Source organism: Micromonospora sp. NPDC051227 (assembly GCF_044455385.1).
GTDB lineage: Bacteria > Actinomycetota > Actinomycetes > Mycobacteriales > Micromonosporaceae > Micromonospora.
Genome location: NZ_JBITET010000017.1, coordinates 1 through 56,079, shown reverse-complemented (window position 1 = coordinate 56,079; position 56,079 = coordinate 1). Strand labels below are relative to the sequence as shown.

General features: G+C 72.5%; 53 protein-coding genes, 2 pseudogenes and 1 riboswitch. Of the genes and pseudogenes, 18 read left to right on the top strand and 37 right to left on the bottom strand.

Going from position 1 to position 56,079, the window contains the following annotated elements:
• Window positions 1-87 precede the first annotated feature (87 nt).
• The 3 genes from ACIA47_RS29235 to pdhA are packed head-to-tail and all read right to left on the bottom strand — an operon-like array spanning window position 88 to window position 3,601.
• Window positions 88-1,449: a dihydrolipoamide acetyltransferase family protein gene (locus tag ACIA47_RS29235; protein WP_396711581.1), complete on the bottom strand. Its 1,362-nt coding sequence runs from the start codon at window positions 1,447-1,449 to the stop codon at window positions 88-90.
• Window positions 1,434-2,438 carry an alpha-ketoacid dehydrogenase subunit beta gene (locus ACIA47_RS29230; protein ID WP_203119752.1) on the bottom strand — a complete coding sequence of 335 codons (1,005 nt, stop codon included), beginning with the start codon at window positions 2,436-2,438 and terminating at the stop codon, window positions 1,434-1,436. Before ACIA47_RS29230 ends, ACIA47_RS29235 begins: the two co-directional genes overlap by 16 nt.
• On the bottom strand, window positions 2,435-3,601 hold the full coding sequence (pdhA, locus tag ACIA47_RS29225) for a pyruvate dehydrogenase (acetyl-transferring) E1 component subunit alpha (RefSeq protein WP_396711531.1): 1,167 nt from the start codon (window positions 3,599-3,601) through the stop codon (window positions 2,435-2,437). Before pdhA ends, ACIA47_RS29230 begins: the two co-directional genes overlap by 4 nt.
• Before the next feature lie 105 nt (window positions 3,602-3,706).
• On the opposite strand from pdhA, the gene ACIA47_RS29220 reads away from it, so the two are divergent.
• Window positions 3,707-4,213 carry an Lrp/AsnC family transcriptional regulator gene (locus ACIA47_RS29220; protein ID WP_203119663.1) on the top strand — a complete coding sequence of 169 codons (507 nt, stop codon included), beginning with the start codon at window positions 3,707-3,709 and terminating at the stop codon, window positions 4,211-4,213.
• 9 nt (window positions 4,214-4,222) lie between these two features.
• On the opposite strand, the gene ACIA47_RS29215 is transcribed toward ACIA47_RS29220, so the two are convergent.
• A complete protein-coding gene (locus ACIA47_RS29215; protein ID WP_203119665.1) occupies window positions 4,223-5,221 on the bottom strand; it encodes a DNA primase small subunit domain-containing protein in 999 nt (332 codons plus the stop codon).
• Between the two features lie 82 nt (window positions 5,222-5,303).
• Here ACIA47_RS29215 and ACIA47_RS29210 point away from each other — a divergent pair, with 82 nt between their 5' ends.
• The 3 genes from ACIA47_RS29210 to ACIA47_RS29200 all read left to right on the top strand — a co-directional run bounded on the left by ACIA47_RS29210 (window position 5,304) and on the right by ACIA47_RS29200 (window position 7,468).
• Window positions 5,304-6,035, top strand: a complete 732-nt coding sequence (locus ACIA47_RS29210; RefSeq protein WP_396711530.1) for a histidine phosphatase family protein — start codon at window positions 5,304-5,306, stop codon at window positions 6,033-6,035.
• Entirely contained in the window at window positions 6,019-6,888 is an 870-nt protein-coding gene (locus ACIA47_RS29205; RefSeq protein WP_203119669.1) for an NAD(P)H-hydrate dehydratase, read from the top strand. The genes ACIA47_RS29210 and ACIA47_RS29205 overlap by 17 nt, the downstream gene beginning before the upstream one ends.
• 79 nt (window positions 6,889-6,967) lie before the next feature.
• On the top strand, window positions 6,968-7,468 hold the full coding sequence (locus ACIA47_RS29200; RefSeq protein ID WP_203119671.1) for a hemerythrin domain-containing protein: 501 nt from the start codon (window positions 6,968-6,970) through the stop codon (window positions 7,466-7,468).
• 60 nt (window positions 7,469-7,528) lie between these two features.
• Here ACIA47_RS29200 and ACIA47_RS29195 read toward each other — a convergent pair whose 3' ends face one another.
• On the bottom strand, window positions 7,529-8,335 hold the full coding sequence (locus ACIA47_RS29195; protein ID WP_203119686.1) for an SDR family NAD(P)-dependent oxidoreductase: 807 nt from the start codon (window positions 8,333-8,335) through the stop codon (window positions 7,529-7,531).
• 149 nt (window positions 8,336-8,484) lie between these two features.
• Window positions 8,485-8,574, top strand: a riboswitch (ZMP/ZTP riboswitch).
• Between the two features lie 19 nt (window positions 8,575-8,593).
• Between ACIA47_RS29195 and ACIA47_RS29190 the strand changes: the two genes are divergently transcribed.
• Window positions 8,594-10,030 (top strand): glycine hydroxymethyltransferase, encoded by a 1,437-nt coding sequence (locus tag ACIA47_RS29190; RefSeq protein WP_203119688.1) that lies wholly within the window; start codon window positions 8,594-8,596, stop codon window positions 10,028-10,030.
• Between the two features lie 144 nt (window positions 10,031-10,174).
• Here the strand turns inward: ACIA47_RS29190 and ACIA47_RS29185 are convergent, their stop codons facing one another.
• The 6 genes from ACIA47_RS29185 to ACIA47_RS29160 all read right to left on the bottom strand — a co-directional run bounded on the left by ACIA47_RS29185 (window position 10,175) and on the right by ACIA47_RS29160 (window position 16,492).
• Window positions 10,175-10,435, bottom strand: a complete 261-nt coding sequence (locus tag ACIA47_RS29185; RefSeq protein WP_091397680.1) for a hypothetical protein — start codon at window positions 10,433-10,435, stop codon at window positions 10,175-10,177.
• Between the two features lie 67 nt (window positions 10,436-10,502).
• Window positions 10,503-11,831, bottom strand: coding sequence for a PLP-dependent aminotransferase family protein (locus ACIA47_RS29180; RefSeq protein WP_396711529.1), 1,329 nt, complete (start codon window positions 11,829-11,831; stop codon window positions 10,503-10,505).
• 3 nt (window positions 11,832-11,834) lie between these two features.
• On the bottom strand, window positions 11,835-12,938 hold the full coding sequence (locus ACIA47_RS29175) for an alpha-hydroxy acid oxidase (RefSeq protein WP_396711528.1): 1,104 nt from the start codon (window positions 12,936-12,938) through the stop codon (window positions 11,835-11,837).
• Window positions 12,931-13,926, bottom strand: coding sequence for an alpha/beta hydrolase (locus tag ACIA47_RS29170; RefSeq protein WP_396711527.1), 996 nt, complete (start codon window positions 13,924-13,926; stop codon window positions 12,931-12,933). The genes ACIA47_RS29175 and ACIA47_RS29170 overlap by 8 nt, the downstream gene beginning before the upstream one ends.
• A 7-nt stretch (window positions 13,927-13,933) precedes the next feature.
• Window positions 13,934-15,145: a cytochrome P450 gene (locus tag ACIA47_RS29165; protein WP_396711526.1), complete on the bottom strand. Its 1,212-nt coding sequence runs from the start codon at window positions 15,143-15,145 to the stop codon at window positions 13,934-13,936.
• A gap of 69 nt (window positions 15,146-15,214) precedes the next feature.
• On the bottom strand, window positions 15,215-16,492 hold the full coding sequence (locus tag ACIA47_RS29160) for an SGNH/GDSL hydrolase family protein (RefSeq protein WP_396711580.1): 1,278 nt from the start codon (window positions 16,490-16,492) through the stop codon (window positions 15,215-15,217).
• Window positions 16,493-16,802: 310 nt separating this feature from the next.
• Between ACIA47_RS29160 and ACIA47_RS29155 the strand changes: the two genes are divergently transcribed.
• Both ACIA47_RS29155 and ACIA47_RS29150 read left to right on the top strand, forming a co-directional pair.
• On the top strand, window positions 16,803-18,362 hold the full coding sequence (locus tag ACIA47_RS29155; RefSeq protein ID WP_396711525.1) for an AMP-binding protein: 1,560 nt from the start codon (window positions 16,803-16,805) through the stop codon (window positions 18,360-18,362).
• On the top strand, window positions 18,359-19,582 hold the full coding sequence (locus ACIA47_RS29150; RefSeq protein ID WP_396711524.1) for an MFS transporter: 1,224 nt from the start codon (window positions 18,359-18,361) through the stop codon (window positions 19,580-19,582). Before ACIA47_RS29155 ends, ACIA47_RS29150 begins: the two co-directional genes overlap by 4 nt.
• Window positions 19,583-19,694: 112 nt before the next feature.
• Here ACIA47_RS29150 and ACIA47_RS29145 read toward each other — a convergent pair whose 3' ends face one another.
• Window positions 19,695-20,270, bottom strand: a complete 576-nt coding sequence (locus ACIA47_RS29145) for a hypothetical protein (protein WP_396711523.1) — start codon at window positions 20,268-20,270, stop codon at window positions 19,695-19,697.
• 221 nt (window positions 20,271-20,491) lie between these two features.
• Between ACIA47_RS29145 and ACIA47_RS29140 the strand changes: the two genes are divergently transcribed.
• A complete protein-coding gene (locus ACIA47_RS29140) occupies window positions 20,492-21,430 on the top strand; it encodes a sialidase family protein (protein WP_396711522.1) in 939 nt (312 codons plus the stop codon).
• A gap of 39 nt (window positions 21,431-21,469) precedes the next feature.
• Window positions 21,470-22,138: pseudogene (locus ACIA47_RS29135) on the top strand (SGNH/GDSL hydrolase family protein); the annotation flags it as partial.
• A 64-nt stretch (window positions 22,139-22,202) separates the two neighbouring features.
• Here the strand turns inward: ACIA47_RS29135 and ACIA47_RS29130 are convergent.
• From ACIA47_RS29130 to ACIA47_RS29080, 11 genes are all read right to left on the bottom strand, one after another.
• A complete protein-coding gene (locus ACIA47_RS29130; RefSeq protein WP_396711521.1) occupies window positions 22,203-23,585 on the bottom strand; it encodes a hypothetical protein in 1,383 nt (460 codons plus the stop codon).
• Entirely contained in the window at window positions 23,582-24,550 is a 969-nt protein-coding gene (locus tag ACIA47_RS29125) for an alpha-ketoacid dehydrogenase subunit beta (RefSeq protein ID WP_396711520.1), read from the bottom strand. The genes ACIA47_RS29130 and ACIA47_RS29125 overlap by 4 nt, the downstream gene beginning before the upstream one ends.
• A gap of 28 nt (window positions 24,551-24,578) precedes the next feature.
• On the bottom strand, window positions 24,579-25,550 hold the full coding sequence (locus ACIA47_RS29120; protein WP_396711519.1) for a thiamine pyrophosphate-dependent dehydrogenase E1 component subunit alpha: 972 nt from the start codon (window positions 25,548-25,550) through the stop codon (window positions 24,579-24,581).
• A 1-nt stretch (window position 25,551) separates the two neighbouring features.
• Complete coding sequence (locus tag ACIA47_RS29115; RefSeq protein WP_396711518.1) at window positions 25,552-26,481, bottom strand: phytanoyl-CoA dioxygenase family protein; 930 nt, start codon at window positions 26,479-26,481, stop codon at window positions 25,552-25,554.
• Complete coding sequence (gene hppD / locus ACIA47_RS29110) at window positions 26,478-27,569, bottom strand: 4-hydroxyphenylpyruvate dioxygenase (protein WP_396711517.1); 1,092 nt, start codon at window positions 27,567-27,569, stop codon at window positions 26,478-26,480. The genes ACIA47_RS29115 and hppD overlap by 4 nt, the downstream gene beginning before the upstream one ends.
• 75 nt (window positions 27,570-27,644) lie before the next feature.
• Complete coding sequence (locus tag ACIA47_RS29105; protein WP_396711516.1) at window positions 27,645-28,883, bottom strand: beta-ketoacyl-[acyl-carrier-protein] synthase family protein; 1,239 nt, start codon at window positions 28,881-28,883, stop codon at window positions 27,645-27,647.
• A complete protein-coding gene (locus ACIA47_RS29100; RefSeq protein WP_396711515.1) occupies window positions 28,880-30,496 on the bottom strand; it encodes a class I adenylate-forming enzyme family protein in 1,617 nt (538 codons plus the stop codon). Before ACIA47_RS29100 ends, ACIA47_RS29105 begins: the two co-directional genes overlap by 4 nt.
• The gene (locus ACIA47_RS29095) at window positions 30,493-30,987 is read right to left on the bottom strand and encodes a beta-ketoacyl synthase chain length factor (protein WP_396711514.1); all 495 of its coding nucleotides are present in this window, start codon (window positions 30,985-30,987) and stop codon (window positions 30,493-30,495) included. Before ACIA47_RS29095 ends, ACIA47_RS29100 begins: the two co-directional genes overlap by 4 nt.
• Before the next feature lie 104 nt (window positions 30,988-31,091).
• Entirely contained in the window at window positions 31,092-32,195 is a 1,104-nt protein-coding gene (locus ACIA47_RS29090) for a beta-ketoacyl-[acyl-carrier-protein] synthase family protein (RefSeq protein WP_396711513.1), read from the bottom strand.
• On the bottom strand, window positions 32,188-32,433 hold the full coding sequence (locus ACIA47_RS29085) for an acyl carrier protein (protein WP_396711512.1): 246 nt from the start codon (window positions 32,431-32,433) through the stop codon (window positions 32,188-32,190). The genes ACIA47_RS29090 and ACIA47_RS29085 overlap by 8 nt, the downstream gene beginning before the upstream one ends.
• The gene (locus tag ACIA47_RS29080; protein WP_196922961.1) at window positions 32,433-32,699 is read right to left on the bottom strand and encodes an acyl carrier protein; all 267 of its coding nucleotides are present in this window, start codon (window positions 32,697-32,699) and stop codon (window positions 32,433-32,435) included. The genes ACIA47_RS29085 and ACIA47_RS29080 overlap by 1 nt, the downstream gene beginning before the upstream one ends.
• A 15-nt stretch (window positions 32,700-32,714) precedes the next feature.
• Between ACIA47_RS29080 and ACIA47_RS29075 the strand changes: the two genes are divergently transcribed.
• Window positions 32,715-33,401, top strand: a complete 687-nt coding sequence (locus tag ACIA47_RS29075) for a 4'-phosphopantetheinyl transferase family protein (RefSeq protein ID WP_396711511.1) — start codon at window positions 32,715-32,717, stop codon at window positions 33,399-33,401.
• On the opposite strand, the gene ACIA47_RS29070 is transcribed toward ACIA47_RS29075, so the two are convergent.
• On the bottom strand, window positions 33,329-34,678 hold the full coding sequence (locus ACIA47_RS29070) for a class I adenylate-forming enzyme family protein (RefSeq protein ID WP_396711510.1): 1,350 nt from the start codon (window positions 34,676-34,678) through the stop codon (window positions 33,329-33,331). The genes ACIA47_RS29075 and ACIA47_RS29070 overlap by 73 nt on opposite strands.
• Window positions 34,679-35,343: 665 nt before the next feature.
• Between ACIA47_RS29070 and ACIA47_RS29065 the strand changes: the two genes are divergently transcribed.
• Entirely contained in the window at window positions 35,344-35,826 is a 483-nt protein-coding gene (locus tag ACIA47_RS29065; protein ID WP_396711509.1) for a serine hydrolase domain-containing protein, read from the top strand.
• Here the strand turns inward: ACIA47_RS29065 and ACIA47_RS29060 are convergent.
• The 10 genes from ACIA47_RS29060 to ACIA47_RS29015 all read right to left on the bottom strand — a co-directional run bounded on the left by ACIA47_RS29060 (window position 35,813) and on the right by ACIA47_RS29015 (window position 45,037).
• Complete coding sequence (locus tag ACIA47_RS29060) at window positions 35,813-36,640, bottom strand: M55 family metallopeptidase (RefSeq protein WP_203119733.1); 828 nt, start codon at window positions 36,638-36,640, stop codon at window positions 35,813-35,815. The two genes, ACIA47_RS29065 and ACIA47_RS29060, sit on opposite strands and share 14 nt — an antisense overlap.
• Before the next feature lie 269 nt (window positions 36,641-36,909).
• Entirely contained in the window at window positions 36,910-37,227 is a 318-nt protein-coding gene (locus ACIA47_RS29055; RefSeq protein ID WP_203119734.1) for an antibiotic biosynthesis monooxygenase family protein, read from the bottom strand.
• Window positions 37,224-38,480, bottom strand: coding sequence for a beta-ketoacyl synthase N-terminal-like domain-containing protein (locus ACIA47_RS29050; protein ID WP_396711508.1), 1,257 nt, complete (start codon window positions 38,478-38,480; stop codon window positions 37,224-37,226). The genes ACIA47_RS29055 and ACIA47_RS29050 overlap by 4 nt, the downstream gene beginning before the upstream one ends.
• Window positions 38,481-38,556: 76 nt before the next feature.
• The gene (locus ACIA47_RS29045) at window positions 38,557-39,831 is read right to left on the bottom strand and encodes a beta-ketoacyl-[acyl-carrier-protein] synthase family protein (protein ID WP_396711506.1); all 1,275 of its coding nucleotides are present in this window, start codon (window positions 39,829-39,831) and stop codon (window positions 38,557-38,559) included.
• On the bottom strand, window positions 39,828-40,232 hold the full coding sequence (locus tag ACIA47_RS29040; protein WP_112587250.1) for a cupin domain-containing protein: 405 nt from the start codon (window positions 40,230-40,232) through the stop codon (window positions 39,828-39,830). Before ACIA47_RS29040 ends, ACIA47_RS29045 begins: the two co-directional genes overlap by 4 nt.
• Window positions 40,225-40,980 carry an SRPBCC family protein gene (locus ACIA47_RS29035; RefSeq protein ID WP_203119746.1) on the bottom strand — a complete coding sequence of 252 codons (756 nt, stop codon included), beginning with the start codon at window positions 40,978-40,980 and terminating at the stop codon, window positions 40,225-40,227. Before ACIA47_RS29035 ends, ACIA47_RS29040 begins: the two co-directional genes overlap by 8 nt.
• Entirely contained in the window at window positions 40,977-42,407 is a 1,431-nt protein-coding gene (locus tag ACIA47_RS29030) for an acetyl/propionyl/methylcrotonyl-CoA carboxylase subunit alpha (protein ID WP_396711505.1), read from the bottom strand. The genes ACIA47_RS29035 and ACIA47_RS29030 overlap by 4 nt, the downstream gene beginning before the upstream one ends.
• Before the next feature lie 19 nt (window positions 42,408-42,426).
• Entirely contained in the window at window positions 42,427-42,957 is a 531-nt protein-coding gene (locus tag ACIA47_RS29025; protein ID WP_396711504.1) for an acetyl-CoA carboxylase biotin carboxyl carrier protein, read from the bottom strand.
• The gene (locus ACIA47_RS29020) at window positions 42,954-44,702 is read right to left on the bottom strand and encodes an acetyl-CoA carboxylase carboxyltransferase subunit alpha (protein ID WP_396711503.1); all 1,749 of its coding nucleotides are present in this window, start codon (window positions 44,700-44,702) and stop codon (window positions 42,954-42,956) included. Before ACIA47_RS29020 ends, ACIA47_RS29025 begins: the two co-directional genes overlap by 4 nt.
• Window positions 44,699-45,037 (bottom strand): TcmI family type II polyketide cyclase, encoded by a 339-nt coding sequence (locus tag ACIA47_RS29015; RefSeq protein WP_396711502.1) that lies wholly within the window; start codon window positions 45,035-45,037, stop codon window positions 44,699-44,701. Before ACIA47_RS29015 ends, ACIA47_RS29020 begins: the two co-directional genes overlap by 4 nt.
• 425 nt (window positions 45,038-45,462) lie before the next feature.
• On the opposite strand from ACIA47_RS29015, the gene ACIA47_RS29010 reads away from it, so the two are divergent.
• From ACIA47_RS29010 to ACIA47_RS28995, 4 genes and pseudogenes are all read left to right on the top strand, one after another.
• Window positions 45,463-46,260: a BTAD domain-containing putative transcriptional regulator gene (locus tag ACIA47_RS29010; RefSeq protein ID WP_203120711.1), complete on the top strand. Its 798-nt coding sequence runs from the start codon at window positions 45,463-45,465 to the stop codon at window positions 46,258-46,260.
• 130 nt (window positions 46,261-46,390) lie between these two features.
• Window positions 46,391-46,738 (top strand): annotated as a pseudogene (locus tag ACIA47_RS29005) (TcmI family type II polyketide cyclase); the annotation flags it as partial.
• A gap of 94 nt (window positions 46,739-46,832) precedes the next feature.
• Window positions 46,833-48,182: an FAD-dependent oxidoreductase gene (locus ACIA47_RS29000; RefSeq protein WP_396711501.1), complete on the top strand. Its 1,350-nt coding sequence runs from the start codon at window positions 46,833-46,835 to the stop codon at window positions 48,180-48,182.
• A gap of 308 nt (window positions 48,183-48,490) precedes the next feature.
• Window positions 48,491-49,513, top strand: coding sequence for a hypothetical protein (locus tag ACIA47_RS28995; RefSeq protein WP_396711500.1), 1,023 nt, complete (start codon window positions 48,491-48,493; stop codon window positions 49,511-49,513).
• A 236-nt stretch (window positions 49,514-49,749) separates the two neighbouring features.
• Here the strand turns inward: ACIA47_RS28995 and ACIA47_RS28990 are convergent, their stop codons facing one another.
• Window positions 49,750-50,466 (bottom strand): isocitrate lyase/phosphoenolpyruvate mutase family protein, encoded by a 717-nt coding sequence (locus ACIA47_RS28990; protein ID WP_396711499.1) that lies wholly within the window; start codon window positions 50,464-50,466, stop codon window positions 49,750-49,752.
• A gap of 299 nt (window positions 50,467-50,765) precedes the next feature.
• The gene (locus ACIA47_RS28985; protein ID WP_396711498.1) at window positions 50,766-51,068 is read right to left on the bottom strand and encodes a GNAT family N-acetyltransferase; all 303 of its coding nucleotides are present in this window, start codon (window positions 51,066-51,068) and stop codon (window positions 50,766-50,768) included.
• A gap of 131 nt (window positions 51,069-51,199) precedes the next feature.
• On the opposite strand from ACIA47_RS28985, the gene ACIA47_RS28980 reads away from it, so the two are divergent.
• From ACIA47_RS28980 to ACIA47_RS28970, 3 genes are all read left to right on the top strand, one after another.
• Window positions 51,200-51,895 carry a DUF1223 domain-containing protein gene (locus ACIA47_RS28980; RefSeq protein ID WP_396711497.1) on the top strand — a complete coding sequence of 232 codons (696 nt, stop codon included), beginning with the start codon at window positions 51,200-51,202 and terminating at the stop codon, window positions 51,893-51,895.
• 40 nt (window positions 51,896-51,935) lie between these two features.
• Window positions 51,936-52,334, top strand: a complete 399-nt coding sequence (locus tag ACIA47_RS28975; RefSeq protein ID WP_203120716.1) for an MmcQ/YjbR family DNA-binding protein — start codon at window positions 51,936-51,938, stop codon at window positions 52,332-52,334.
• A gap of 157 nt (window positions 52,335-52,491) precedes the next feature.
• Window positions 52,492-55,359 carry a glycosyl hydrolase gene (locus ACIA47_RS28970; protein WP_396711496.1) on the top strand — a complete coding sequence of 956 codons (2,868 nt, stop codon included), beginning with the start codon at window positions 52,492-52,494 and terminating at the stop codon, window positions 55,357-55,359.
• A 94-nt stretch (window positions 55,360-55,453) separates the two neighbouring features.
• Here the strand turns inward: ACIA47_RS28970 and ACIA47_RS28965 are convergent.
• Window positions 55,454-56,079, bottom strand: a 626-nt coding sequence (locus ACIA47_RS28965; protein ID WP_396711495.1) for an endo-1,4-beta-xylanase, incomplete at its 5' end; no start/stop codon positions are given.

Below are 56,079 nucleotides of genomic sequence, written 5' to 3'. Positions count from 1 at the left end.
GGTCCCGGCCCGATGACCCGGCCGGACGACCCCGGACGCGCGCCGGCCCCGGCGCCGCACAGGCAGGGCCGGGGCCGGGGGTACGCGTCAGACGGCGGCGATCAGCAGCGCCGGGCGCTCCACGCAGTCGGCGACGTGCCGCAGGAAGCCGCCGGCCACCCCGCCGTCGCAGACTCGGTGGTCGAAGGTGAGGCTGAGCTGGGTCACCTTGCGGACGGCGAGCTGCCCGTCGACCACCCACGGCTTGTCCACGATCCGCCCGACCCCGAGCAGGGCCGCCTCGGGGTGGTTGATGATCGGCGTGGAGCCGTCGACGCCGAACACCCCGTAGTTGTTCAGCGTGAAGGTGCCACCGGTCAGCCGGGCCGGGGGCAGGCTGCCGGCCCGCGCGGCGGCGGTGGTCGCCGCCAGTTCGGCGGCCAGCTCGGCGGTGGTGAGCCGCTGGGCGTCGCGCAGCACCGGCACCAGGAGCCCCCGGTCGGTCTGCGCGGCGATGCCGAGGTGCACCCCGGCGGCCTGGACGATGTGCTGCGCCTCGGTGTCGACCCGGGAGTTGAGCTGCGGGAACCGGCGCAGCCCGCTGAGGCAGATCCGGGCCAGCAGGGCCAGGATGCTCACCGGCGCGTCGGGCGTCGCGGCGTTGATCGCGGCGCGGGTCTCCAGCAGCCCGGTGGCGTCCACGTCGACCCAGATGGTCACCTCCGGGATCTCCCGCCGGCTGCGGGAGAGCTTGTCGGCGATCACCTTGCGGACGCCGGTCAGCGGGACGATCACGTCACCGTCACCGTCACCGACCGGCGCCGACCCGACCTGCGGGTCCGGCACGGCGGCGAGCCTGGCGGCGGGCGCGGTCAGCGCGGCCTCCACGTCAGCGCGGCGGATCACGCCCCCGGGTCCGGTGCCCCGCACCGTGTCGAGGTCGACGCCGTGCTCACGGGCGAGCCGCCGCACGATCGGCGAGATGACCAGCGCGGCGGTAGGCGGTGCCGGGTCGCTGGACGCGGCACCGGCAGCCACCCCGGTCGGGCCGGCTTCGGCCGGTTCGGGGGCCACCGCCAGGCGGGGCCGACGCCGACGGCGGGTGGCGGTGCCGTGACCGGTGCCGTACCCGATCAGCACGTTGCCGGAGCCGGCGCGCTCCTCCTCGCGGTAGGTGGCGTGCCCGGCGGGCTCGTCGCCCCCGTCCAGCGGCGCGATGGTGATCAACGGCTGGCCGACCGGGCGTACCTCACCGGCCGCGCCGTGCAGGGTGACCACCCGCCCGGCGTACGGGCAGGGCACGTCGACGACGGCCTTGGCGGTCTCCACCTCGACCACGCTCTGGTCGACGGTGACCACGTCACCCACGGCGACCCGCCACTCGACGATCTCGGCCTCGCTCAGCCCCTCGCCCAGGTCCGGCAGGAGGAAGACCTGCGTCCGTTCGACTGTGGTCATGCCGCCGCCCAACGCGCGTCCGGCTGGTCGTCCCACTGGAGGCGGGCCACCGCGTCGAGCACCCGGTCCACGCCGGGCAGGTGGGTGTGCTCCAGCATCGGCGCCGGGTACGGGATGTCCAGTCCGGCGACCCGCAGCACCGGGGCGTGCAGCGCGTGGAAGCAGCGCTCCTGCACCCGGGCGGCGATCTCCGCGCCGACGCCCGCGAAGCCGGGCGCCTCCTGGATCACCACGCACCGGCCGGTACGCCGGACCGAGGCGGTGATGGTCTCGTCGTCGAACGGCACGATGGTGCGCACGTCGACGACCTCCAGGTCCCATCCCTCCTCCCGGGCGGCCTCGGCGGCCTCCAAGGCGACCGGCACCGCCGGCCCGTACGCCACCAGGGTGGCATCGCGTCCGGGCCGGCGCACGACGGCCCGGCCGAACGGCTCGTTGCGGATCGGCAGAGACGCCTCGGCGCTGGCAAAGTAGAGCTTCTTGGGCTCCATGAAGACCACCGGGTCGGGGTCCTCGATCGCCTCGCGCAGCAGCGAGTACGCGTCGTCGACGGTCGCCGGGGTGACCACCTTCAGCCCGGGGGTGTGCGCGTAGTACGCCTCGGACGAGTCGCAGTGGTGCTCGACCCCGCCGATCCCGCCCGCGTACGGCACGCGGATGACGATGGGCACGCTCAGCGCGCCCCGGGTGCGGTTGCGTAGCTTCGCCACGTGCGAGGCGATCTGCTCGAACGCCGGGTACGCGAACGCGTCGAACTGCATCTCGACCACCGGGCGCAGGCCGGACATGGCCATGCCGACGGCGAAGCCGACGATGCCGGCCTCGGCGAGGGGGGTGTCGAAGCAGCGGTTCTCGCCGAAGCGGGCCTGGAGCCCGTCGGTGATCCGGAAGACGCCGCCGAGCGCGCCGACGTCCTCACCGAAGACGACGACCCGGTCGTCGGCGGCGAGCGCGTCGGCGAGCGCGGTGTTGAGCGCCTTCGCCATGGTGGTTGCCATCAGGCGTCACCCTCCTCGGCGTGGGCGGCGGCCAGCTCGGCGCGGACCTGCTCACGCTGTTCGATCAACTGCGGGGTGGGCTCGGCGTAGACGTGGTCGAAGAGGCTCAGGGGATCGACAGTGGGCTGCTCGTTCATCCGGGTCCGCAGCTGCGCCGCGTACGCCTCGGCCTGCTCGGCGATCTCGGCGATCGCCGCGTCGTCGAGCACGCCGCGGGCGCGCAGGTAGGTCTCCAGCCGGGCGACCGGGTCCCGGTCGCGCCAGGCGTCGACCTCGGCGCCGTCGCGGTAGCGAGTGGCGTCGTCGGCGTTGGTGTGCGGCTCCATCCGGTAGGTGTGCGCCTCGACCAGGAAGGGCCCCTTGCCGGCCCGGGCGTGGGCGACCGCGCGGGTGAGCACGGCGAGCACCGCGACCGGGTCGTTGCCGTCGACCTGCTCGCTGGGTACGCCGTAGCCGACGCCCTTGTAGGCCAGCGACGGCGCGGCGGTCTGCCGCGACAGCGGGACGCTGATCGCGTACTTGTTGTTCTGCACGAAGTAGACCACCGGCGCCTTGAACACGGCGGCGAAGTTGATCCCCTCGTGGAAGTCGCCCTCGCTGGTGGCGCCGTCGCCGATGAAGGCCAGCGCCACGGTGTCGCGACCCTGGTACGCCTCGCCGTGCGCCAGCCCGGCGGCGTGCACGCACTGGGTGGCGAGGGGGGTGCACTGCGGTGCGGTGCGTACGTCGGTCGGGTCGTAGCCGCAGTGCCAGTCGCCGCGCAGCAGGGTGAGCACCTCGACCGGGTCGATGCCTCGGGCAACCAGCGCCATCGACTCGCGGTACGTGGGAAAGACCCAGTCGGTGTCGCGGACCGCGAGGACCGCGCCGACCTGGCACGCCTCCTGGCCCCGCGAGGACGGGTAGACGGCGAGCCGGCCCTGCTTGGTCAGGGCGGTCGCCTGGGTGTCGAAGCGGCGGCCGAGCACCATCCGGCGGTACAGCTCGCGCAGCACCTCGGCGGGTGGTTCGGGGTAGTCGGAGCGGGCGGGCAGCGGCGTGCCGTTCTCGGCGAGCAGGCGGACCGGCTCGGCGTCTGGCAGCAACGAGCGCGCCGGGTCGGGCGGGGTGACCGTTCGACGGGTGCGCGGGGATGCCCTGCGGACCGCCTGGGGAGTGGTCGTCACGGCGGAACCTCCTGGGACGTGTGGTGAGCCTATGCTTCCGCTTGTGGATGATTGACTCAAGATCGACACAGAAGGCGGGACGGTTGGCATGCGGAGGACTCATCAGTGAGCCAGGAGACCGCCGACGAAGCGGGCCGGGGTGCGGGATCGGGACGATCGGCCCGATCCCTGGACGAGGTCGACCGGCGGATCCTCGACGAGCTGGTCCGCGACGGTCGGACGTCGGTGCGCACCCTCGCCGAACGGATCCACATCTCCCGCACCAACGCGTACGCCCGGGTGGAGCGGCTGCTGCGCGACGGGGTGATCACCGGGTTCCGGGCCCAGGTGGCGCCCGAGGCGGCCGGGCTGGGCACCTCGGCGTACATCGCCCTGACCATCGAGCAGAACACCTGGCGGGAGGTGTCGGCCGAGCTGGCCCGGGTGCGCTACATCGAGCACGCCGCGCTGCTCGGCGGTGACCACGACGTGCTCGCGCTGGTGCGCGCCCCGGACAACGCCGCGCTGCGCGACGTGGTGCTGGGCCGGGTGCAGAGCATTCCCGGAGTGCTGTCCACCCGCACCTGGCTGGTCTTCGAGGAGTTCGACGGGCTTGGCAGCCCTTGGGCGTGAGCGCCGGGCTCAGCGCTCCGGCGGGGCCTCCAGCCCGTCGCGGTCGGCCAGCTCCAGCAGCGGTTCCAGCGAGTGCCGGTCACCGTCCAGGCCGGCGTGCGGGTCGCCGCGCTCGGCGAACCGGGCCGGCATGCTGAGCACGTCGAAGTCCTCCGGACGGACCTGGTCCAGCTCCGACCAGTCCAGCGGCGCGGACACCAGCGCGGTCGGCGTCGGCCGGATCGAGTACGCCGAGGTCACAGTGTGGTCGCGGGCCATCTGGTTGTAGTCGACGAAGACCGGCCGGTCCCGTTGCTCGCGCCACCAGGTGGTGGTGACCAGGTCCGGCAGCCGGCGCTGCATCTCCCGACCCAGCGCGAGCACCGCCCGACGGCAGTCACCGAAGCTCCACCGCGGCTCGATCGACAGGTAGACGTGCAGGCCCCGACCGCCGGTGGTCTTCGGATAGCCGGTCATGCCCAGCTCGGCGAGGAACGCCCGCACCTCGTGCGCCACCGGCACCACCTGCTCGAAGCCGACGCCGGGCATCGGGTCCAGGTCGATGCGCAGCTGGTCGGGGCGTTCCACGTCGGCGGAGGTGACCGGCCACGGGTGGAACCGCAGGGTGCCCAGGTTGGCCGCCCAGATGACCACGGCCAACTCGCTCGGCGCGACCTCGTCGGCGGTACGGCCACTGGGGAAGGTGATGTGCGCGGTCCGCACCCACTCGGGCGCGCCGGCCGGCAGCCGCTTCTGGTAGAACGCGTCGCCCCGGTTGGTCTGCCGGGTGGCGATGGTGGCGCCCTCGAAGACACCACGCGGCCAGCGTTCCAGCATGGTCGGCCGATCCCGCAGCGCCCGCAGGATGCCGTCACCCACCGCCAGGAAGTAGCGGACCACGTCCAGCTTGGTCAGCCCACGCTCGGGGAAGTAGGGCTTGTCGGGGCTGGAGACGCGGACCAGCCGCTCCCCCACCTGGATCTCCTCCGCCGCCGTGGCCACGCCCCCGAGGGTACGACCTGCGCCCATCCCGGACGTCCACCGAGCGGACATCGGCATGGCGGATCACCGGACACGGTTACCGTCGGCGGCGCCCGGGTAGGGGGGCCGCATGGCGGAACTGGCAACCCTCTGGATCGTCCGGCACGGCGAGAGCACCGCGAACGTCGCGGCGACGCACGCCGAGGCGTCGGGCGCGGAGCTGATCGACCTCACCCACCGCGACGCGGACGTGCCGCTCTCCGCGACCGGCGAGGACCAGGCTCGGGCGACCGGCCGTTGGCTGGCCGAGCTTCCGGACGCGAAGCGCCCGGACGTGGCGGTGGTGTCGCCGTACCTGCGCGCGGTGCAGACCTCCCGGCTGGCGCTGGCCGGCACCGACATTCCCGTGCACCGCGACGAGCGGCTGCGCGACCGGGAGCTGGGCATCCTCGACGGGCTGACCGGGCACGGGGTGCGCCGGCGGTACCCGGACGAGGCCGACCGTCGGGAGCGGTTGGGCAAGTTCTACTACCGGCCGCCGGGCGGTGAGTCCTGGACGGACGTGGCGTTGCGGCTGCGGACGCTGCTCGGCGACCTGCGCCGGGACCACGAGGGTTGCCGGGTGCTGCTCTTCGGCCACGACGCGCTGGTCTTCCTGCTTCGCTATCTGGTGGAGGGGTTGACCGAGGACGAGCTGATGGCGCTCACCCGGCAGGAGGTGATCGCCAACTGTTCGATCACCGAGTGGTCGGCCGACGACGAGGACCGCCTGGTGCTCACCGCCTTCAACCACGTCGAGCACCTGCGTCAGCAGGGCGCCCAGCCGACCAGGGAGGACGAGATCCATGCCGAGCCGGTCTGAGGTGAAGGTCATCACCCCGGCGTTGCTGCGGGACTGGGCGCTGCCGGTGCCGGTCGGTGGTAAGGAGAGCCGGGGCACCGTGCTGGTGGTCGGCGGTTCCCGCTTCACACCGGGCGCGGTGCTGCTCGCCGGGGTGGCCGCGTTGCGCGCCGGTGCCGGAGTGCTCCAGCTCGCCGCCGCCGAGTCCACCGCGGCCGCGCTGAGCATCCAGGTGCCCGAGGCGCTGGTGATCGGTCTGCCCGAGACCGCCGACGGCGCGGTGGCCGCCGACCGGGACGGCCAGCTCGGCGACCTGGTCGCGCAGGCCGACGTGGTGGCGGTCGGCCCCGGCCTGAAGGCGATCGACGAGACCAACCGCCTGCTGAGCCTGGTTCTGGAGGCGGCCCGTCCGGACACGTCGCTGGTGCTCGACGCGTACGCCCTCGGTGCGCTCAGCCACGCACCGGACCTGCTGGTCGGCTCGGGTCGGCCCGTGGTGCTCACTCCCAACGTCACCGAGGCCGGGCACCTGCTCGGGCGGGAGCCGGGCGACGACCTGGACGCCGATGCGGCCGAGTTGGCCGCGCGCTACGAGGCGGTCGTGTCGCTGTACGGGCACGTGGCCGCCCCGGACGGTCGGGGTTGGCGCGAGGAGAGCGGCGACGCCGGGCTGGGCACCTCCGGCAGTGGGGACGTGCTCGCCGGGTTGCTGGCGGGGCTGCTGTCGCGGGGTGCCGACCCTGCGCAGGCGGCCTGCTGGGGCTCCTTCGCGCACTCGGTGAGCGGCCAGCGGCTGATTCCCCGCTACGGCCGGATCGGTTTTCTGGCCCGGGAATTGCTCGACGAGATTCCCCGCACCCTGGCGATGGTCTGAGGCCTTTTCACCTGTTTCCGCGTTCGGCGTCGGGGTACCGGAACCCCACCAGCCGAGACTTTTCAGGGAGGTCATACCGGTGTCGACCGATGCCATCGTTTTGCTCAAAGAGGACCACAAGGAAATGCGCCGCCTGTTCAAGGCCTTCCAGGACGCCGAGGAGGGGCCGGCGAGCCAGCGGCAGAAGTTGGTGGACCAGATCCTGGAGGCACTGACCGTGCACACCTACCTGGAGAACGAGGTGATGTATCCGGAGGTCCGCCGGCTGCTGCCCGACCTGGAGGACGACATCCTCGAGTCGTACGAGGAACACCACGTCGCCGACGTGCTCTGCGCCGAGCTGGCCAGCATGAACGCCGACGACGAGCGGTTCAACGCCAAGACGACGGTGCTGATCGAGAACGTCTCCCACCACGTCGAGGAGGAAGAGCAGGAGTGGTTCCCGAAGGTCCGCGACGCGCTGGGCCGCAAGCAGCTCCAGGAGATCGGCGAGAAGATGATCGCGCTGCGCGCGGACGCGCCGCGTACCCCCACCGCGCCGAAGGCGATCAAGAAGGCAATGGACGCGGTGACGGCCTGAGGCCGCCGCTCACCGCGAAGGGCCCGGCATCACGCCGGGCCCTTCGCCGTACGCCGCAGCTCAGTTTCCCGATCCCGGCTCGGCCATCCGGCGGTGCTGCTCGGACTTGAGCTTGTCCGGGATGATCTTTCCGGCGGCGGTCTGCACCTTGTTCAGCAGCGACCCGGCGGTGACCGTCTGATCACCCTTCATCATCGCCTCGAAGCCCTGCTCGGCGACCTTCGCCGGGTCGTCCTTCTTGCCCGAGCCCACCCGGGTGTCCTCCATGTCGGCCCGGTCGAAGAACTCCGTGTCGGTCGGCCCGGGCATCAGCGAGGTCACCGTGACGCCGGTGTCCTTCAGCTCGTTGCGCAGCGCCTCGGCGAAGGACTGCACGAACGACTTCGAGGCGTTGTAGACCGCCTGGAACGGCCCCGGCATGGTGGAGGCGATCGACGAGGTGAAAAGGACCCGGCCCGTGCCCCGCTCGACCATCCCCGGCAGCAGCCGCTTCGCCAGGTGCACCGTCGAGCGCACATTGAGGTCGACGATCTCCAACTCGTCAGCGAGGTCGGTGCCGCCGACGAAGGCGCCACCGGCGCCCCGACCGGCGTTGAGCGCCAGCGCGTCCAGCGGCCGTCCGGTCGCGGTGACGGCGGCCACCAGTTCCGTCACGCCCTGCTCGCGGGCCAGGTCGACGCGGACCGACCAGATCTGCGGGCCGCCGTCGCGGCGCAGCTTCTGCGCGGCCGCCTCGATGCCGTCGTCCTCGGCCGCGATGACCAGGTCGAAGCCGTGCTCGACGAACTGCGCCGCCAGCTCGTACCCGATCCCGCTGGAGGCCCCGGTCACCAGGGCGAGCGGCCGGTCGGAGGTGGGTGTGGTCATGTTCTCGACTCCTTCTGTGCGAACCCTGGCCGCACCCGTGACGGTGCGGTGGTCACCTACCGTGTGCCCCGCGTCGCATCGCCCAATCACGTCGGCGGGGTCGCCTCCCGGAGGGCGGCCCGAACGGCCGGTTCCGGCCCGGTAGGATCCTCCCAGGCCGTTACTGGCGCGTGGGGATGGAGAACCATCGGGGAGCGGCCTCGTCACGTGGACGTTTGCCGAGCGCCTGGGCCTTCCCGCACGTCTGTTGGAGGTCGCATGTCCCGCAACGCCGAATCCACCGCATTCCGGAGTGCCCTTGAGGTGATCCGGGCTGTCGAGCCGCGGGTCGCCGACGCCATCGGCGCCGAACTGACCGACCAACGGGAGTCGCTCAAGCTGATCGCCAGCGAGAACTACGCCTCCCCGGCGACCCTGCTGGCCATGGGCAACTGGTTCAGCGACAAGTACGCCGAGGGCACCGTCGGCCGCCGCTTCTACGCCGGCTGCCAGAACGTCGACACCGTCGAGGCGCTCGCCGCCGAGCACGCCCGGGAGCTGTTCGGCGCCGCGCACGCGTACGTGCAGCCGCACTCGGGCATCGACGCCAACCTGGTCGCCTTCTGGGCGGTGCTGGCCGACCGGGTGGAGTCCCCCGCCCTGAAGAAGGCCCAGGTCCGTCAGGTCAACGACCTCACCGAGGCCGACTGGTTCGCGCTGCGTCGCGAGCTGGGCAACCAGCGGATGCTCGGCATGTCGCTGGACGCCGGTGGCCACCTCACCCACGGTTTCCGGCCGAACATCTCCGGCAAGATGTTCGACCAGCGCAGCTACGGCACCGACCCGGCGACCGGCCTGATCGACTACGACCGGGTGGCCGAGGCCGCCCGCGAGTTCAAGCCGCTGATCCTGGTGGGCGGCTACTCGGCGTACCCCCGGAAGGTGAACTTCCGGATCCTGCGCGAGATCGCCGACTCGGTCGGCGCGACCTTCATGGTCGACATGGCGCACTTCGCGGGCCTGGTGGCCGGCAAGGTGTTCACCGGCGACTTCGACCCGGTGCCGCACGCGCACATCGTCACGACCACCACGCACAAGTCGTTGCGCGGCCCGCGCGGCGGCATGGTGCTCTGCCAGCCGGAGCTGGCCGACCAGGTGGACCGGGGCTGCCCGATGGTGCTCGGCGGTCCGCTGCCGCACGTGATGGCCGCCAAGGCGGTCGCACTCGCCGAGGCCCGCCGGCCCGACTTCGCCGACTACGCCCAGCGGATCGTCGACAACGCGCAGGCGCTCGCCGAGGGGCTGCTGCGCCGGGGCGCGACGCTGGTCACCGGCGGCACCGACAACCACCTGGTGCTGATCGACGTGTCCGGCTACGGGCTCACCGGCCGGCAGGCCGAGCAGGCCCTCCTCGACTCGGGCATCGTCACCAACCGCAACTCGGTCCCGCAGGACCCGAACGGCGCCTGGTACACGTCCGGGATCCGGATCGGCACCCCGGCGCTGACCACCCGGGGCCTGGGCACCGCCGAGATGGACCAGACCGCCGAGCTGATCCACACCGTGCTGACCCAGACCACCGCCGGTGCCAACGCCGACGGCACCCCGTCGAAGGCGAAGTACACCCTGGACCCGGGCCTGGCCGACAAGGTCGCCCGCCAGGCCACCGACCTGCTGGCCACGTACCCCCTCTACCCCGGCATCGACCTGAGCTGAGCGGTTGGGCGGCGGCGCCCGACCGCTCTCGTCGATCATGGGGTTGTGGTGCCCGACATGGGCCGGTGCACGACTTTCGTCCACCCCCACAACTCCATGATCGACGCAGGCGGGGTGCGGGCCCGGCGGCGGGGCAGGCAGCCCTCAGGCCATCGGGCGCTTCAGGTGGTAGCGGTGGACTTCGGTGCTGCCCTGGACGTTGTTGACGTCCTCGGCCGCGGAGACCAGCTCCCACCCCTCCCGGCCGGCGCGGTTGAGGTGCGCGATGGCGGTGTCGCCGTAGGCGGTGATGTCCTTGCGTGACCCGTCCGGCGCGTACCAGACGAACGAGACGTGAAAATTGCGGCCCTGTCCCTGATAGCGACGGACGAGCAGGGCGTACTCCCAGGCAACCATGCGGCTTATTATGACCGTCCACCCAGGACGGCGGTACGCGGGTCGTAGCGCATTGCCATCCGATGAACGCGGTGTGTCAACCCGTCCGGCGGGTCAGCTCGTCGGTGATCAGCGCCGCGAGGCGATCCAGCCCGACGTCGATCTGCTCCGGTGTGACAGCGCTGACCGACAACCGCAACGCGTGGACCGGCGCAGTGTCGTCGTAGAAGTGTGCCATCGGCGTCCACAGCACCCCGTAGTCGCGCGCCGAGCGGTCCAGCAACGCGTCGTCGACCGGGAACGGCACGGTCACCACCACGAAGAACCCACCGGCCGGCACCGTCCACCGCACCAACGCCACGCCGTCCGCCCCGGGCGGGAAGCGCCGGGTCAGGCCGGCCACCAGGTGGCGCAGATTCCGGGTGTACGCGGACCGCTCCCGGGTGTTCGCGGCCACCAGGCTGCATCCGTGCTCCAGCAGCCGACCGCCGATCACCGCCTGCGCGATCGGCGACGTGTTCACGGTGACCATGCTCTTGATCATGGCGAGCTGGTCGGCGAGCGAGCCGACCCGCCCGTCCGGGCCGGCCACCCGCTGGTCGGCGAGCACATACCCGACGCGGGCGCCGGGGAGCACGGTCTTGGCGAACGAGCCGAGGTAGACGACCCGCCGGCCGGTGTCCAACGCCTTGAGCGTGGGCGGGCGCGGCCCGTCGTCGCTGTGGAACAGACCGTACGGGTTGTCCTCCAGCAGCAGCAGATCCTCCTGCGCGGCCAGGTCCAGCAGCCGTTGCCGGTGGGCGGTGTCGATGCTGGCCCCGGAGGGGTTGGCGAAGTCCGGCATCAGGTAGCAGGCGCGCGGCCGCAGCCCGGCAGCCTGGGCCCGGTGCACCTGGGCGGTCAGGTCGGCCAGGTCGACCCCGGCCGAACCACCGGCGACCGGCCACACCGGCAGGTCCACCAGCCGGGCCGCTCCGGTCAGCCCGACGTAGGTCGGGGCGACCGCGAGCAGCACATCAGTCGGCCCGGCCCGCAACGCCCGCAGCACCAGGAACATGGCCTCCTGGCAGCCGACGGTCACCACCACGTCCTCCGGGTCGACGGTGATCCCCTCGTCGACCCGGAGGTTGCTGGCGATCAGGTGGTGCACGATGCCCTTGGTCCGGCCGTACTGGAGCAGCAGCCGCCGGGCCTGCTCGGGCCGGTGCCCCAGGTCGTCGACGAGGTGCCGGTGGAAGGTGTCCAGGTGCCGGTGCACCGCCGCGAGGTCGAAGAACTCCTCGTACGGCCGACCGGCCGCGAGGGACACCGCCGCCGGGTAGCGCTCGGACACCTCGTTGAGGAAGTTCATCGAGGTCAGCGCCGGATCGCCCAGCGCGGGGTGCAGGTCGGCGACGCTCAGGTCGACCGGTTCGGTGGCGGCCACCCCTCAGCCCACCCCGAGGGTGCGCAGCTCGCCGGCCGCCACCACGTCGGCGCAGCCGGCCAGGGTGAGCGCGTCGGTCAGCTCGGCGACGAGCAGCGCCAACGCGTCCCGGGCGGCCGGTTCGCCACCGGCGGCCAGCGCCCAGAGCAGCGGCCGGCCGACGAGCACCCCGGCCGCACCCAACGCCAGCGCCCGCAGCACGTCGGTGCCGCACCGGATGCCGCTGTCCAGCAGCACCTGGCAGTCGGCCCCGACCGCGTCGACGACCTCCGGCAGCATGGTGATGCTCGCCGGTGAGCCGTCCAGTTGCCGCCCGCCGTGGTTGGAGACGACCACCGCGTCCGCGCCGACCCGTACCGCCTCGGTCGCGTCGCGCGGGTCCAGCAGCCCCTTGACCACCAGCGGCAGGTCAACCTGCTCGCGCAGCCACGCCAGGTCCGCCCAGCGCAGCGCCGGCGCGAACGACGCGGCGGTGTGCGCGGCGATCGCGGACACCCCGGGGGCACCAGCGTGCGCCAACGCGTCGCGACCGTCGGGGAGGTTCGCGGCGACCACAGCGGCCGGCAGCCGGAACGCGTTGCGCAGGTCCCGGGGGCGTCGGCCGAGCACCGGGACGTCCACGGTGACCACCAGCGCCCGGCAGCCGGCCGCGACGACCCGGTCCAGCAGGTTGCGGACGAGCGCCCGGTCGCGCAGCCAGTAGAGCTGGAACCAGACGTCCGCGCCCGCCCCGGTGACCTGTTCGATGGGGGTGCTGCCCAGCGTGCTGGCCAGGTACGGGATTCCGGCCGCGCCGGCCGCCGCCGCCAGACCCAGCTCTCCGTCCGGGTGCACCAACCGCTGGTACGCCATCGGCGCCACCCCGACCGGCATGGCGTACCGACGGCCGAGCAGGTGGGTGCCGAGGTCGACGGTGTCCACCCCGCGCAGCACCCGGGGCAGCACCGCGACCCGGTCCAGCGCGTGACGGTTCGCGGCGAGGGTCACCTCCGACGCGCTGCCGCCGGCCAGGTAGTCCCATACGTCCGGCGGCAGCACGGCCCGGGCCCGTTCGGCGTAGTCGGCGAGCGACACGGCAGGGAGGTTGGCCAACACCCGCTCACCCATCGCCCGACCCCGGGCCCGTCGCGGCATTCGGCTCGGCCGGCTCGTCCGCCCCGCCCGGCCCGGCTGGCAGCCCGAAGCGCTCGCGGAGGAAGGCCGCCGCGCTTTCCTGTGCCCGCCGTCCGTCGGTGAAGGTTCCCGGCATGGCGAAGAACCCGTGGATCATTCCCGGGTAGTGCTCCAGCCGGGCGGACACCCCAGCGTCGCGCAGCCGCTCGGCGTACCGCTGCCCCTCGGCGCGGAGCGGGTCCAGTTCGGCGGTGATCACCAGCGCCGGCGGCAGCCCGGACAGGTCGTCGGCGAGCAGCGGCGAGGCCAGCGGATCCCTGGCGTGCGCCGGGTCGGAGAGGTAGTGCGTCCGGTACCAGGCGACCGAACGGCTGTTGAACAACGCCGGGTCGTCGTCCCCGGCCGGCTCGCCGCTGGAGTCGGTGTTCGGATAGACCAGCAGCTGCGCGGCGAGCGGTGGCCCGTCGCCACGGCTGAGCAGGGTGACCGCGGCGGCCAGGTTCCCGCCGGCGCTGTCCCCACCCACCGCCAGCCGCGTCGGGTCGACACCCAGCTCGTCGGCCTGCCGGGCGATCCACGAGGTGGCGGCGTGACAGTCGTGCACCGCCGCCGGGAAGGGGTGCTCCGGGGCGAGGCGGTAGCCGACGGTGATCACCTGACAGGGCACGGCGTTGGCCAGGCGACGGCAGATGCCGTCGGCGGTGTCGAGGCTGCCGAGCGTCCAGCCGCCGCCGAAGAAGTACACCACTGTGGGCAGCGGGCCCGACCCGGTCGGCCGGTACACCCGCAGCGGCAGCTCACCGGCGGGGCCGGGGATCCGCTCGTCGCGTACCTCTGTCACCGGCTCGACCACACCGCTGCCGGCGCGGATCGCGGCCAGGTCCGCGGCGCGCGCCTCGGAAAGGGTCTGTGCGTACAGCGGCGGGGTGCCGGCCGCGGCACGGGCCGCCCGGTAGGCCGCCACCTCCGGGTGCACTGCCATGTCGCTCCTATCCACCGGTGCTGACCAGCAACGTGTCGATGCCGCGCAGGAACAGGCTGCCGCTGTACGTCGGCGTCTCGGTGACCGTCAGCGCGGGGAACCGGGCGAACAGCCGGGGCAGCGCGAGGCGACCCTCCAACCGCGACACCGCCGCACCGAGGCAGAAGTGCGGGCCCACCCCGAAGGCCAGCGACGGCGAGCCGGAACGGGTCGGGTCGAAACTGTCCGGGGCCGGGAAGCGCGCCGGGTCCCGGTTGGCCGCCCCGATCATGATCAGCACGTTGTCGTCAGTGGCGACCGGCACGCCGTGCAGCACGGTGTCGGCCGGCGCGGCGCGGGCCAGGAAGTGCACGGGGCTCGCCAACCGCAGCACCTCGTCGACGCAGCCCTGGGCCAGCGTGGCATCGGTGGGCAACGCCGCGACGGTCTCCGGGTGGGCCAGCAGCAACGGCAGCCCGTTGCTGAACATGTAGACGGTGGTGACAAAGCTGGCGTTGAACAGCACGATCAGGTTGCTGACCAACTCCTCCTCGGTCAGCTCCACCTCCCCGGAGTCGAGCGCCTCGACCAACCCGCTGAGCAGGTCGTCTCCGGGCACCCGGCGGCGGTGCCCGAGCAGCTCCCGATAGAAGGCCCGCAGCTCCCGCGCCGCGGTGTTGGCCGCGGCCAGCCGCTGCGGGGTCTTCCCCGCCACGTCCAGGAACTCGTCGATCCACTCCACCCGCTCGCGGTACCACGGCAACTCGGCGGCCGGGATGCCGATGAACTCGGCCATCACCAGGGCCGGGATCGGGTACGCGAAGTCGGCCACGAAGTCGACAACGCCATCCCCGGCGTCCGCCATCCGGTCCAGCAGCTCGTCGACCACCCGCAGGATCACCGGTTCCAGCGCGCCGAGCCGGCGCGGCGTGAAGGTGCGGGAGAAGACGTGCCGCATCCGGGTGTGATCGGGCGGGTTGACGAACATCATCGAGGTCTGGAAGGTCCGCAGGATCTCCTGCTCCTCCCAGCCCGGCGGCGGCTGTTTCGTCCACTCCGGGTCGCGCAGCAACCCGTCGACGAGGTCGTAGCCGACCGCGACGGCGGCCACCGTGCGGTGCTCGGCGCGCGCCGGCACCGCGCTGATCGGGCCGAGCCGGTGCAGGTCCGCGTACCACGGGTACGGGTCCTGTCTGCCCTCCTCGCTGTACAGGCCGGTGAGTATCTCGTCCACGTCCACGGCCAACTCCTCCCCCGCCGATGTCGGTGACCGGGGGCAGCGGGGATCACCCGCCGCCCCCGGCCCATGTCACAGGTCAAGCAGCCGCAGCGGCACGGCGTTTGCCAGTGCCTGGTTGCCGGCGTCGTTCGGGTGGATGTGGTCCCCCGAGTCGTACGCGGGCAGCAGTTGGCTGGGCCGTGCCGGGTCGCGCAGCACCCGGTCGAAGTCGAGCAGCCCGTCGAACTCCCGACTACCGCGCAGGTACGCGTTCACCGCCTGGCGGGTGGCCTCCTTCTGCGGCGTCCACACGCCCGGCGCGCCGTGCCCCTCGTACGGCGTCAGCGTGGCCACCAGGCTGGTCAGCCCGCGCTGCTGGAGCTGCTGGTTGATCTGCCGCAGCGTGCCGATGATCGCCTCGGGTGAGTCGTTCGACATCCAGATGTCGTTGATGCCCAGGTGGGTGACGACGGTACGCACCCCGGTCTGGCCGAACACGTCCTCGTTGAGCCGGGCCGCCGCGTTCGGGCCGAGCTGGTAGTAGCCCGGGTAGTTGCCGTCGCCCGGCTCGGTGCCCTCGTGGTTGAGCCGGTTGCCGGCCAGGCTCAGGTTGAGCACGCCCGGGGTGCGCTTGTCCGGCCGGTCGGCGAGCAGCCGGTCGGAGAGCAGGTCGGGCCAGCGCCGGTTGGCGTTGACGGTGCTGCCGTTGCCGTCACCGATGGAGTCGCTGAGCACGACCAGCGCGCCGGGGGTGCCCTTGCGCTGCACGTCGACGCCGGAGAGGAAGAACCAGCAGCAGGTGGGACGGGTGGTGAACCCGGTGCCCTCGGCCGCCCCGGTCAGATCCCCGGCGCCGATGAAGTTGGCCTGCTGGGACTGCCCGTGGAACGTGGTCGGGCCGGTCGGGGTCGGGAAGTGCACTGTGACCACCAGGTCGCTGTCGTCCGCGATCGGGAAGGCCAACGGGTCGCTGAGCAGTTCGGCGCCCCGGTTCATGGTTGCCGTGGTGGCACCGGTGAAGGTCAGCGGGCGCACCGACGCGGCGTCGATGTCGGAGAGGTCGTCGGGGGTCGCGGTGTTCGGCCGGGCGACGGTGGCGCGGCCGACAGTGACCGCCTGCTCGCCGTAGAGGTTGCTCAGGCGGACCCGCAACGCCGGGCCACCCACGGACACGTGCACGATCATCCGGACGCTCTGGTCGTTGAGGCCGGTGTTGGTCAACCCGACCGAGTTGCCCCGGGTGACAGCGGTGGCCCAACTGCCCGCCCACTCGGCGCGGTCGGGTCGGCTCGCGGCGGTGCCGGACGGACCGGCGCTGGCGACGACGGCGGGTGCGCCGGCGATCAACAGCGCGGCCGTGGCGGCGATGACAGGCCATCTCTTCGGGGTTGCCGTTGCCATGGAACCTCCATCGTGTGGCAGCCCAGGGCCGTCCGCTGACGGCGCCCGCCTGGACGATGGTCCAGAAACCTAGCCGCCGCCGTTGACGGGCGTCAATCAACCTGATCGACGCGATCAAATGTCCGGCGGGCCGCTCGGATCGCCCGTCGGCACGGTTCCGACCAGCCGTTTCGCGCCTAGGCTTCCAGGCGGCGGCGGTGCGGTCGCCCGAGCGCCACCGTCGCGTCGTTCCCGGGAGCTGCCCGGGGACCGCCGATTCTCGGATGGGGGCTGCCGGATGACTGACGGACCCGGGCACACCACTACCTACGTGCACAGGGTGTTGGACCTCTTCGCCGAATTCGGCGACCGGGAGGCTCTGGTCGGCGGCGATCGGCGACTGACCTACACCGAGGCCGCCGCGCGGGTCCGGGCGATGGCCGCGACGTTGACCCGGCACGGCGTACGGCCCGGCTCGGCGGTGCTGGTGACCGTCGCGAACGCGGTGGAGGGTCCGCTGCTGCAACTGGCCCTGCATCTGCTCGGCTGCCGGACGATGTGGGTCGCACCGGTGACCGCGCGCCGGGAGGTCGACGAGTTCATCCGGTTGGCCCGCCCGGACGCCCTGGTCTACGACGCCCGGGATCGGGCCAGTCTGGGCCCGGAGCTGGCCGCCGCGCTGCCCGGCACACCGGTCTGCTGTCTGGGCGCGGGTGGCGCCGGCCCCGACCTCACCGCCGACACCGACGTGGCGGAGCTGCCGGCGCCCGTGCCGGCGCCCGAGTCGTTCCTGCAGACCAGCGGCACCACCGGCAGCCCCAAGCTGGTGCACCACCGGGAGAGCTTCTACGCCCAGATCCTCGCCCTGGCCGCCGACTTCCGCGCCGCCGGGTTCCCGTTGCTGCGGCACCTGTCGCATTCTCCGATGTGGCTGGCCAGCGGGCAGATCACCACGCTGTTCAACCTGTTCACCGGCGGAGTGCTGTTCCTGCGCGACGACTGGGACCCGGTGGCCTTCGTGGACACCGTGCAACGGGAGCGGATCAACTCGACCTTCGTCACCCCGCCGATGCTCTACGAGGTGTTGGACCACCCGGCACTGGTCGGCGCGGACTTCTCCGCCATGTTCATGTTCAACGTGGGTGCCGGGCCCGCCGCGCCCGCCCGGCTGCGCCAGGCCATCGCGCGGTTCGGTCCGGTGCTGCGCATCGTGTACGGCCTCAGCGAGGCGGTCGTGATCACCGCGCTGCCCGGGCTGACCGACGATCCGGAGCACCCGGAGCGGTTGCGCTCCTGCGGGCGGCCCTACGGCGACGTCCGCATCGAGATCCGCGACGACGACGGCGCGGTGCTGCCGGCGGGCCGCGACGGCGAGGTGTGGGTGCGGACCCGACTGAGCTTCGCCGGCTACCACGGCCAGCCGGAGCTGACCGCGCAGACCCTCGTCGACGGGTGGGTGCGAACCCGCGACATCGGCCACCTCGACGACGACGGCTACCTCTACCTCGTCGACCGGGCACACGACATGATCGTCACGCATCGACGGAACTGGGCGATCTTCTGCCGACCCATCGAGGACGTGCTGGTCGGGCACCCCGAGGTACGGGCCGCCGCCGTGATCGGCGTGCCGGACGAGACGGTCGGCGAGGTGCCGTACGCGTACGTGGTGCTCGGGCCGGGCGCGGCTGTCACCGGGGCGGAACTGATCGACCTGGTGACCGCCGAACTCAACAAGATGTGGGCGCCGGCCGGGGTCGAGTTCCTCGACCGGCTGCCGGTGAACCGGTCGATGAAGGTGGACAAGCGGGCGCTGCGCGCGCGGTACGCGGCCCGTCGGGCGGCGGCGGTCGGGGCGTGACCCCCCGCCGGCAACTGGTCGTCCTGGTCAGCGCGGACCTGGTCTCCAACCTGGGCACCCGCATCTCGGTGGTGACCATTCCGTGGCTGGTGCTGGTCACCACCGGCAGCCCGACCAAGATGGGTCTGGTCGCGTTCGCCGAGACCCTGCCGTACCTGCTGTCCAGCGCGTTGGGCACGCCGTGGGCGGACCGGATCGGCCTGCGCCGTACCTCGATCCTCTGCGACGCGGGCAGCGCGGTGGTGATGGTCGTCGTGGCGCTGACCCCGTGGTTGGGCTTCGTCCCGCTGGTGGCGCTCGTCGCGGTGGCCGGCGCGCTGCGGGGCATCGGGGACCGGGTGAAGCACGTGATGTTCCGCCCGGCCGCGGAGGCCGCCGGAGTGCCGTTGATCCGGCTGACCTCCGCGTACGACGGGCTCAGCCGGGTGGTGACACTGTTCGGCGCCGCAGTGGGCGGCCTGCTGATCGCCGTCTTCGGGGTGACCGAGGCGATCCTCATCGACGCGGCCAGCTTCGGGGTCTGCGCCCTGCTCATCGGCGTCCTGGTCCGCCCGCCGGCCGTCCCGACGCAACCCACCCAGCCGGAAAGTTACCTGCGCGCCCTGCGGGGTGGCTTCAGCTACCTGGGTCGGGACCGGCCGCTGCTCGGCATGCTCGCCGTGATCTCGGCGCTGAACATGGTGGCCAACGCCAGCGTGGCCGTCTACATCCCGGTCTGGGTCGCCCGGGAGCTGCCCGGCCCGAGCGGCCTCGGCCTGGTGTTGGCGGCGTTCTCGGCGGGCGCGCTGCTGGGCAACCTGGTGTTCACCGCGCTCGGGCCCCGGCTGCCCCGGCGGCTGACGTTCCTGGTCGGCGCGTTGGTCGCCGGCACGCCCCGGCTGGTGGCGCTGGCCATCAGCGACGAGCTGCCGGTGGTGCTCGTGGTGACGTTCCTGTCCGGAATCGGCATCGCGGCCGTCAACCCGCTGCTCGGAGTGGCGCTCTACGAGCGGGTGCCGCCGGAGTTGCAGACCCGGGTGATCGGCATCGCCGGTTCGTTGGCGTTCGTCGGGTTGCCGGTCGGCGCGCTGCTCGGCGGCTGGTCGGTGGACGCGCTGGGATTCACCCCGGCCCTGCTGACCATGGCCGCTGCGTGCCTGGTGATCACCGCGTGCCCGCTGCTGGCCCGCTCGTCCGAGTCGCAGACGCAGACGCAGTCCACCCCCGCCGTCACGTCCTGACGCGACCCTGACCGTGGGCGCGTACCGTGTTTGCGTGGCCAGCTGGGACGACGTCCGTCGGATCGCGCTCGCGCTGCCCGACCCACAGCCCCGAACGGGGGCCGACCGACGGCTAGCGCCCGGCCGCGGCCGGGGCGGCGTGTTCGGTACGGCAGCGTGGGCAACGCAGTCGCGCCCCCGCGGCCGTCCGGGGCACCCGTAGCCGCTGACCGCAGCCACAGGTCACCACCGGGGCCGACGCCCGTAGGTATTCGTCCCGCTCCCGCCGTGGCCACCGGCCGTGGCAGCGGGCGCACCACTTCGGCGGGTAGCTGTGGTAGTGCGCCAGGCCGAACGCGCCCGCGACCATCAGCGCGGCGGGGACCAACAGGCCGAGCGGCGCGAACAGCGCGGTCGGCACTCCCCCGACGCCGTCGGAGACCAACACGGCGACCACCGTGAGCACGACCACCGGCACACCGAGCAGTGTGAACCCGAAACCCCAGGCGAAGGCCAGCAGGGACGGCAGGAACATCCACATGCCGCCGGGCGCCCAGCGGCGGACCCCGTACCCGCCACAGCGCGGGCAGTTCGGCGAGGCGCGGTGCGGCACCGACCGCAGCGCCTTCGGCGCCAGCCACTGAACCAGAAGCTTGAGGATCTCCTCGACCAGTTTCGTCGCGAGGGCCTGAAGGAACGAACCGACCATGCAGTCACTCCCCTCGCCGATCGATTCTGCCGTCGGCCCACCACTCATCGTGGGCGCTGGGTGCCAACAGCCCACCCCAGCGCGCCGACGCCGTGTCGTCCGCGACGTCAATCCGACAGCGTCCGCGCGTTGTTCGTCGGACGTTCGGCTGCTGGCCGCGCGGGCGTCGGCCGGGGACGGCTAGCGTCGATCGTCGTCACCGCACCTGGAGGCCGCCGCGCATGACGTCGTCACCCACCCGCCGCCGCACCGCAGAGGTCACCGCCGTGCGCCGGATCGGCGACAGCGCGCCGCACAGCGCGTTCACCGACCTCGTCCGGTACGCCGGGAGCTGGTTCTGCGCCTTCCGGGAGGCCCGCACCCACCTCAGCGACGACGGCGTGATCCGGGTGCTGACCTCGACCGACGGCCGGTCCTGGACCTCCGCGACCGTCATCGCGCGGGCCGGCACCGACCTGCGCGACCCGCGCTTCGTGGCGCGCCCCGACGGGCGGCTGCAACTGCTGGCGGCGGCCGCCACCGGCGCGGCCACCAAGACGTTCCAGACGGTGACCTGGCTCTCCATTGACGGGCACGCCTGGGGCGATCCGACCCCGGCGGGCGAGCCGGGCGTCTGGGTGTGGCGAGCGGCCTGGCACGACGACGCTATGTACGGCGTCGGCTACGCCACCCGGGAGCCGAGGTTCGCCCGGCTCTACCGCAGCACGGACGGTGTGGACCTGAAGCCCTGGGTGCCGATGCTGTTCGAGGACGGGTACCCCAACGAGTCCGGTCTGGTCTTCGCCCCGGACGGCACCGCCCTCTGCCTGCTGCGGCGGGACGCGGCCACCGCGAGCGCGCAGCTCGGCAGGGCCGTGCCGCCGTACCGGGACTGGACCTGGACGGATCTGGGTGTCCAGGTAGGCGGGCCGACGCTGCTCCGACTGCCCGACGGGCTGCTGCTGGCCGGGGTGCGCCTGCACGACGGCGAGGTCCGCACCGCGATCTGCGTCGTCGACCCGGACCAGGGTGAGCTGACCGAGCTGGTCGCGCTGCCGTCCGGCGGCGACACCAGCTACCCCGGTCTGGTCTGGCACGACGAACTGCTGTGGGTGAGCTACTACTCGTCGCACGAGGGGCGGACCTGTGTCTACCTGGCCGAGGTCAGCCTGACCGGGTGAGCCTGGCCCGGCGGCCCGGCGGTCGGCTAGCGTGCCGGCATGCCATCGACGCTCACCGAATCGACGGACCCGTACTGTCTGCGCCCCGGGGAGGCCACCGAACTGCTGAGCGGACACCCGTGGCGGCGGTTCGTGGCGCTCGGCGACAGCGTCGTGGAGGGCATGTGTGAGCCGACACCGGGCTACCCGGACGTGCAGTGGGTCGACCGGGTCGCCGCCGAGCTGACCGCCGTGAGCCCCGAGCTGGCGTACCGGAATCTGGGTCGACGTGGGCTGCGCGCGCACCAGGTGGGTGCCACCCAGCTCGCCCCGGCGCTGGCCTTCGCACCGGACCTGGCGCTGGTCGTCTGCGGCGGCAACGACGCCTTCCACCCGGCGTACGACGCGGAGGCGGTGGACGCCGAGCTGACCGCGATGATCATCGCGTTGCGCGACGGGGGCGCCGACGTGATCACAGTGGGCATGTTCGACGTCTCGCACAGCCCGGCGGTTCCCGAGCACCTCCGGCCCGGCCTGGGCGAGCGAATGCGCCGCCTGTCGGCACACACCGCAAGTCTGGCCGAGCGTCTGAGCACGATCCACGTGCACCTGACCGACCATCCCCTGACTGCCGACCCCACCCTCTACAGCACCGACGGCCGCCACGGCAGCGCCCGCAGCGACGCAATAGCAACAGCCCAGACCCTCCGCACCCTCTCCCGCCGGCTCCCCGGCCGCGGTGATCATGAGGTTGGCGGGGCCATAGCGGCCCAGGGCCCCGCTAACCCCATGATCAAGCGGGAGAGAGGTCCGGGGGTTGGTCGGTCAGGAGGATTCCGGTCAGGAGGACGCCGTGGGCCAGGTTGAGGACGCCGTCGCAGCCGGGGTAGCCGACCCTCGCCAGGCCGCCGGAGGCGTGCCGGCCGAACAGGTACGGGGCCAGGGAGTACGGGACGTCGGCGGTGACCGTCTCGCCGGTCTCGATCTGGACGAAGTCCATCGACACCCGGTCGGTCGGCAGGTACTCCTGAAGGATGGCGCCGCCCTGATCGACGGCGGCCCGCACACCGTCGGCCCAGTCCGCCGCGCTCAACTCCGGGCCGAGCAGCACACCGTGCCCGGCCGAACCGTCGGCCGGCTTCGCCACCAACGTGGCCTGCTCGGCGATGGCCCGGTCGAGCACCGCGGCGGTCAACGGCACCGTGTACGGCACGTGCCGGCGGATCAGCGCCTGGTCGTCGGCGGGTAGCCCGTCCACGTCCTCCCACAGCCAACCGAACGTGGTCTTGTTGCCGAGCAGCCAGGCCGCCGCCGACACGAACATCGGCAGGGTGCCGGCGGCGAGGGCCACGGCCACCGCGTCCAGACCGGCGGTCGCGGTGACCCGGTTGGGCACGAACAACCGGAACAGCGCGTCGACGGGTGCGCCGTCGACGACCAGGCGGTTGTCAGCGTCCACTGTGGCGGTGGCGACCGGGGCGATGACCAGATCGATGCCGAAGTCGCGGGCCCGTACGGCGAGGGGGTCGAGGATCCGGATGAACGTCTGCGGGTCGTCGAGGCCCGGGTAGTCGCCGTCGAAGTCCATCAGCAGCGCCACGCGGGCACCCTCGGGCAGTCGCAACTCCTCGCGGATCGCCACGAACCGCTGGTCCAGCAGCGACGGCGCGGCCCGCACCGGCAGGTCGTCGAGGATGCCGTGCTCCCGGTAGACGCCCTCGTACCGCTGGATGACGGTGTCGGCGTCGAACCCGCCGCCGAGACTGCTGTCGATGTTGTACTCGACGAACTTCGGCACCCCGGCGGAGAAGATCACGTCCGGGCGGTACGCGGCCAGCAGCGCCTCGGTCAGCGGCTCGGCCTCGTCCAGCAGACGGGTCTCCCCCGCCGGTACGCCGAGCAGCCGGCGCAGCTCACCGGCGGTGCCGGCCCGCCGACGGCAGGCGTCGAGGATGAGCTGGGCGAGCCGGTCGCAGACCTCGTTGAGCTCCCGCCAGGCGGCGGCGGTGAGCACCGGGGGGCGGGCCAACCGCCACTGCTTGTTGTAGGTGGCTCGGCCGTGGAAGACCTGCTCCCAGGCCGCCGCCCCACTGGCCACCATGGCCCGACGGGCCGACTCCGGAAGGTCGGTCCAGGCCCGGTCGGCCGCCGGCCACGGATAGTTCGGGTCGATCATGATCCGTCCTTCATGGTCAGGTGGATGGCGGTGGCGAGCTGGTCGCGGCCGGGCTGGACGGCCCGGTCCAGCCCGGGGGCGAACGGCAGCACCGCCCCGTCCGGGCGGGTGACCCGGCGCGGCGGGGCGAGCAGCCGGACCCGCTCCACCACGCTCGCGATGATCTCGGCGGCCATCCCGCAGGAACGGTTGGAGTCGTCGAGCACCACGAGGCGTCCGGTGCGGGCAACCGACTCGGTGAGACCGTCGATGTCGAACGGGTACAGGGTGCGCGGGTCGAACACCTCCACCGAGACCTGCTCGGCCAACTCCTCGGCGACGGCGAGCGCGTCGTGCACCAGGTGCCCGATCGCGACCACTGTCACGTGGTCGCCGAAGCGGTGGATCCGTCCCCGGCCCAGCGGCACCGGCGTCAGGTCGTCGACATCGTCACGCACGTCCATCGCGCCGGCCGGCGCGAACACCACCACCGGGTCGTCGTGGCGGATCGCGGTGACCAGCAGCCCGTACGCATCGGCCGGGGTGGCCGGCACGACGGTGACCACGCCGACGTGGGCGAAGAGGCTGTACGGGTGGTCGGAGTGCTGCCCGGCCCACCCGGTACGCGAGCCGGAGCCGGGCACCAGGTAGGTGACGGGGACACGGCACTGCCCGCCGGTCATCAACGGAAACTTGTGCGCGTGGTTGACGATCTGCTCGAAGACCAGGAACAGCAGCGACGGGATCTGGAACTCGATCACCGGCCGCAGCCCGGCCAGCGCCGCCCCGGTGGCGAAGCTGGTGAACGCCTGCTCGGACAGGGGGGTGTCACGGACCCGTTCGGCGCCGAACCGCTTGGCCAGCCCGGTGGTCACCAGCGACGCCCCGACCTGGACGTCCTCGCCGAGCAGAAACACCGCCTCGTCGCGGGCCAACTCGTCACCGAGGGCCCGGGTCAGTGCCCGGCGGTACGACAGTCGGGGCACCTCAGCCACCTCCGGTGCATGCGGTCATTCAGCCACCTCCGGTGCGGGCGGTCAGGCCGCTGGCGTACAGGTAGGTCAACGCGTCGGCCGGGTCGGGTTCCGGGCTGTTCAGGGCGAACCGCACCGCCTCGTCGAGGGTCGCTTCGACCTCGGCGTCCACGGCGGCGCGGTCGGTGTCGGTGAGGCGTTCGCCCTGGATGCGGACCGGGTCGCGGGCCCGGCCACGGGACACCTCGTCGGGTGGCCGGTAGTCGAGGCGTACCGCGTGTTCGAAGGTGTGGTGGGCGTCGAAGCGGTAGGTCCGGGCCTCGATCAGCTCGGGACCGCCGCCGGCGCGCATCCGGTCGACGGCGGCGCACGCGGCGACGCGTACCGTCTCGGGGTCCTGGCCGTCCACCTGGACGGCCGGGATGTCGAACGCGGCGGCCCGGCCGGCGATGCTGCCGGCCACCGCGCCGGCGACCGGCATGGTGGTGGCGTAACCGTTGTTCTCGCAGACGAACAGCACCGGCACCCGCCAGAGCGCTGCCAGGTTGAACGCCTCCAGCAGCATCCCCTCGTTGACCGCGCCGTCGCCGAAGAAGCTCACCCCGACGGTGTCGCGGCCCCGGCGGCGGTGGGCCCAGACCGCGCCCGTGATGATCGCCCCGGAGGCACCGACGATCGCGTTGGCGCCGAGCACGCCGATGCTCAGGTCGGCGGCGTGCATCGAACCGCCCCGGCCGGCGTTGAGGCCGGTGACCCGGCCGCACAGCTCGGCGAGCATCCGGGCCGGGTCGGCCCCGCGGGCCAGGACGTGCCCGTGCCCGCGGTGAGTGCCGGCGAGCACGTCGTCGGCGCCGAGCGCGGCGCAGACGCCGGTGGCGATCCCCTCCTGACCGAGGTACGGGTGGATGCCGCCGACGATCTGCCCGCCGTGGACCAGCTCCACCGCCCGTTCCTCGAACCGGCGGATCAGCCGGACCGTGCGGTAGAGCCGGACCGGGTCGGCGTCGGTCACATCAGCCTTCCTGCTGGGCGCGGTGGCGCCAGATGACCGGGCAGTAGTCGGGGTCCGCGTAGTCCGGCCGCCCGTCGTGGGTGCGGCGGACCAGCACGTCGTGGTTGTACGCGGCGAGCGTGCCGTCGGAGAGTGGATACTCCCGCCAGGCGTTGTCGCCGTCCTGAAGGTGCAGCGAGATCGCCTGTCGGGGGCGACCGCTGACGTTGGGGCCGCTGCCGTGGTAGGTGCGGCAGTGGTGGAAGCTCACGTGTCCCTTGGGGATCACCATCGGGATCTTGCGGATCTCCGCGCCGTTGTACGCGGCGTTCTCGGCCAGCATCTCCTCCAGCTGGCCGCGGTCCCGGTCGGCGAAGTGCCGCACCACTGTGTCGTCGGCGCCGATCTCCTTCCACCGGTGCGAACCGTCGACCATCGTGATGGTGCCCATCTCCTCCCCGCAGTCGTGGAAGGGGATGAACGCGGTGAGCATCTTCCCCGACGACGAGGACGCCCAGTAGTGCTTGTCGAAGTGCCAGGGCACGATGTTGCTCGGCTCGCCGGAGATCGGCGGCTTGTAGATCAGCGTGGACTGGAAGACCCGGATCTCGTCGGCCTGGGCGAGCCGGGCGGCGACCGCGCCGAGCAGCGGCTTGCGCAGGATCGCGCCGAGCCCGTCGTGCTCGTGGTGGACGTAGTCGTTGTGCCGCTGCACCGGGCCCAAGGACTGCTCCCAGTAGGCCAGCTTCGGTGGGCGTACCGGCAGCCGCCGGTCCCGCTCCCCGTCGTAGTAGCGCTGCGCGGCGGCGGCGAGGGCGTCCACCTCGTCGTCGGTAAACACCTTTTTCGACAGGTACCAGCCGTGCTCGGCGTAGTGCCGCACGTCGTCGTCGGACGGCAGCAGCGCCTGTTCCTCAGCGGTCAGCGCGGGTTCGAACTCGGTAGCGGTCATGCCCCCACCCCCTGTGGTGTGGCCGCCACGGCGGCCAGTTCCCGTTCCTTGGCCTCGTAGAGCGCCTTGATGTTGCCGCTGCCGAAGCCCCGCGCGCCGCGTCGCTCGATCAGCTCCAGGAAGAGCGTGCGACGTACGTGCATCGACTCGGCGAAGATCTGCAACAGCTGACCGTCGTGGTCGGAGTCGACGAGCACACCCAGCTCACGCAGCCGGTGCAGTGGGGCGTCGATCCGACCGACCCGCGCCTCCAGGGCGTCGTAGTAGCTGGCGGGAGTGCCGGCGAAGCGCACCCCGCGCCGGCCCAGCGCCTCGACCGCGCCGACGATGTCGTCGGTGCGCAGTCCCAGGTGCTGCACTCCCCCACCAGCGTGCTGGTCGAGGAACGCGTCGATCTGCCCGGGCCGCCGACTGCGGTCCGGTTCGAGCAGCACGACTGTGACCCGCCCGGACGGACTCTGCACCACCTTGGAGTTCATCCCCTGCCCGTCGACCTCGATGTGCTCTTCGAAGATCTGCGCGAAGTCGAACAGCGCCTCGAAGTGCCGCACCGTCTCGTCCAGTTGGCCGGGCGGCACGCAGACCGCCAGGTGGTCGATCTCGGCGAGCACCGGCGGGTGACCGTCCTGCGTAGACAGCGCAGCGGTGATGGCGCCGGGCAGGAACTCGCCTCCCTCGCCCCGGCGCTGCACCAGCCGGTGCCGCACGTCGGCAAAACCGTCCACCTCGGCGATCACCACCTCGGCGTCCGCGCCGGTGCGGGTGGTCGGCGGCGTCACCCCGGTCGCGCCCCGACCCACCAGCTCGGCGTACGCGGCCGACACGTCGTCGACCTCGACCGCGACGACCCCGATGCCGTCACCGTGGCGTTGCACGTACCGCGACGCCGGATGCTCGGCGCTCAACCCGGAGGTGAGCAGCAACCGGATGTCGCCGTGGCACAGCAGCAGCGAGCGCTGCCCCGCCAGCCCCGTCTCCGGACCACCCTGGCCACAGATCTCGAAACCGACGGCAGTGCTGAAGTAGAAGGCCGCCTGTCGGGCGTCCCCCACGTAGAGTTCGATGTGGTCGATACCACGGATGTCCATGTCCCCTGAAACCCTTCCCACCCGATTCCCCCTGTGTTGCCGTCCGGGCACACCCCGCCCGGGATGCCGCCTCGATCACCCCCTCGGCTCGGCGACGCGGGCCAGCAGCAGGCTCACGTTCTGGCCGCCGAACCCGAACGAGTTGGTGACCGCGTACTCCAGGTCGGCCTTGCGGGGCGTGCCACGGATGTGGTCCGCCGGGCAGGCCGGATCCGGATCGTCGAGGTGGTACGTCGGCGGCAGCAGCCCCCGACCGAGCGCCAACGCCGTGGCCGCCGCCTCCAGCACCCCGGAGGCACCGAGCAGGTGACCGGTGAGCGCCTTGGTGGAGCTGACCGGCACACCGCCGACGCCGAAGACGTCGGCCAGGGCGGTGGTCTCCGCGATGTCACCGAGCTTCGTGCCGGTGCCGTGCGCGTTGACGTAACCGACTGCCGCCGCCGGCACACCGGCGCTGCGCAGCGCCCGGCGGATGCACGCCGTCGCGCCGGCACCGTCCGGGCGGGGGGCGGTCGGGTGGTACGCGTCCGTCGTCGCGCCGTGGCCGGCCACCTCGGCGTACCCGGCGACGCCGCGCGCCGCCGCGTGCTCGGCGCGTTCGAGCACCAGCAGCGCGGCACCCTCGGACAGGACAAACCCGCTGCGGGAGGTGTCGAACGGCCGACTCGCCCGGCCCGGGTCGGTGCCGGCGCGCGCCAACGCCCGCGCGTTGCCGAAGGTGTCGGCGAATGTCGGGAAGAGCGGTGCCTCGCTGGCCCCGCAGAGCACCACGTCGACCTCTCCGGTCGCGATGAGCCGCACCCCGTCGGCGACCGCCTGGGCGCCGGAGGCGCAGGCGGTGCCGACCGACGAGCTGTAGCCGCGGATGCCGTGCGCGATGGCGATCCGCGCCGCCGGCATGTTCGGCAGGATCCCGGTGAGCAGGTACGGGCTGACCGCCGCCCGACCCCGGGCCGCGCGGGCCAGCACCTGTGACTCCAGTGTGGCCATCCCGCCGACCCCACCGACGATCACACCGATCCGGTCGGGGTCGACGTCGCGGCCCACCTCGATGCCGGCGTCGGCGAGAGCGTCGGCGGCGGCGAGCAGGGCGAGGACGACGATCCGGTCCAGCACCCGGGTCTCCGGCCCGGACGCCACTGTCCGCGCGTCGATGGCGGGCAGCAGGCCGGCCACGTCCAGCGACTCGCTGACCAGGTGGCCCTCGGGCGGGCGGGTCAACCCGGACCGGCCGGTGGTCAGCGCGTCGAAGGTCTCCTCGACGCCCCGCCCGACCGGGGTGAACAGACCCATCCCCGTGATCAACGCGGTCACGAAGTTGCCTCGGTGAGGTAGCGCTCGCGCAGGACCACCTTGCGGACCTTGCCGGTCACGGTGACCGGGATGTCGGCGGAGCGCACCGGCACGACCCGGCGCAGTGTGGCGCCGACGTCCGGGCCGAGGGCGTCGCGGACCCGCTCGGTGCGGTCCTCGGCCTCGTCTGCGCCGGCGGCCAACTCCAGCAGCACGTCGGTGACGACCGCGCCGGCCTCGGCGACGATCACCACAGTGCAGTCGGTGACGTCCGGGCAGGCGGCGAGGACGCGCTCCTCGGACAGCGCTGTGTAGAAGCGCCGCCCGTCGCCGGCGTCGACTGAGTCCACCGCCCGGTCCAGGTGGTAGTAGCGGCCGTCGGTGTCGGCCCGGACCAGGTCACCGGTGAGGTACCAGCCGCGCTGGCGGAAGCGGTAGGTGGTGACCGAGTCGTTCCAGTAGCCCCGGAACAGCGACGGCGAGTCGATGCCCAGGAAACCCACCTCGCCGACCGGCACCGGCTCGCCGTCGGCGTCGAGCACCGCGACCTTGGCGAACTGGTACGGGCGGCCGATGCAGCGGCCGTACCGGTCGGTGTCGGCGCGGTGGGTGATGTGGAACATCGAGTGCCCCATCTCGCTGGAGCCCAGCCCGTCGATGAAGACCGAGCCGGGCACCTTCGCCACCCCGTCGCGGGTGATGGTGTCGCGCCAACCGACCGCGACGAGACGACGGATGTGCGGCTCGTGCGAGGCGTCGCCGGTGTTGAACCACAGCCGCACCGAGTCCAGGTCGTACCCGGACAGGTCGAAGCGGGCCAGCTCCGCCCAGGTGACCGAGAAACCGAACACCCCGTCGGGGCGCCAGCGTTGGATGGCGTCCAGCACCCGCTCGCCGCCCTGCTCGGAGAGCAGGAACATCTGCGCGCGGTTGCCCAGCGCCTGGTTGACCATCAGCACCGTGGCGGTGTGCGGTGCGGGCAGCGCGTTGAGGATCCGGGTGGTGCCCTGTGCCTGCGGCATGGTGAGCAGGTGCCGGGTGGCCGCGAAGAGGCTGGCGTGCGAGTGCAGCACCGCCTTGGGCACCCCGGTCGTCCCGGAGGTGTGGGTGATCACGATTGGGTCGTCCGGGTGGTGCCGGTAGTGCGCCGGGGCCGTGGCCGGGTCACCCGTGCCGGCCTGCGCGGGGGTGCCGAGCAGGGGTACGCCCAGGTCGCGCCCGGCCAGCGACGCGGTGTGCGCGTCGTCGGCCAGCACACCGACGCCCCGCAGGCGGCGGATGTACTCGGCGGCGATCTCCGGGCGGAGTTTGCCGTTCATCAGCGCCGGGATCGCCCCGAGCCGGGCCAGCGCCAGGTAGCTGAGCACCATGTCGGCCGCGGTGGAGGCCCAGACGGCGACCGGGTCGCGGGGGCGTACCCCTTGTTCGTGCAGCCAGGCGGCGCGGGCGGCGACCCGCTCGTCGAGCCGCCCCAGCGTCAGCGGCGTCTCGGCGGGGTGCCCGTCGACGGCGGTGTCGAAGGTCAGGCCGGGCCCGTCCGGGTCGGCGCCGTGCGCCAGCACCCGGGCCAGGACGTTCCCCGCACCCAGCTCGGTGTCGGCGGCCAGTGCGCCGCGCAGTCCCCGTGTCCTCATGGTCGTGCTCCTCCCCCCAGCAGCACCGCGACAGCCTCGGTCGGCCCGTCGGGTGCCTGTTCGATCAGGATCAGCAACACCTCGTCGGCGTCGCCGTCGTCGCGCAGCAGGTCGGCCTCGGCGACACCGTCGGTGTACGGGTCGCCGGTCGGGCTGAGGCAGACCACCGGGCCGCGCAGGCCCCAGCGGGCCGCGAGGTGCCCGGCGACGCTGTTGGGCACGGACTGGAAGAAGAACAGTGGGCCGATCCGCCCGCCGGCCTCGACGGTGGCCCGTACGTGCTGGGCGCTGGCGAGATCGCCGCTGGCGCTGACCAGCACGATCCCCGTCCGTACCTCGGCGGGCACTCCCGCCGACCCGTACCCCCGTCGCAGACACCGTTCCGCGACGGCCACCACCACCGGCGCGAAGTCCGAGTGCACAAACCCAGGCACCCCCGCCGCCGTGCCCCCGGCGTCCCCACCCTCAGGCCAGAAAGCCCGAGCCCTCACCCCCGCCCTCTCTCCCGGCGATCTTGCGGTTTCGGTGGTCGGTTCAGGTGCTTGGTCGGTTTCGTCGGGGCAGAAAGTGCAAGATCGCGGGGAGTTGGGGGCGGTCATCCGACGCCGACCAGGAGAGCGGTGTTGGCGCCGCCGAAGGCGGCGTTGAGGGTCAGGGCGTGGGTGGCTTCCGTCTTTTGGGGACAGTTCGTCACCACGTTCAGGGGGCAGGATTCGTCGGGGGCCAGCCAGCCAGCGTTGACCGGCAGTTCGCCGTGGCGCAGCGCGAGCGCGGTGATCACCAGTTCGAGCAACCCGGACGCCTCCAGCGCGTGCCCGTGCACCGACTTCGTGGAGCTGACCGGGACCCGGTCGGCATGCCCGCCGAGGGCCCGGCGCAGGGCGGCCGCCTCGGCGGCGTCGCTCTGCGCGGTACCGGTGGCGTTGGCGTTGACGTAGCCGACGGACTGCGGTGGCAGCCCGGCCCGGCGCAGCGCGCCGCCGACCGCGCGGGCCAGCCCGCTGCCGCCAGGCTCCGGCTGACACGGGTGGAACGCGTCACCGGCCCGCCCCCAACCGACCACTGTGGCCACCGGATCGACACCGCGCCGTCGGACGGCGCTCGACTCCAGCACCACCGCGGCCACGCCGTCACCCAGCAGCAACCCCCGGCGGCCGGCGCTGAACGGGCGGACCGCCCCGTCGACCGCGAGGGCGCGACCGGCGTCGAAGAGCGCGAACTGGTCCGGCTCCACCAGGTAACCGGCCGCGACCACCACCCGCTCGACATCACCCCGGGTGATCCGGGCGGCGGCGTCGGCCACCGCCGTGCTCGCCGACACGCAGGCGCTGGTGTAGACCCGGGTGTGACCCGAGAGTCCGCATCGGGCGGCGAGCTGACCGGCGAGCACGGCTGGCGCCGGTCCCGGGGTCGGGCCGCCGTGCACGGCGAGCAGCAGGGCGCACCCGGTGCGCTGCGCGCGGTCCAGGCCGGCCGCCCGACAGGCCGCGTCGATCGCGGCGGTTAACTCGTCGGGGAGGGTAGCGACCTCGGGCACTGTGGCCGCCACGGTGACCCGGCGGGCGGCGGTGTCGAATCGGCCCACCGGTCCGAACGCCGGCACCCCGGCCAGCACACCGGCGAGCTGCGCGTCGGCGCCCCGCCCGAGGGCGCTGACCGCGTGCACACCGGTGAGCTGGGCGACGCGCGCCTCAACCATCTGCGGAGGCGGTCAGCGACGCCCGGAACACCACCAGGGCGTCGTCGACGGTGCGGATGCCGGCCAGCTCGTCGTCGGTGAGGTCGAGCCGGCGTTCGTAGCGCTGCTCGACGAGGTGCACCAGCCAGGCAAGCTCCATCGAGCCGATCCGGTCGGACACCTCGGCAGCCGGTTTCGCGGTGAGTTCGGCGAGCATGGACATCAGGTCAGCTCGCCCCAGATCGGGCTGACCGCTCATCAGGCTTTGTCGCTCGTCGCCTCGGTGACGCGATTGGCGACCATGGTGGTGAACTCGCCGACCGTCATGAGGGCCAGCTGCTCCGACTCGTCGTCGGCGAACGTCAGGCCGTACCGGTCCTCGACCCGGACGGACAGGTCGGCCAGGGCGAGTGACTCCAGGTCGACGCCGGAGGGGCCGAGTGTGGTGTCGTCGTCGAGCCCCTCGACGTCGTAGTTCATGTCGGCGAGCTGCTCGACGACGAAGGCGCGGACCTCGGCTCTCATGGATACCCTCTCTGCGTGGCTCAGCTGACGGTGTCCGGTCGGGACACCGCCTACGTGTGGGTCGGCCGGGACACCGGCGGTCAGCCGGATCCGGCCGCTGTGCTCGTGCGGCGGGCGGGTGCTCTGTTGCTCGGTCGCCCGGAGACCGAACTGGTGCTGACGCACGACCTCGAGGGACGGCCGGTCGTCCGGGTCGACGAGGTGACCGGGTCGGTCGAGCTGGCGGTCAGCGTCAGCCGCACCGTCGGGCTGGTGGCGGTCGCGGCCCGTCGGGTCGGCGCGGTCGGGGTGGACGTGGAGCGGATCCGCCCGCTGCCGGCGCTCGCGCTGGCCCGACGCTGGTTCCCGCCCGCCGAGCTGGCCTGGTTGGGCGATCGGCCCGAGGCCGGCCGGACGGTGGACTTCCTGCGGCTGTGGACCGCGAAGGAGGCGGTCGGCAAGGCGCTCGGGCGGGGGTTGCGTGACGGCGGGCTGCGCCGGTTGATGCCGCCGCCGGGGCTGCCGTTGCGGCCGGTGCCCGGCGCCGAGCTCCTGCGGGTCGGTCACCCGCGGCTGGGCGGGGGCGTCGTCCTGGCGGTCGCCGTGCGGGCGAGCGCGCAGGTCGACGTCGAGGTGGTGCAGCGGCCCGCTCACGGGGCGACCGCCGAGCGCAGCGCCTCGGTCGAACGGACCAGCTTGCCGGTGGTGGTACGGGGCAACTGATCGAGCAGGTGCAGCGCCCGGGGCCGTTTGTAGCCGGCCAACCGCTCGGCGAGGAGCTTGTCCAGCGTCCCCTCCGACAGCGGGCCGTCGGGTTGGACGTACGCGGTGATGCCGTCGTCCCAGACCACCACGGCGGCGGCAACCCCGGTCAGCTCGGCGACGGTGGCCTCCACCTCGGTCAGGTCGACCTTCATCCCGCCGACAGAGACCTGCGAGTCGAGTCGACCGCGCACCGTGACCAGGCCGGTGTCCTCATCGACGCTGCCGGCGTCGCGGGTGTGCAGCCACCCGTCGGACCAGCGGGTCGGGTCGCTCAGTCCGACGTATGGCGACGCCGGGCAGGACACCCACAGCTCACCGTCGGATTCGCGGACCTCGATCCCGGGCGCGGGGGCGATCGACGGTCGGTGCGACCCGTACAGGTCGGTGCCGATCACCCCGACCTCGGTCATCCCGTACATGTTGCCCAGCGGCACCCCGTACCGGTCGGTGAACGCCCGGGCGACGGCGGCCGGCACCAGTTCACCCCCGGTGGTCATCCGCCGCAGCTGGGGCAGTGGCCCGGCCGGGGGGGTGGAGGCGAGCAGTCCGATGTGGAACGGCACACCGAGCACGGTGGCCGGCGTGGTGCCGGCGCTGATCGCGGCCAGCACGGCGTCGCCGCTGAGCCGCTCCGGTGGAACCAGCTCGACGCCGGCGTGCAGCCCGTAGAGCAGGCCACCGACCAGGCCGAGCACGTGCACCATCGAGGGCAGCAGGATGATCCGCTCGCCGGGCAGCGCCACCCCGTCGATCCGGGTGTAGCGGTGCACCTCGGCGACCAGGTCGGCGGCGGTGCGGCCGATCACCTTGGACGGGCCGGTGGAGCCGGAGCTGAGCTGGATCACGGCGTGGCCGCTGACCGCCGGACGGTCGGCGTACCGGGTGACGCCCTCGGTGACGTCGACGAAGATCTTCAGCGCGCCGCCACCGGTCCGCACCGCAGCGACCACCACCTGCGGGGTCAACCGGGCCAGCGCCCGGTCCACCTCGTGGTCGGTGAGCCGGTGGTCGAGCAGGATCGCCTGACCCCCGACGCGCCAGGTGGCCAGCAGGTTCACCACGTACGCCAGCGACGGCGGCAACCGCAGCGCAGCGGCGCCACCGGGGCGCAGTCCGGCGGTGGTCAGCCGGTCCTGCGCGGCGGTGACCAACCGGCGCAGGGTGGCCCTGTCAACGGGCTCAGGCAGTCGGAGACAAACGTCGGTCGGGTGGCCTGCGAAAAGGACTTCGTCCACCCAGCCGGGGTCGGTCGCCGTAGGATCTTCTGCCGTCACTGCCGTTCACCGCCCAGCATGAAAGAGGGCGAATCCGCCCATCACGTACGCTTGTCGGGGTGCTGCGGGGAACCATACGACTCCCACAAGGCCATTGCTAGATGCGAATGGATGGATCAAAAGCAGCGGCCAGCCGGATTGCCGACAGCCCGTTCGGCGGGCAGGATCGGGCGGGCGACTTGGCAGAGCGTCACCGAGACATGACGCCTCGCACAACCGTCGCGCGGTGCCAGCCGGACGGCCGATGGCGTCATGGTCACCGGTGCACCGGCCCGTCGAAGCGATACCGACCCGCGGCGGCGGGGTTGGCCGGAGCACCACTGGGGGGCTTGCCGGAGTGATGGCCTCCGGGCCGGTGACCATAGTGAAGCCCATGCGAACTCTTGCTGTGGCAGCGGCAGCGACATTGCCGGTGGCGACGGGTGCCACCACGACACCGAGTGAGCTCCGGCGTGATGCCGAGGCGCTGCGAGCGACTGGTGTGACCGGCGTCCTGGCCCGCCTGGAGTCCCGGACGGGCGCGCAAGTTGTCCGCTCGGGCCGGGACGTTGCGCACGACCCGTATTTCCGGATCGGGAGTACCACCAAGACGTTCACCGCGGTCGTGGTGCTGCGTCCTCGCCGGCATGCTGATCGAGGCGGTCACCGGGCGGAGCTGGGCACGCGAGGTGGACGCCCGCATCACCGGGCCGCTGGGCCTGCGGCGCACCCGCACCGGATTCTTGCGCGACCTTCCCGCGCCGCACGCCACGAACTACATGCAATTCACCCGAGGCGGTCCGCTGGTGGACACGACGATCGCGATCCGCGGGCTGGACAGCGGCGCGGACGGATCGATGACCAGCACGGCGTCCGACCTCAACCGGTTCCTGGCCGCCCTGGCCGGAGGCCGCCTGCTACGGCCGGCGCAGCAGGCTCAGATGCGCACACTGGTCGCGACGGCGGATTCCCCTGCCGGTTCCGGGTACGGGTTGGCCATCTTCTGGATCCCGCTGTCCTGCGGCGGTGGCTACTGGCGACACGGCGGCACCGGTTTGGGATACCAGGCGGAGCCGGCGTTCACCGACGACGGGCGTCGGCTGACCGTGTCACCGGCTAGCCGGGTTTGATGCTGGCGAGTTGGACGAGTAGCTGGACCAGCCGGTACGCCTCGGCGACGTCGGCGGCGTGGAAGGCGACGGTCCGACCGCCGCCGACGCGGGTCACACCCGGCACCAGAGTGGCGAGGTCGACCATGTACGGGCCGTACAGGTCGACCTCGACGTCCAACGGGCCGACCATTGTCGCCGGGGGAATCGAGGCGCGCCGGGCGATCGCGTCGGCGGCAGCGTGGCGCAGCCGCTCCCGTGCCTCCTGCGGATGCAGGGCCACCGCGGCAGCCTGGCCCAGGGTCTGCTTGACGGCGACGGTGACCGCCGAGGGCACCAGTTTGCTGAATTCCGTGCAGGCGGTGTCGTCGCCGCTGAGTAGAACGACCGGCGCGTCGAGGTGCCCCGCCATGGCGACGTTGAGGCCGATCTCGCCCACCGACCGGCCGGCCACCCGCACGTCGAGGATGGCGTCACTGATCGTGTGGGCCAGGACGGCGGGCCCGGCACCGGCCCGAGCGTGATAGCCGACGAAGAGAACGGCATCCGTGTGCTCGTCCAGCCCCGCGAGCATGCCCAGCGGGCGGGGTTTGCCTCGCACGAGGTGAGCACGCCGGTCGAGGTCCTCCGGCAGGATGTTCCGGAACGTTCCGTGTGCGTCGGCGACCCACACCACCGCGTCGGGTTCGGCATCGAGGACCCCGGCGATCACCGCGTTCGCCTCGGCCGTCATCAACGCCCGGCCGCGCTCGTAGTCGTACCGATCGGGATTCGTCTCGGCGGGATGCACGATCCCCGAGATGCCTTCGAGGTCCACAGAGATCAGCACCTTCATGGCTACAGGACCCTACGCGCACCTGCCCCAATGTCGACCCCGCGCGGCGCAGCCAAGGCATCGGCCCGTCCCGCCGCGCCGATCTTGCACTTTCGGTCGGCGAGATGCGTTAAATGCACCCTATGTCGCGACAGTAAGTGCAAGATCGCGGAAACAAGGCCGTCGATCATGGAGTTGTGATGCCCGAATTGTTCTGGTAAAGAGCGCTTTGCCGCCCGCCACAACTCCATGATCGACGAGGGCGGGGCGGGGCGGCGGGCGCGGGACCGTCAGGGCAGGGCTGGGGTTTGGGCGTGGATGTGGAAGCGCAGCGAACGGGCGTCGGTGAAGCACTCCCGCATCGGGCGTACCAGGTCCCGGTGCTCCGGGCTGCGTTCCCACTCCTCGAAGTCGGCCAGGCTCGCCCACTCACTGGTGATCAACCACTGCTCCGGGTCGGTCGACGACCGGCAAACCTGGTCGACCAGGTGCCCCGGCACACCGCCGGCGACCAGGTGCCGCACCTCCTCGTACGCGGCGAGGAACTGCTCGGTGCGCGGCACCGGCACCCGTACCAGAAAGACCACCCGGGCCCGTTCGTCGCTCATGACGCCTCTCCCCTCATCGGCGCGGCCCCGCGCAGGACCAGCGCGCTGTTGAACCCGTCAAAGCCCCGCGCGCAGACCAGGGCGAGGCGGCTGCGCGGTCGGCGGTGCTCGCGCAAAAAGTCCAGCTCGCAGCCCTCGGCCACCTCGTCCGGGCCCGCCGACGCGGGCAGCGTGTCGTGGGCGAAGGCGAGCAGCGCGGTGGCCACGTCCAACGCCGAACCGCCCTGGTACGCCCGACCGGTCAGCGGTTTCTGCGTGGTCACCGGGGGCGGCCGGTCGGCGAACACGGCCCGCAGCGCCTCGGCCTCGCTGCGGTCGTAGCGGAGCACACCGAGCGCGTCGGGCAGCACCACGTCGATTCCGGCGGCGGCGACGCCCGCCCGGTCCAGGGCCAGCCGCATCGCCCGTGCGTACTGGGCCGGGTCGCCGCTGCTCTCCGCCGTGGTGTGCGCGGCGTCGTGGGTGGAGCCCCACCCGCTCACTTCGCCGTAGACCCGGGCGCCCCGGGCCAGGGCGTGCCCCAACTCCTCCACCACGAACACGGCTCCGCCCTCGGCCGGCAGGTAGCCGCTGGCCGTGGCGTCGAAGGGCCGGTACGCCCGCTCCGGGTCGGCGACGTCACTCAGCAGCCCCGAGCGCAGCTGGCAGGCGAGCGCGTACGGGCTCAACGGGCACTCGGTGGCCCCGGCGACCACGACCGGGGTGCCCCGGCGCACCGCGCGGGCGGCGTGCGCCAGGCTGTCCAGCCCACCGGCCGACTCCGCGACCAGCACCCCGCTCGGGCCCTTGAACTGGTGGTGGATGGAGAGCTGCCCGACGCTGGCCGCGTAGAACCAGGCGATCGACTGGTACGCCCCGACCGTCCGCGACGTGCCGCCCCACAGGCGTTGCAACTCCCGCTGACCGAACAGGTTGCCCCCGGACGAGCTGGCCAGGGTCACCGCGTAGCCGTACGGGTCGGGGGCCCGGTCGGGCAGGCCGGCGTCGGCCAACGCCAGCCGGGTGGCGGCGAAGCCGAGGTGCGTCCACCGGTCGGTCTGCACCAGTTGTCGACTGTCGGCGTAGGAGTCGGCGGTGAAGCCGGGCACCTCCCCACCGAAGCGGGTCGGGTAGCCGGACGGGTCGAACAACGTGATCGGTCCGGTCCGGCGGGTGCCGGCGACGACCGTGCGCCAGTGCGCGTCCGCGCCGATGCCGCTCGGTGCGACCACCCCGATGCCGGTCACCACTGCGCGAGCGGCCTCCGCGCTCACGCCAGCACTCCGCTTCGCTCCGCGCCGGCGCGAGACGCCACGCTGCTGTGCCTGATGGTTCGCTCGCTACGCTCGCTCACGTCGCCACCGCGCCGAGCATCCGGCGGAAGACCATCGCCGACTGGAAACCGCCGAACCCGCTGCCGACCGAGAGAGCGACGTCCACCGGGACCTCCCGCGCCTCGTTGGGTACGTAGTCCAGGTCGCACTCCGGGTCCCGGGTGCTCCAGTTCGCCGTCGGGGGCACCACACCGAACTCGATGGCGAGGGCGCACGCGGCCATCTCGATCGACCCGATCGCGCCGAGCGAGTGCCCCACCATCGACTTGATCGAGCTGATCGGCACCCGGTACGCGGCCTGGCCCAGCGCCCGCTTGAACGCGGCCGTCTCGTGCCTGTCGTTCTGCCGGGTGCCCGAGCCGTGCGCGCTGATGTAGGAGACCTGCTCGGGCAGGATCCGGCCCTGCTTGAGCGCGTCGGTGACGGCGAGGCCCATCTCCAGCCCGTCCGGCCTCAGCCCGGTCATGTGGAAGCCGTTGCTGCGGCTGGAGTAGCCGGCCACCTCGCAGTAGATGTGCGCCCCGCGCCGCCGGGCGTGCCCGGCCTCCTCCAGCACCAGCACCGCCCCGCCCTCGGCCAGCACGAACCCGTGCCGGTCGGCGTCGAACGGGCGGGAGGCGTGGGCCGGGTCGTCGTTGTCCGGGCTGGTCGCCTTGATCGCGTCGAACGAGGCGACAGTGACCGGCGAGATCGGTGAATCGGCAGCGCCGGCCAGCATCACGTCCGCCTCACCGTCCACGATCATCTGGTGGGCGTACCCGATGGCGTCGATGCCGGAGGTGCACCCGGTGGAGACCACCTGCGCCGGGCCGTGCAGCCCGTGCCGGCAGGCCACGTCCGCCGCGAGGCTGCTGGGCACCAACGCCTGGTAGAGGTACGGGCCACCGCGCGCCCCGTCCACCAGCCAGCGCCGGCCGTGCTCGCTCACTGTGACGTACTCCTGCTCCAACGCCATCGTGCCGCCCACCGCCGTGCCCAGCACCACCCCGGCCCGGTCCCGTTCCGCGTCGGTGAGCACCAACTGGGCGTCGGCCACCGCCTCGGCGGAGCAGGCCAGCGCGAACTGCACGTACCGGTCGGCCCGGCGTCGCTCGGCCTCGCTGAGCCCCGCCGCTACCGGGTCGAAGTCGCACTCCGCCGCGATCTGCGATCGGAACGCCGACGGGTCGAAAAAGCTGATCCGCCGGGTGGCGGTCCGCCCCTCGGTGATGGTCTTCCAGAAGCGGTCCCGGCTGGCGCCGCCCGGGGCGACCACCCCAATCCCGGTCACCACCGTGCGGCGCCCGGTCATGACCCGCCCCGCTGTTCGACCAGTTCGGTGTCGACGTGGCCCAGTTCGGGTCGGGGGGCGAGCGGGCCCAGGTGGAAGACCACCTCGGCCGGTTCGACGCCGGTGTTGCGCAGCCGGTGCCGCACGTTCACCGGTACGAACAGCCCCTCACCGGCGGCCAGCAGCGTCGGCTGGTCGTCCAGGTCGACGGTGATCGCGCCCCGCACCAGGTACAGGAACTCCTCGCTGTACGGGTGGTAGTGCTCGGCGATCCGCTCCCCCGGTTCGAGGGTGGCCACCCCGAGAAAGCCCGAGGTGCTGCCGACGGTACGGGGGCCGAGCAGCACCCGAAGCTCACCGCCGCGACGGCGGTCGGCGGGTACGTCCCGGGCGGCGATCGGGCGGGTGCTCAGGTCACTCATCGTCGGCCTCCGTCGGTGCGTCGCTGGCGGTCGGGCTGCCATCGTCGGCGCGCTGCCAGGCGATCCGCTCCACCCGGTCCTTGATCACCGCGAGTTGGATCACGCTGTTGGTGTTGATCCGTTCGGTCATCGCGGCGTTGTCGACCGGCGCGGTCGGCTTCATCGCGAAGTCCTGCGTCCAGGTCATCCGGGTGCCACCGGCCTCCTCGGTGTAGCGCCAGTGGATGCGCATGTACTCGAACGGCCCGGTCTCCACCCGGTGTGCCCGGACCTGCCTGCTCACCGGGTCGGCGGTGCGCTCACTGACCCAGCTCCAGGACACCCCGTTCTCGTCGGGGTACATGGTGAGGCGGAACCGCACCGTGTGCCCCTCGCGGTGCAGGATCTCCACCACGGCGTACTCGGTGAACAGCTCGGTCCAGTTCGCCACGTCGTTGGTGACCTCCCAGACCAGCCCCAGCGGCGCGTCGATGACCACGCTGTTCTCGGTGTGCCCGGGCGGGTCGGTGCGGCGGGCGACCAGGTCGGCCACCGCCGGGATGCTCAACTGTCCGGCCTGCTCGGGGATGGCCACCTGCCAGCGGTCGGCGACGACGGCCGACAGTTCCAGCAGGGCGAGCGAGTCCATGCCCAACTCCTCCAACGACGCGGCGGGCGCCCGGGCCGCGGCGTCGGCGTCCAGCCCGCAGTGCGCCACCAGGATGTCGGTGATCTCGGCGGTCATCGGGCGACCATGGGTGACGGTCATCGGGTCCTCCTGTGGGTTGCGTCGGGATCTGCGGCGGGCGCGGTGCGCGGTGCGGGAGTGACCGTCGGCCCCGACGCGGGCGCGGCGAGCAGACGGTCGACCAGGCCGGTGGTGTAGCGGCCCTTGCGGAATGCGGCGTCGTCGAGCACCCGCCGGACGAACGGGATGGTGGTGTGCACGCCCGGACCGGCTATGTCGAACTCGTCCAGGGCGCGTTCCAGCCGGTTGAGGGCCAACTCCCGGTCGGGCGCCCAGACGATCACCTTGGCGAGCAGCGAGTCGTACCAGGGGCCGACCAGGTAGCCGGCGCTGGCGTGGGTGTCCACCCGGGTGAACGGGCCGCCGGGTGGGGTGAACCGCTCCAACCGCCCGGGGGTGGGGGCGAAGTCGCGCGCGGGGTCCTCGGTGTTGACCCGACACTCCACCGCGACGCCGTGCAGGCGGATCTCCTCCTGCCGCCACCGCAGCGGCACGCCGGCGGCGATGTGCAGTTGCTCGTGCACCAGGTCGATCCCGGTGACCATTTCGGTGACCGGATGCTCCACCTGGATCCGACAGTTGATCTCCAGGAAGTGGAACTTCTCCTCGGCGTCGACCAGGAACTCCAGCGTGCCGGCACCGACGAAGCCGACCTGGAGCGCACCCCGCAGGGCGGTCTCGGCGATGGTGTCGAGAACGGCGGCGGGCAGCGCCGGGGCGGGCGCCTCCTCGACCAGCTTCTGGTGCCGACGCTGCACGGAGCAGTCCCGGGTGCCCAGGTGCACCCCGTTGCCGTGGGCGTCGCAGAGCACCTGCACCTCGACGTGCCGCGCCTCGGTGAGGTAACGCTCGACGTACACCCGGTCGTCGCCGAAGGCGGCCTGCGCGGCGGCCCGGGTCCGGGTGTACGCCCGGCGCAGCTCGCCCGGGGTGTGCACCACTGTCATGCCCCGGCCCCCGCCCCCGGCGGCGGCCTTCACGATCACCGGGTAGCCGACGGCGTCGGCCACCTCGGCCGCCGCGGCGGCGGTCGGCACCGGCGCGACACTGCCCGGCGACAGCGGCAGGCCGGCGCGGCTCATCAGTGCCCGGGCCGAGGACTTGTCGGCCAGCGCGGCCATCACCGCCGGTGGCGGGCCGATGAACGTCAGCCCGTTGTCGGCGCAGATCTCGGCGAAGTCGGCGTCCTCGGAGAGGAAGCCGTAGCCGGGGTGCACGGCCTGCGCCCCCACCTGCCGGGCCGCCTCCACGATGGCGGCGGCGTTGAGGTAGCTGCGCCGGCTCGACGCCGGCCCGATCCGGACGGCCTGGTCGGCGAGGCGGACCGCCGCCGAGTCGGCGTCGGCGGCGGAGTAGACCACCGCCGTTCGCACGCCGAGTTCCTTGCAGGCGCGCAGCACCCGCAGCGCGATCTCGCCCCGGTTGGCGATCAGCACGGTCTCGAACATGGTCAACCACCCCGCGCCGTCATGCCGGGTCCAGTTCGACGAGGGGCTGGTCGTACTCGACCGGCTGGCCGTCCTCGACGAGGATCGCGGCCACCCGGCCGGCCCGGTCGGCGATCACCTCGTTCATCAGCTTCATCGCCTCGACGATGGCCACCGGCTGGCCGGGGCGGACCAGGTCTCCCACCGCGACGAACGGCCGCGCGCCGGGCTCCGGCGCCCGGTAGAAGGTGCCGACGATCGGTGCCCGTACCGCGGCGCGCCCAGGCACCGGCGGCCGGAGCACCGCAGGTGGGACGCCGGGCGCCGGCACGGCCGCCGGTGCCGCCTCGGCCCGGGGCAGGGGTACGTCCGGTCGGGTCGCGTCCTCGGGGTGCCACTCGACCTCCAGCACCGCCGGTCCGCTGCGCAGCCGGATCCGGCGCACCGGCCCGGCCAGCTCGGCGATCAGGTGCTGCGCCTGCCGGCGCAGTCCGGCCAGCGCCTCCTCGCCGTCCATCCCGACGTCGTCGGACGCGTCGACGGTCGACAGCGACCGGTCGCCGGCGGTCATCGCAGGCCCGCCCGGGCGCCGACGCGGTTCGCGCCGAACCGTCGGAAGCGTTGCCGGCGCAGGCGGACCAGCATGGCCGGCGGCACGTCCAGCAGCGGCAGAAGGTTGGCCAGCAGGGCGGCGCGCAACCGGTGGGCGGTCTCCGCCGGGTCGTCGTGCGCGGCAGTCGACGGCTCCGACACGACCTCGTCGACCACCCCGAGCCGGCGCAGGTCGGGCGCGGTCAACCGCAACGCGCGGGCGGCCTGCGGCGCCGCGGAGCGGTCCGGCCAGAGGATCGCCGCACACCCCTCGGGGCTGATCACCGAGTAGACCGCGTTCTCCAGCATCAGCACCCGGTCGGCCACCGCCAGCGCCAGCGCGCCGCCGCTGCCGCCCTCACCGGTGATCACCGCGAGCACCGGGGTGGGCAGCACGGTGAGGGTGAGGATGTTCTCGGCGATCGCCGCCGCCTGGCCCTGCTCCTCGGCGCTCACCCCGGGGTCGGCGCCGGGGGTGTCCACCAGGGTGACCACGGGCAGGCCGAGGCGGGCCGCGAGGCGCATGAGCCGCAGCGCCTTGCGGTGCCCGGACGGGCTGGCCATACCGAAGTTGCGGGCGACCAACTCTGCGGTGGTGTGCCCCTTCTGGTGGCCGATGACCATCACGTGCCGGCCGGCCAACCGCGCCACCCCACCTACGATGGCCGGACAGTCCGCGCCGAGCCGATCGCCGTGCAGCTCCACGAACCCGTCGAAGACGGAGTCCAGGTAGTCCAGCGTGGTGGGTCGCCCGGGGTGCCGCGCCATCCGGACGGTGTCCCACGCGTCGCGTACCGCCGGGGTGCCGGCGTCTCCCTCGGCCGCCGGGTCCGTCGGCCGCGCCAGGACCGCGCCGTCGTCGGCGAGGCGCTCGCGGTGCGACGCCGGCTCCTGCCGGGGTACGGGCGAACGCGCCGGACGGCCGGCGCGGGTCGCGGCGAGCAGCGCCATCAGCCGTCCGCGCAGCGAACGGCGCTGCACCACCATGTCGACCTGCCCGTGTCGGAGCAGGAAGTCGGCGGTCTGGAAGCCCTCCGGCAGGGCCCGCCCGGTGATCTGGCGGATCACCCGGGGGCCGGCGAAGCCCATCCGTGCGCCACTCTCGGCGAGCACCAGATCGGTGTTGGTGGCGAACGAGGCGGCCACCCCGCCGTAGGTCGGGTCGGTGAGGACGCTCACGGTGAGCAGCCCCGCCTCGCGCAACGCGGCGATGGCCTGACTGACGGTCGCCATCTGCATCAACGACAGCGCGCCCTCCTGCATCCGCGCCCCGCCGGAGGCGGTGATCAGGACGAGCGGGGTGCGGTCGTCCAGCGCCCGTTCGGCCGCCCTGGTGACCAGCTCGCCCACCGCGCAGCCCAGGCTGCCACCGAGGAAGCGGAAGTCCATCACCGCCAGGGCCACCGGGTGCCCACCGATGGTGGCCGTGGCGCAGACGACCCCCTCGGCAAGACCCGTGCTGGCCCGCGCGCCGGTGAGCCGGTGCGGGTACGGCAGGACGTCGACGAAGTCGAGCGGGTCCGCCTCCGGCAGCCGGTCGGGCAGCAGGCGCAGCGAACCCGGGTCGACCAGTTGGCGCAGGCGTTCCGGCGCGCCGAGTCGGGCATGTTCGCCGCACTCCGGGCAGACGTCGAGGTTGCGGCGCAGCCGTTTGCGGTAGAGCAGGCTGGCGCAGCCGGCGCAGCGGGACCAGAGCTGCTCCTCGCGTGGCGCGGTGGCCGTCACGACCGCCGCCCGACGTCCGGGGCGTCGAACCGGTAGAAGCACCGCGCCATGGCGTCGCGCGGCGAGCGCCAGGTCGACAGGTACGGCGACACGTACGGGCGCAGGCGGTCACTGACCCGGATGAACTCGGGATGGTCACGAGCGGCCTCCACCGCACTCTCCGCCGGCTGCGCGGTCTCGAGCAGGTGCACATAGAGGTCGTGCAGTCGGTACAGCGAACGGTGCCGGACACCGACCAGGCGCGGCAGCTCCGTCGCGTCCGACTCAGCGAAGATCTCGGCGACCCGCTCCTCGGCGGTCGGATCCACCTTCGCGACTATCAGCGATCGGTCCATACTGGGCCTCCCCCCACAGCGTCCGGCCGGCGACGGGTGGCCCCCGGACGCGCTGGACGACTGCCGACACGATGCGCCGATCCTCGTCACGGCGGCGTCACCGCGCCGGGTCGGTCAGCGACGGATGATGGTGACGCTGCGTTGACGCAACCTGTGTATCAGCTATGTGCCGAGCGTGCGCCACGCGCTAGTGTTTGTGCAGTTCAGAACCGATCTCGGGTTGGCTGTCACTGATAGAAGGTCCACGCGGGCGTTGACGCAACGTGACCGCTATTGATAATCTTCAGCGTGGTCAGTCCGGCGGCCTCGGCAGGCGGGGCCGCGCCCGACCACGCCGCGATCGGCGGGGTCGACAGTGGCGTCGAGGGCAACCGATCCGGGACACAGCAGACAGTCGGGACGAGCGTTCCGCAGGGGGTGCCGCCGTGGCCGCTGATCCGTCCGTGCCGACCGCCGGAGACCCGCCCGAGGAGGGCGTCTCACTGCACCTGCTCGGAGGCTTCCGACTCCTCCGCAAGGCGGTGCCGGTGGTGGTGCCGCGCGGGCTGCAACGGGTGATCGCGCTGATCGGGCTCCGCCCCGGCGCCACCCGCAGCCAGCTCGCCGGGCTGCTCTGGCCCGACGCGTCGGAGGAACGGGCTCTGTCCTCCCTGCGAACCGCCCTGTGGCGGCTGCGACAGGACCCGTGCTGCCCGATGACCGTGGACAGCGACACCGTACGCCTCGGCCCGGCGGTCCGGCTCGACGTGGACGACCTGGTCGGCACCGCGGCCCGAGTCCGGGACGGCGACGACCCGCGCACCGCGGCCGGGGCGCTCGCCGCCGGGCGCCACGACCTCCTGCCCGGCTGGTACGACGACTGGGTGCTGCTGGACCGGGAACGCCTGCGCCAACTCCGCCTGCACATGCTGGAACAGGTGGCCGGGCACCACCTGGCCGCGGGGCGGCACGGCGAGGCCCTCGAAGCCGCGCTGGAGGCGATGGCCGCCGAGCCGTTACGGGAGACACCACACCGACTGGTGGTCCGCATCCACCTGGCCGAGGGCAACGCCTTCGAGGCCGTCCACGCCTTCTACGTCTACCGGGACCTGTTACGCCGGGAGCTGCGGCTGGAGCCGAGCCCCGCCATGAGCGCCCTGCTCGACGACACCCTCGCCCCGATCCGCCAGGCCAGCCGGGAGGCGGTCACCGACCGCCCGTCGCCCGTCGTTCGGCGTACGTGACGGCGGTGCCCGTCACCGCCCGGTCGGCGTACGTGACGGTGATGTGACAGGCGCTGCGGCACGGTGGGCGCACAGAGCACGTGGCACCGATCCCCGAGGGGTCGGGCAGGCCACCGGCGGAAGGGGTCCCATGAGTCGTCTACTGATCGTCAGCCGGATCATCCCGGGAGCGGAGGGGCGGGTCGCGCAGATCTTCGCCGAGTCCGACGCCACCGAACTGCCCAGCCTGACCGGTGCCACGCACCGATCCCTGTACTGCCTGCACGACCTGTGCGTACACCTGCTGGAGACCTCGGACGACGTCGACCCGGACGCGCTCGCGGCGGCCCGCAACCACCCGCTCTTCCGACAGGTCAACGAGCGGCTCTCCGCGCACACGTCGCCGTACCTGCCGACCTGGCGTTCCCCCCGGGACGCGATCGCCGGCTGCTTCTACCGGTGGGACGCGGCCGAGGCGCCAGCAGCGCGCCCGGCCGGTAACGACGCACCGTCTCCGCGCCCAGCCAGCACCGACGCACCCGCTGCGCGCCCGGCCGTTACCGAGGCGCCCGCCGCCCACCCGGCCGGCTGACATGTCCGCCGCGCCGCCGCACGTCCTGATCATCGGCGCGGGCACGGGCGGGCTGTGCCTGGCGCACGGCCTGCGCCGCGCCGGGGTCGGCGTCGCCGTCTACGAACGGCACCGCGACCGCGCCGAAGGGTTGCTCGGCTACCGGGTCGGCATCGGCCCCACCGGTAGCCGAGCACTGCGGGAGTGTCTGCCCCCGGAGCTGTTCGCCACCTTCCTGGCCACCTGCGCCCGGCCGCCGCACTACTTCAACGTCGTCACCCAGGGGCTCCGCCAGACCGCGTCGTTCGCGCTGCGGCCGAGCGCCGACCCGGTACGCACCGAACATTCGGTGGCCCGGATGGTGCTGCGCCAGGTGCTGCTGACCGGCCTGGAGGACGTGGTGCACTTCGACAAGACCTTCACCCGGTACGAGCAGCGCGACGACGGCACGGTCACCGCGCACTTCGCCGACGGCACCAGCGCCACCGGCGACCTGTTGGTGGCGGCCGACGGCACCCATTCCGCCGTACGCCGCCAGTACCTGCCGCACGCCGTCACCCGCGACGCCGGGACGATCAACATCGCCACCCGGATCCCGCTGAACCCGCACACCAGGGGTCTCATTCCGGAGCGGGTCCAGCAGGGAATCTCGCTGATCTTCGGCGTCGGCGGGATGATGGGCGTACTGCACGTCATGGAGTTCAAGTGGGACGCCGAACGCGCGATCAAGCCCGGCGTCAGCGAGCCCGACGCCGCCCTGATCCGGGACTGGCCCGGCCTGGCCCACGACACCACCACCGACAACATCAACCTGATCATCTGGAGTGCGGCCAACCGGTTCCCGGCCGACATCATGCAACGCCGCGGCGAGGACCTGGTGCAGGTCGCCCTGAACCTCACCGCGAACTGGCACCCGCACCTACGGGAACTACTCGCCCACGCGGACCCGGCCAGCGCCCTACCGATCAAAGTGTCCACGTCCGAACCGGTGCCGCCCTGGAAGAGCAGCACCGTCACCATGCTCGGCGACGCCATCCACACCATGACCCCGGGTCGGGGCGTGGGCGCGAACACCGCGCTGCGCGACGCCCGCCTGCTCTGCGCACAGCTCAGCCGCGCCACCGCCGGCGACAAAACGCTGCTCCAGGCGGTCGCCGACTACGAGGCCGTGATGGCGCCGTACGGCTTCGCCCGGGTCGCCGAGTCGTTGAACCGCAGCGGCACCAGCGGCGACGACCGGATGTACCGACCGGTGGTGGGTCGGCTCGCGCTGCTCGGCGCGCGCGGCTACTTCGGAGTCACCAGCCGGGTACCACGGCTCCGCCGCCGGTTCGTCGACGACTTCCACACCTACGAGGGTGACCGGGACTGAACCCCGCATCGCCCGACCCGGGCCCGGCGTCCCGCGCCGGGCCCGGGTCTTATCGTGTCCGGAGCGCTCGGCCCGACCGATCCATGTCGGACCCGGTCACATCGGGTCGGATTTGGCGTGATCGGACGACGCTGTGTCACGCGGCGGGCACCGGCTGAGGTGGCTGGCACACCGGCAACGCTGACGGCCGATCCTGCCTGTCGTCGGCAATACGCGTGTGCGAAGCTGCGGCGAGTTTTTCTCGTGACTTTTCCAACTTGATGAGAGGGAGGTTCGCCGTGGCGTGGTCTTTCGGACACTCGCTGATAGTGGTACTGGCACTGTTGCTGGGCCTGGCCGCCGGGTGGCTGCTGCGCGGCCGACGGGGCGTACAGGGCAATTCGATTGTGGATGGTGACCCCGTCGCCGGTCTGGCCGTGATCACCACGCCAACGCCGGCTGCCACCACCGACGAGGCCCAGCCTGCGGCCGCCGTCGACCCGGCACCCACCGCGGTCGCCGACGAGCCGGTACCGGTCGACACGGTCAGCGCGCCAGCCGCGCTGACCGAACCGGACGGTCCCACCCCGGTGCCCGTGCCGGCGGAGGCTCCGAGCACCGTCGACCCGGCGGACATGGCGCTGACCGAGGACCCGCCGGCCGTACCGGCCACCGAGCAGTCCGACGCCGCTGAACTGCGGCAGGAGCCGGGGGTGGACTCTGCCGCCGAGCCGGTCACGGTCGAAGAGCAGCCCGTCCCGGCGGCCGTGATCGCTCCCCGCCAGCCCGCGGACGACCTCGCGCCGGCCGACGCGGCACCGCTCGACACGACGCCGGCCGACGACGCGGCGGCCTCCGTCGGCGCGTCCGACGATGCGGAGCCCAAGGCCACGGCGATCGACCCGGCAGAGGCACAGACGACCGCCGAGCCGATGCACTCCGACTCGGTGAACGCCGAACCGGCGCAGGCCGAGTCCGCAGTCGACGCTGCGGAGGCCGAGCGGTCGGCGGTGGCCGCGCCTCCGGTCCGGCCGGTCAGCACCGCGACCCCTCCGGTCCGTTCGGCCGCCGACACGACGATCAGCAGCGTCGACGCCGACCCGACCGGCCCGGCCGACGATTTCCGCCGGATCCAGGGGATCGGGCCGAAGATGGCGGCCGCGTTGCAGGACGCTGGCGTGCGCACGTACGGCCAGCTCGGCGAGTTGGACGAGCCGGCACTGCGCGACCTGATCCGGGCCGCCGGCCTGCGCGCCGCACCTGGGCTGGCCAGCTGGCCGCAGCAGGCACGCGTGCTCGCCGGCGCCGGCGACGAGATGGCAGCGGTGCTGCCCAGCGGCAACCAGGCCTGACCGCCTGCACTCGAGCCCCCGGCAGCCGTCCACCGCGACGGCACGCCGGGGGCTCGGCCGTAGCTGCCGAAACTCCTCCGACGCCCACCGCGCCGGTGATCGACTCGGCATTCAGGAAACCGCGATCCACCCGACCGGTACACCCCGACTTCCAGGAACCCGAGTCGATCACCCCGCCAGCGGCCGCCCACCCGCGCCCACGCGCCCGGTCACCGTCGCGGGGGTGACGTTCAGGCTCAGGCGCGCAGCTCGGCCGCGAGGTCGCCGATCGACGCCATCGCGTACCGCTGCATTCCTGGACCGAAGGTGATGCGTGTGGCGCCCTGCCGGCCCAGCTCGGCCACAGATTCCCGGTCCGGTCCGGCGGCCATGTTGATCGGCCCGGAGATGCCGTCCCGAAGCTGCGGGAGCACCTGCGGCGGTGCCAGGATCGGGTAGACGCAGTCGGCGCCGGCAGCCACGTACAGGCGGGCGCGTTCCACCGCGTCGGCCGGATCGCCCGTCCCGACCAGGAAGGTGTCGACGCGGGCGTTGATGAAGAGAGCGTCACCCGCCTCCGCGCGCACCTCGGCCAGCCAGTCGGCGTGCCGCCGGGGGTCCTTGAGGTTGGCGTGTCCCTCCGAGTCCTCCAGGTTGCAGCCGACAACGCCGGCCTCCAACAGCCGTCCGACCAGCTCGCGGGGGGCGAGGCCGTAACCGCCCTCGACGTCGGCGGACACCGGAACGGACACGGCGCGGACGATGCGGGCGACCGCCGCGAACATCTCGTCCGGTGGGGTCGCGCCGTCCTCGTAGCCGAGTGAGGCGGCGACACCCGCGCTCGGGGTCGCGAGCGCCGGGTAACCGGCGTCGGCCAGCACCCGGGCGCTGGCCGCGTCCCAGGGGCCCGGCAGAACGAGCGGGTCACCGGCGGCCCGGTCGTGGTGCAGGGCACGGAAGGTGGAGGCGGTCATCGTTGTGGTCTCCCGACGGGCTGCGGAGGGCGGGGCTCAGGCGGTGTGTACACCGTGGGAGTCAAGCACGGCGACGGTGACGTACGCGGCTGCGGGGTTGGTCAGGAACGCGATGGCCCGTGGCGGTCTGGGCGAGACCGGGCACCCCGAGGCGGGTGCCGATGGCGACGTCCGCGTCGGCATTGGCCAGTGCGCAGGACCCTGACCGCCACGGCCCGCACCCTCGCCGCCAAGCTCCTACCGGACGCCTGAACCCGGCACGCCGCCAGAGGACGCCGCACGCCCCCGCAGGACGCCGCTTACTTGATCTTGCGGGTGGACCGGACCACGATGCTCTCGTACTCCGGGTGCTTGACTACCCAGTCGGCGATGAACGGGCAGATCGGCACGACGGTCCGGCCCTTGCTCCGCGCGTCGTTTAGCACGGCCCGCGCCAGCGTCGACCCGACGCCCTTGCCCTCGTACGCCGGATCGACCTCGGTGTGGGTGTAGGCGATGATCGAGCCGGTCAGCTGGTAGGTGACGAACCCGACGACCGCGCCCGCCTCGTCGCGCGCCTCGAAACGCTCCCGCGCCGGCGCGTCTGTCACGGTGAACTGCACTCGACCATCCAACCACCCCACCCGGCGGCGCCTCCCGCGAGGCCGGCAGGGGACGCGACCCCACGCGCATTGTCTCGGCCGAAACGGGAAACGCAACGCCGCCGGGCACCCGTGGGAGGAGACACGCCACCATGACGAACCCATCGACGGACGGCGGCTTCGCCGTCGTCGAGATGTTCACGTCCCAGGGCTGCAACAGTTGCCCTCCCGCCGAGGAGTTGCTGAGCGGGATCGAGCGCGACGCACGGGACCGGGGCCAGAACGTCTTCGCCCTCGGGTTCCACGTCGACTACTGGGACGACCTGGGCTGGCCCGACCAGTTCGCGGACGCGGCGTACACCGCGCGCCAGGAGGCGTACGCCCGCGCGTTCGGTACCCGAGGTCTGTACACCCCGCAGATGGTCGTCAACGGCACCGTCGAGTTCGTCGGTTCCGATCGCCGCCGTGCAGCCGCCGCGATCATGTCCGCCATGGCCTCGACCGCCACCACACCACTGGCGCTCTCCATTGCCAACGTGGGCAATGACCGGGTGATGGTGGACTACCGGACCGAACAGCCGCCGGAGCGCGCGGTGTTGCAGATGGCGGTCGTGGAACGGGACCTGACCAGCGAGATCGCCCGGGGGGAGAACGCCGGGCGGACACTGCGGCAGGACAACGTCGTACGCGCCTTCAGGTCGGTGGGCCTGGACGCCGAGCGGGGGCAGGTGGAGCTGGCGACACCACCTGGTCTCGATCCGCGGAGCGCCAGCGTGGTCGGCTATGTCCAGGAGAACGGCGAACGGGCGATCGTCGGTGCCACGGCCATCGAGCTGTCCACCGCGTAATCTCGGCGCATGGGGATGGTGCGCGGTGCGAGGGGGTTCGGTGGCTGACGCGGACGACGTACGCCGGGTGGCGCTGGCCCTGCCGCACACGGTGGAAAACCCCAGTGACGGCTTCGACTTCCGGGTAGCCGACAAGGGCTTCGTCTGGTCCTATCCGGAGCGGGCACCCGGCAAGCCTCGGGTGATCCGGCTGGACATCGCGGTGCTGTTCGTCGGCGACGAGGCCGAGAAGCAGGCTCTCCTGCTCGGGGAGCCCGAGGTCTTCTTCACCGCGCCCGGTTACGACGGGTTGCCCCTGGTGTTGCTGCGTCTGGCGGCTGTCGACCTGGACCGGTTGACCGAGCTGGTGACCGACGCGTGGCGGATGCGCGTGCCGGACGCGCTGTTGAACGACAGAGAGGGCGAACCGCTGGGCGACCGTGCGGGCGCCGGCAAATAGCGACATCAGCACGCAACGCGTTGGACACATTGACGGGGATCTCGGTACTCCACTACCGTTGCCGAGAGAGCGCTCTCTCACCCGACCTTCCCCCCAATTCAGACGCATAGCGCTGGACCCGGCAAGGGCCGCACCCGGCGCGCGCGATGGAGGCACGATGAAACCTCCCGTCCCCCACCGCCGATGGGCCCTGGCCGCCGCCACCGCGCTGGCCCTGGTCGTCGGCGGCCTCGCCATCCCCGTCACCCGCGCGGCCGAGGCCGCACCCGTCGGCGCCGGCAGCTACACCACCACCCCGGTCGGCCCGCTCCCCAGCGGCTGCGGCGCGATGTCCAGCAACCCCCGACAGTTCGCCACAGCCAACGCGCCCGCCGGGCCGATCCCCACCAACGACTGGTGGTCCTCGCTGCTGTGGAAGCGCACCGACTGCTCCTTCAGCGAACCGCTGCACGCCCACCCGATCTCGTACGACACCTTCGGCGACGGGCTCGGCTTCTCCGCCAACTCCACGCCCGCCATCAGCGGCACCGCCACCGGTGTCGGTGAATTCCACTATCCGTACGTGCAGGACATCCGCGTCGGTGTGGCCGGGCTCGCCGCACCCCTGGTGAAGGCCGACGGCTGGACGGACTGGACGGTCAGCCCGCACTGGAGCGACGGCACGCGCACCATGCGCGCGACCATCGGCCACGGTCTGCCCTTCGCTTACTTCCAGACCACCGGGGGGAACGCCCAGATCAGCACCGCCGGCACCCCGGACGTCTGGTCCAACAGCGGCGCCACCATCGGCTTCCGGGTCAACGGCCACGACTACGTCGGGTTCGCGCCCAGCGGCGCCAGCTGGACCGTGGCGTCCGGCCGGATCTCGTCCACCCTGGCCGGCCGCGGCTACTTCTCCGTCGCCCTCCTGCCGCCCACGTCGAGCGCGACGGAGCGCGCCGAGCTGGCGGCCACCTACGGCCGGTACGCGCACGCCCACGTGACCGGCACCCAGGTCTCGTACGCCTACAACCCCGCGACCAGCGGCCTGACCACCACGTACGCGTTCACCACGACCGCCCGGGAGGGCAGCGCCACGCAGACCGTGGTCAGTCTCTACCCGCACCAGTGGAAGTCGCTGAGTGGTTCCACCGCGATCACGCCGACCTACCCGTCGGCGCGTGGCCGGATGAAGGTGCTCACCGGCGTCACCCAGTTCCGCACCGCCATGAAGTTCCAGGGCATCCTGCCGGAGCTACCGGCCGTCGGCGACGGCAGCGGTGGTGACCTGTCGACGCTCACCGGGCACCTGGCCGCCACCCGCGCCAACCCGATGGACCAACGCGGCAACGACACCTACTGGACCGGCAAGGGGCTCGGCCGGGCCGCGCGGATCGCCGAGATCGCCGACCAGGTCAACGACACCACGACGCGCGACAGCGCGCTGAACGCGATCCGCAGCACGCTCACCGACTGGTTCACCGCGTCCAGCGGCAAGACCAGCCGGGTCTTCTACTACGACAACAACTGGGGCACCCTGATCGGCTACCCGGCGTCGTACGGGTCCGACCAGGAGTTGAACGACCACCACTTCCACTACGGCTACTACATCGCCGCCGCCGCGACCCTGGCGAAGTTCGACCCGGCCTGGGCGGCCACCAGCCGCTACGGCGGCATGGTCGACCTGCTGATCCGGGACGCCAACAACTACCGCCGCGACGACACCCGCTTCCCGTACCTGCGGGACTTCGACATCTACGCCGGGCACGACTGGGCGTCCGGGCACGGATCCTTCGGCTCCGGCAACAACCAGGAGTCCTCGTCGGAGGGGATGAACTTCGCGAGCGCCCTGATCCAGTGGGGGCAGACGACCGGCGACACCGCCGTCCGCGACGCGGGCGTCTTCCTCTACACCACGCAGGCCGCGGCGATCCAGGAGTACTGGTTCGACGTCAGCGACCAGAACTTCCCCGCCGCGTTCGGGCACTCGACGGTCGGCATGGTCTGGGGTGACGGCGGGGCGTACGCCACCTGGTTCAGCGGCGAACCGGAGATGATCCAGGGCATCAACCTGCTGCCGGTCACCGGCGGTCACCTGTACCTGGGCAACAACCCGGCGTACGTGCGGACCAACTACGCCGAACTCGTCCGCAACAACGGCGGACAACCGACGGTGTGGCAGGACATCCTCTGGCAGTTCCAGGCCCTCGGCGACCCCGACGCGGCGCTGGCGAACCTCCGCGCGAACCCGGGCTACACCCCGGAGGAGGGAGAGAGCCGGGCGCACACGTTCCACTGGATCCGTAACCTCGCCGCCCTCGGCAATGTGGACACGACGGTGACCGGCAACCATCCGCTGTCCGCGGTCTTCTCCCGCAACGGGGCCCGCACCTACGTGGCGTCGAACCCAACGGCGACGCCGATCACCGTGACGTTCTCCAACGGCACCACGCTCGCCGTGGGAGCCGGCAAGACGGCCACCACCGGGGCGCACACCTGGAGTGGTGGCAACGCGGCCGGTGGCGTCCCGCCGACGACGCCGACGGACCCCCCGCCGACGACCACCCCGCCGCCGACCCCGGGCAACCCGACGCGGTACCTGCTGCCCGGAGGTGGGTTGGGCGCCGCCGGCAGCGCGGCCACGACGACGGTCGCGGCGGCAAACGGAAACCACGACGGTACGCCCACCAACGCCCAGGTCTTCACGGCGACCGGCCTCAACCTCGCCTACGCCGGCGGGCAGACGGCGTTCGACCTCTTCGTGGACGCCGGGACGGCGGTCGGCAACGGCGTGCAGGTGCGGATCTCCTACGACCTCACCGGCAACGGCAGTTGGGAACGGGTGGAGACGCTGCGCTACTTTGCCACCGACCCGGTCACCGGCTACGAGCACTACACGCAGAACGCCGGCCTGTCCTCGGCCACCGGCACGTTGGGCGCGCTGAGCAACGGCACGGTCCGGGTGGAGGTCTGGTCGGCGATCGGCAACAACCCGACCACGCTGGGCATCGGCAACCAGTCGGTGCTGCGGCTCCCGTACTCCTGATCGACAGGTTCGAACGCGACACGACGTCGGCCGGTGTGGAGGACCAGGATCGGTCCCCCACACCGGCCGACGTCGTGCGGTCAGTCAGTCGCTCTCAGGAGGCGGTGCAGGTGGGCGTGATGCCGGCCCCACTGCCAGTGCCCTGGAAACCGAACTCGGTGACCTGGCCCGCGCCGAGGCGGCCGTTGTAGTCCACGTTGGCGAACCGCACAGTGCCGGTCGAGCCACTGGCCGTCGCGCTCCAGGTGTTGGTGACACTCGCACCACTGGCAAGGGTGACGCCGACGTTCCATCCGTTGGTTCCGGCGGAGCCGGCTGTCACCTTCACGGTGGCCACGAAGCCACCGTTCCACGAGTTCAGTGACACCGACGCCGAGCAACCACCCGTACCCGGCGGCGGAGTGGTGGGCGGCGGGTCCGTCGGCGGGGGCGTCGTCGGCGGCGGGTCCGTGGGCGGCGGCGTGGTGGGGATGGCGGGGCCGGCGTTGAGGGCGTTCAGAACGTTGGTGTACGCGGCCTTCTTGTTGCCGTTGCAGTCGAACAGCAGCGCGTTGTCGGAACCGCGCCACGAGTCGCAGTCCCGTACACCCCACACCGTGATGCCGGTGCAGCGCGAGACGTTCATGCAGGCGCGGGTGACGGCGCCGAAGATGTTGGCCTGGTTGCCGCCGGTCATCACGTCCAGTTCGGTGATCTGCACATCCACACCGAGATCGGCGA

Excerpts from the sequence above, each read along its gene's own strand:
- ACIA47_RS29215 (WP_203119665.1), bottom strand. The coding sequence starts at position 5,221 with ATGGGCGCAGGTCGTACCCTCGGGGGCGTGGCCACGGCGGCGGAGGAG.
- ACIA47_RS29210 (WP_396711530.1), top strand. The coding sequence starts at position 5,304 with ATGGCGGAACTGGCAACCCTCTGGATCGTCCGGCACGGCGAGAGCACC.
- ACIA47_RS29205 (WP_203119669.1), top strand. The coding sequence starts at position 6,019 with ATGCCGAGCCGGTCTGAGGTGAAGGTCATCACCCCGGCGTTGCTGCGG.
- ACIA47_RS29195 (WP_203119686.1), bottom strand. The coding sequence starts at position 8,335 with ATGACCACACCCACCTCCGACCGGCCGCTCGCCCTGGTGACCGGGGCC.
- ACIA47_RS29190 (WP_203119688.1), top strand. The coding sequence starts at position 8,594 with ATGTCCCGCAACGCCGAATCCACCGCATTCCGGAGTGCCCTTGAGGTG.
- ACIA47_RS29175 (WP_396711528.1), bottom strand. The coding sequence starts at position 12,938 with ATGGGTGAGCGGGTGTTGGCCAACCTCCCTGCCGTGTCGCTCGCCGAC.
- ACIA47_RS29170 (WP_396711527.1), bottom strand. The coding sequence starts at position 13,926 with ATGGCAGTGCACCCGGAGGTGGCGGCCTACCGGGCGGCCCGTGCCGCG.
- ACIA47_RS29155 (WP_396711525.1), top strand. The coding sequence starts at position 16,803 with ATGACTGACGGACCCGGGCACACCACTACCTACGTGCACAGGGTGTTG.
- ACIA47_RS29145 (WP_396711523.1), bottom strand. The coding sequence starts at position 20,270 with ATGGTCGGTTCGTTCCTTCAGGCCCTCGCGACGAAACTGGTCGAGGAG.
- ACIA47_RS29140 (WP_396711522.1), top strand. The coding sequence starts at position 20,492 with ATGACGTCGTCACCCACCCGCCGCCGCACCGCAGAGGTCACCGCCGTG.
- ACIA47_RS29130 (WP_396711521.1), bottom strand. The coding sequence starts at position 23,585 with ATGATCGACCCGAACTATCCGTGGCCGGCGGCCGACCGGGCCTGGACC.
- ACIA47_RS29115 (WP_396711518.1), bottom strand. The coding sequence starts at position 26,481 with ATGACCGCTACCGAGTTCGAACCCGCGCTGACCGCTGAGGAACAGGCG.
- hppD (WP_396711517.1), bottom strand. The coding sequence starts at position 27,569 with ATGGACATCCGTGGTATCGACCACATCGAACTCTACGTGGGGGACGCC.
- ACIA47_RS29100 (WP_396711515.1), bottom strand. The coding sequence starts at position 30,496 with ATGAGGACACGGGGACTGCGCGGCGCACTGGCCGCCGACACCGAGCTG.
- ACIA47_RS29090 (WP_396711513.1), bottom strand. The coding sequence starts at position 32,195 with ATGGTTGAGGCGCGCGTCGCCCAGCTCACCGGTGTGCACGCGGTCAGC.
- ACIA47_RS29085 (WP_396711512.1), bottom strand. The coding sequence starts at position 32,433 with ATGAGCGGTCAGCCCGATCTGGGGCGAGCTGACCTGATGTCCATGCTC.
- ACIA47_RS29080 (WP_196922961.1), bottom strand. The coding sequence starts at position 32,699 with ATGAGAGCCGAGGTCCGCGCCTTCGTCGTCGAGCAGCTCGCCGACATG.
- ACIA47_RS29065 (WP_396711509.1), top strand. The coding sequence starts at position 35,344 with ATGCTGATCGAGGCGGTCACCGGGCGGAGCTGGGCACGCGAGGTGGAC.
- ACIA47_RS29060 (WP_203119733.1), bottom strand. The coding sequence starts at position 36,640 with ATGAAGGTGCTGATCTCTGTGGACCTCGAAGGCATCTCGGGGATCGTG.
- ACIA47_RS29055 (WP_203119734.1), bottom strand. The coding sequence starts at position 37,227 with ATGAGCGACGAACGGGCCCGGGTGGTCTTTCTGGTACGGGTGCCGGTG.
- ACIA47_RS29045 (WP_396711506.1), bottom strand. The coding sequence starts at position 39,831 with ATGACCGGGCGCCGCACGGTGGTGACCGGGATTGGGGTGGTCGCCCCG.
- ACIA47_RS29040 (WP_112587250.1), bottom strand. The coding sequence starts at position 40,232 with ATGAGTGACCTGAGCACCCGCCCGATCGCCGCCCGGGACGTACCCGCC.
- ACIA47_RS29035 (WP_203119746.1), bottom strand. The coding sequence starts at position 40,980 with ATGACCGTCACCCATGGTCGCCCGATGACCGCCGAGATCACCGACATC.
- ACIA47_RS29030 (WP_396711505.1), bottom strand. The coding sequence starts at position 42,407 with ATGTTCGAGACCGTGCTGATCGCCAACCGGGGCGAGATCGCGCTGCGG.
- ACIA47_RS29025 (WP_396711504.1), bottom strand. The coding sequence starts at position 42,957 with ATGACCGCCGGCGACCGGTCGCTGTCGACCGTCGACGCGTCCGACGAC.
- ACIA47_RS29015 (WP_396711502.1), bottom strand. The coding sequence starts at position 45,037 with ATGGACCGATCGCTGATAGTCGCGAAGGTGGATCCGACCGCCGAGGAG.
- ACIA47_RS29000 (WP_396711501.1), top strand. The coding sequence starts at position 46,833 with ATGTCCGCCGCGCCGCCGCACGTCCTGATCATCGGCGCGGGCACGGGC.
- ACIA47_RS28990 (WP_396711499.1), bottom strand. The coding sequence starts at position 50,466 with ATGACCGCCTCCACCTTCCGTGCCCTGCACCACGACCGGGCCGCCGGT.
- ACIA47_RS28980 (WP_396711497.1), top strand. The coding sequence starts at position 51,200 with ATGACGAACCCATCGACGGACGGCGGCTTCGCCGTCGTCGAGATGTTC.
- ACIA47_RS28970 (WP_396711496.1), top strand. The coding sequence starts at position 52,492 with ATGAAACCTCCCGTCCCCCACCGCCGATGGGCCCTGGCCGCCGCCACC.